Source organism: Streptomyces sp. NPDC048275, assembly GCF_040652275.1.
GTDB lineage: Bacteria > Actinomycetota > Actinomycetes > Streptomycetales > Streptomycetaceae > Streptomyces.
In genome coordinates this window covers 1-42,841 of the sequence record NZ_JBEZLR010000083.1, presented here as the reverse complement: position 1 = coordinate 42,841, position 42,841 = coordinate 1, and the positions used below count along the sequence as shown (strand labels likewise).

40 protein-coding genes and 1 tRNA gene are annotated in these 42,841 nt (G+C 68.6%); 27 read left to right on the top strand and 14 right to left on the bottom strand.

The window, feature by feature from the left end:
- Window positions 1-104 precede the first annotated feature (104 nt).
- Entirely contained in the window at window positions 105-1,541 is a 1,437-nt protein-coding gene (pyk, locus tag AB0D57_RS35365) for a pyruvate kinase (RefSeq protein ID WP_362082797.1), read from the top strand.
- Window positions 1,542-1,548: 7 nt separating this feature from the next.
- Here pyk and AB0D57_RS35360 read toward each other — a convergent pair whose 3' ends face one another.
- Together AB0D57_RS35360 and AB0D57_RS35355 are read right to left on the bottom strand one after the other, a co-directional pair.
- A complete protein-coding gene (locus tag AB0D57_RS35360; protein WP_362082794.1) occupies window positions 1,549-2,337 on the bottom strand; it encodes a helix-turn-helix domain-containing protein in 789 nt (262 codons plus the stop codon).
- 87 nt (window positions 2,338-2,424) lie between these two features.
- A tRNA-Leu gene (locus AB0D57_RS35355) sits at window positions 2,425-2,507 on the bottom strand.
- A gap of 95 nt (window positions 2,508-2,602) precedes the next feature.
- Between AB0D57_RS35355 and AB0D57_RS35350 the strand changes: the two genes are divergently transcribed.
- The gene (locus AB0D57_RS35350) at window positions 2,603-3,259 is read left to right on the top strand and encodes a response regulator (protein ID WP_362082791.1); all 657 of its coding nucleotides are present in this window, start codon (window positions 2,603-2,605) and stop codon (window positions 3,257-3,259) included.
- A gap of 27 nt (window positions 3,260-3,286) precedes the next feature.
- Here the strand turns inward: AB0D57_RS35350 and AB0D57_RS35345 are convergent, their stop codons facing one another.
- Entirely contained in the window at window positions 3,287-3,823 is a 537-nt protein-coding gene (locus AB0D57_RS35345; protein ID WP_362082788.1) for a hypothetical protein, read from the bottom strand.
- 316 nt (window positions 3,824-4,139) lie between these two features.
- Between AB0D57_RS35345 and AB0D57_RS35340 the strand changes: the two genes are divergently transcribed.
- The 5 genes from AB0D57_RS35340 (at window position 4,140) to AB0D57_RS35320 (ending at window position 9,457) form a co-directional block, all read left to right on the top strand.
- Window positions 4,140-5,300 (top strand): branched-chain amino acid ABC transporter substrate-binding protein, encoded by a 1,161-nt coding sequence (locus tag AB0D57_RS35340; protein WP_362082785.1) that lies wholly within the window; start codon window positions 4,140-4,142, stop codon window positions 5,298-5,300.
- Between the two features lie 194 nt (window positions 5,301-5,494).
- Window positions 5,495-6,418, top strand: coding sequence for a branched-chain amino acid ABC transporter permease (locus tag AB0D57_RS35335; protein ID WP_362082782.1), 924 nt, complete (start codon window positions 5,495-5,497; stop codon window positions 6,416-6,418).
- The gene (locus tag AB0D57_RS35330) at window positions 6,415-7,785 is read left to right on the top strand and encodes a branched-chain amino acid ABC transporter permease (protein ID WP_362082779.1); all 1,371 of its coding nucleotides are present in this window, start codon (window positions 6,415-6,417) and stop codon (window positions 7,783-7,785) included. The genes AB0D57_RS35335 and AB0D57_RS35330 overlap by 4 nt, the downstream gene beginning before the upstream one ends.
- The gene (locus AB0D57_RS35325) at window positions 7,785-8,693 is read left to right on the top strand and encodes an ABC transporter ATP-binding protein (RefSeq protein ID WP_362082776.1); all 909 of its coding nucleotides are present in this window, start codon (window positions 7,785-7,787) and stop codon (window positions 8,691-8,693) included. The genes AB0D57_RS35330 and AB0D57_RS35325 overlap by 1 nt, the downstream gene beginning before the upstream one ends.
- Window positions 8,690-9,457, top strand: a complete 768-nt coding sequence (locus tag AB0D57_RS35320; protein ID WP_362082773.1) for an ABC transporter ATP-binding protein — start codon at window positions 8,690-8,692, stop codon at window positions 9,455-9,457. Before AB0D57_RS35325 ends, AB0D57_RS35320 begins: the two co-directional genes overlap by 4 nt.
- 281 nt (window positions 9,458-9,738) lie before the next feature.
- Here the strand turns inward: AB0D57_RS35320 and AB0D57_RS35315 are convergent, their stop codons facing one another.
- Together AB0D57_RS35315 and AB0D57_RS35310 are read right to left on the bottom strand one after the other, a co-directional pair.
- Window positions 9,739-10,209, bottom strand: a complete 471-nt coding sequence (locus AB0D57_RS35315) for a hotdog fold thioesterase (RefSeq protein ID WP_362082770.1) — start codon at window positions 10,207-10,209, stop codon at window positions 9,739-9,741.
- Window positions 10,210-10,268: 59 nt separating this feature from the next.
- The gene (locus AB0D57_RS35310; protein ID WP_362082767.1) at window positions 10,269-12,563 is read right to left on the bottom strand and encodes an FdhF/YdeP family oxidoreductase; all 2,295 of its coding nucleotides are present in this window, start codon (window positions 12,561-12,563) and stop codon (window positions 10,269-10,271) included.
- A 146-nt stretch (window positions 12,564-12,709) separates the two neighbouring features.
- Here AB0D57_RS35310 and polA point away from each other — a divergent pair, with 146 nt between their 5' ends.
- Together polA and AB0D57_RS35300 are read left to right on the top strand one after the other, a co-directional pair.
- A complete protein-coding gene (gene polA, locus AB0D57_RS35305) occupies window positions 12,710-15,436 on the top strand; it encodes a DNA polymerase I (RefSeq protein WP_362082764.1) in 2,727 nt (908 codons plus the stop codon).
- A 595-nt stretch (window positions 15,437-16,031) separates the two neighbouring features.
- Entirely contained in the window at window positions 16,032-16,994 is a 963-nt protein-coding gene (locus AB0D57_RS35300; RefSeq protein WP_362082761.1) for a serine hydrolase, read from the top strand.
- Here AB0D57_RS35300 and AB0D57_RS35295 read toward each other — a convergent pair.
- Window positions 16,915-17,769: a DUF4184 family protein gene (locus AB0D57_RS35295; RefSeq protein ID WP_362082758.1), complete on the bottom strand. Its 855-nt coding sequence runs from the start codon at window positions 17,767-17,769 to the stop codon at window positions 16,915-16,917. The genes AB0D57_RS35300 and AB0D57_RS35295 overlap by 80 nt on opposite strands.
- A gap of 295 nt (window positions 17,770-18,064) precedes the next feature.
- Here AB0D57_RS35295 and AB0D57_RS35290 point away from each other — a divergent pair, with 295 nt between their 5' ends.
- The 3 genes from AB0D57_RS35290 (at window position 18,065) to AB0D57_RS35280 (ending at window position 21,110) form a co-directional block, all read left to right on the top strand.
- A complete protein-coding gene (locus tag AB0D57_RS35290) occupies window positions 18,065-19,786 on the top strand; it encodes a lytic transglycosylase domain-containing protein (RefSeq protein WP_362082755.1) in 1,722 nt (573 codons plus the stop codon).
- 175 nt (window positions 19,787-19,961) lie between these two features.
- Window positions 19,962-20,096, top strand: coding sequence for an SPW_0924 family protein (locus AB0D57_RS35285; protein ID WP_362082752.1), 135 nt, complete (start codon window positions 19,962-19,964; stop codon window positions 20,094-20,096).
- 21 nt (window positions 20,097-20,117) lie between these two features.
- Entirely contained in the window at window positions 20,118-21,110 is a 993-nt protein-coding gene (locus AB0D57_RS35280) for a DUF3068 domain-containing protein (RefSeq protein WP_362082749.1), read from the top strand.
- Here AB0D57_RS35280 and hrpB read toward each other — a convergent pair.
- Window positions 21,100-23,697, bottom strand: coding sequence for an ATP-dependent helicase HrpB (gene hrpB / locus AB0D57_RS35275; RefSeq protein WP_362082746.1), 2,598 nt, complete (start codon window positions 23,695-23,697; stop codon window positions 21,100-21,102). The genes AB0D57_RS35280 and hrpB overlap by 11 nt on opposite strands.
- Window positions 23,698-23,765: 68 nt before the next feature.
- Window positions 23,766-24,635 carry a class I SAM-dependent methyltransferase gene (locus AB0D57_RS35270; protein WP_362082743.1) on the bottom strand — a complete coding sequence of 290 codons (870 nt, stop codon included), beginning with the start codon at window positions 24,633-24,635 and terminating at the stop codon, window positions 23,766-23,768.
- 336 nt (window positions 24,636-24,971) lie between these two features.
- On the opposite strand from AB0D57_RS35270, the gene rpsA reads away from it, so the two are divergent.
- The 5 genes from rpsA to AB0D57_RS35245 all read left to right on the top strand — a co-directional run bounded on the left by rpsA (window position 24,972) and on the right by AB0D57_RS35245 (window position 30,508).
- Window positions 24,972-26,474: a 30S ribosomal protein S1 gene (gene rpsA / locus AB0D57_RS35265; RefSeq protein WP_362082740.1), complete on the top strand. Its 1,503-nt coding sequence runs from the start codon at window positions 24,972-24,974 to the stop codon at window positions 26,472-26,474.
- A gap of 307 nt (window positions 26,475-26,781) precedes the next feature.
- A complete protein-coding gene (locus tag AB0D57_RS35260; RefSeq protein WP_362082806.1) occupies window positions 26,782-28,308 on the top strand; it encodes an FAD-dependent oxidoreductase in 1,527 nt (508 codons plus the stop codon).
- A gap of 147 nt (window positions 28,309-28,455) precedes the next feature.
- On the top strand, window positions 28,456-29,394 hold the full coding sequence (locus AB0D57_RS35255; RefSeq protein ID WP_362082737.1) for a PAC2 family protein: 939 nt from the start codon (window positions 28,456-28,458) through the stop codon (window positions 29,392-29,394).
- Between the two features lie 74 nt (window positions 29,395-29,468).
- A complete protein-coding gene (gene coaE / locus AB0D57_RS35250) occupies window positions 29,469-30,077 on the top strand; it encodes a dephospho-CoA kinase (RefSeq protein ID WP_362082734.1) in 609 nt (202 codons plus the stop codon).
- A gap of 50 nt (window positions 30,078-30,127) precedes the next feature.
- Window positions 30,128-30,508 (top strand): tetratricopeptide repeat protein, encoded by a 381-nt coding sequence (locus AB0D57_RS35245; protein ID WP_362082731.1) that lies wholly within the window; start codon window positions 30,128-30,130, stop codon window positions 30,506-30,508.
- 38 nt (window positions 30,509-30,546) lie between these two features.
- Here AB0D57_RS35245 and AB0D57_RS35240 read toward each other — a convergent pair whose 3' ends face one another.
- The gene (locus AB0D57_RS35240) at window positions 30,547-30,843 is read right to left on the bottom strand and encodes a DUF6343 family protein (RefSeq protein WP_362082728.1); all 297 of its coding nucleotides are present in this window, start codon (window positions 30,841-30,843) and stop codon (window positions 30,547-30,549) included.
- 207 nt (window positions 30,844-31,050) lie between these two features.
- Between AB0D57_RS35240 and AB0D57_RS35235 the strand changes: the two genes are divergently transcribed.
- The 3 genes from AB0D57_RS35235 (at window position 31,051) to AB0D57_RS35225 (ending at window position 33,395) form a co-directional block, all read left to right on the top strand.
- Entirely contained in the window at window positions 31,051-31,950 is a 900-nt protein-coding gene (locus AB0D57_RS35235) for an acyltransferase domain-containing protein (protein WP_362082803.1), read from the top strand.
- Window positions 31,951-32,077: 127 nt separating this feature from the next.
- A complete protein-coding gene (locus AB0D57_RS35230; RefSeq protein WP_362082725.1) occupies window positions 32,078-32,755 on the top strand; it encodes a class I SAM-dependent methyltransferase in 678 nt (225 codons plus the stop codon).
- 160 nt (window positions 32,756-32,915) lie between these two features.
- Complete coding sequence (locus AB0D57_RS35225; protein ID WP_362082722.1) at window positions 32,916-33,395, top strand: DoxX family protein; 480 nt, start codon at window positions 32,916-32,918, stop codon at window positions 33,393-33,395.
- A gap of 111 nt (window positions 33,396-33,506) precedes the next feature.
- Here AB0D57_RS35225 and AB0D57_RS35220 read toward each other — a convergent pair whose 3' ends face one another.
- Complete coding sequence (locus AB0D57_RS35220) at window positions 33,507-34,001, bottom strand: RNA-binding S4 domain-containing protein (RefSeq protein ID WP_362082719.1); 495 nt, start codon at window positions 33,999-34,001, stop codon at window positions 33,507-33,509.
- A gap of 183 nt (window positions 34,002-34,184) precedes the next feature.
- The gene (locus AB0D57_RS35215) at window positions 34,185-34,817 is read right to left on the bottom strand and encodes a TetR/AcrR family transcriptional regulator (protein WP_362082716.1); all 633 of its coding nucleotides are present in this window, start codon (window positions 34,815-34,817) and stop codon (window positions 34,185-34,187) included.
- 59 nt (window positions 34,818-34,876) lie between these two features.
- On the opposite strand from AB0D57_RS35215, the gene AB0D57_RS35210 reads away from it, so the two are divergent.
- From AB0D57_RS35210 to AB0D57_RS35190, 5 genes are read left to right on the top strand one after another with little or no spacing between them, the layout of a single operon-like run.
- Window positions 34,877-35,167, top strand: a complete 291-nt coding sequence (locus AB0D57_RS35210; protein WP_362082713.1) for an antibiotic biosynthesis monooxygenase — start codon at window positions 34,877-34,879, stop codon at window positions 35,165-35,167.
- A gap of 36 nt (window positions 35,168-35,203) precedes the next feature.
- Window positions 35,204-36,118 carry an ABC transporter ATP-binding protein gene (locus AB0D57_RS35205; protein ID WP_362082710.1) on the top strand — a complete coding sequence of 305 codons (915 nt, stop codon included), beginning with the start codon at window positions 35,204-35,206 and terminating at the stop codon, window positions 36,116-36,118.
- Window positions 36,111-36,878 carry an ABC transporter permease gene (locus tag AB0D57_RS35200; protein ID WP_362082707.1) on the top strand — a complete coding sequence of 256 codons (768 nt, stop codon included), beginning with the start codon at window positions 36,111-36,113 and terminating at the stop codon, window positions 36,876-36,878. Before AB0D57_RS35205 ends, AB0D57_RS35200 begins: the two co-directional genes overlap by 8 nt.
- Window positions 36,875-37,672, top strand: coding sequence for a hypothetical protein (locus tag AB0D57_RS35195; RefSeq protein ID WP_362082704.1), 798 nt, complete (start codon window positions 36,875-36,877; stop codon window positions 37,670-37,672). The genes AB0D57_RS35200 and AB0D57_RS35195 overlap by 4 nt, the downstream gene beginning before the upstream one ends.
- A gap of 16 nt (window positions 37,673-37,688) precedes the next feature.
- Window positions 37,689-38,159, top strand: coding sequence for an SAM-dependent methyltransferase (locus AB0D57_RS35190; RefSeq protein WP_362082701.1), 471 nt, complete (start codon window positions 37,689-37,691; stop codon window positions 38,157-38,159).
- A gap of 54 nt (window positions 38,160-38,213) precedes the next feature.
- Here AB0D57_RS35190 and AB0D57_RS35185 read toward each other — a convergent pair whose 3' ends face one another.
- From AB0D57_RS35185 to AB0D57_RS35175, 3 genes are read right to left on the bottom strand one after another with little or no spacing between them, the layout of a single operon-like run.
- Complete coding sequence (locus tag AB0D57_RS35185; protein ID WP_362082698.1) at window positions 38,214-38,810, bottom strand: HAD family phosphatase; 597 nt, start codon at window positions 38,808-38,810, stop codon at window positions 38,214-38,216.
- Complete coding sequence (locus AB0D57_RS35180; RefSeq protein WP_362082695.1) at window positions 38,807-40,225, bottom strand: pyridoxal-dependent decarboxylase; 1,419 nt, start codon at window positions 40,223-40,225, stop codon at window positions 38,807-38,809. Before AB0D57_RS35180 ends, AB0D57_RS35185 begins: the two co-directional genes overlap by 4 nt.
- Window positions 40,218-40,844 carry an XRE family transcriptional regulator gene (locus tag AB0D57_RS35175; RefSeq protein WP_362082692.1) on the bottom strand — a complete coding sequence of 209 codons (627 nt, stop codon included), beginning with the start codon at window positions 40,842-40,844 and terminating at the stop codon, window positions 40,218-40,220. The genes AB0D57_RS35180 and AB0D57_RS35175 overlap by 8 nt, the downstream gene beginning before the upstream one ends.
- Before the next feature lie 128 nt (window positions 40,845-40,972).
- Between AB0D57_RS35175 and AB0D57_RS35170 the strand changes: the two genes are divergently transcribed.
- Window positions 40,973-41,779: a uracil-DNA glycosylase gene (locus tag AB0D57_RS35170; protein WP_362082800.1), complete on the top strand. Its 807-nt coding sequence runs from the start codon at window positions 40,973-40,975 to the stop codon at window positions 41,777-41,779.
- Between the two features lie 9 nt (window positions 41,780-41,788).
- A complete protein-coding gene (pip, locus tag AB0D57_RS35165; protein ID WP_362082690.1) occupies window positions 41,789-42,751 on the top strand; it encodes a prolyl aminopeptidase in 963 nt (320 codons plus the stop codon).
- The last annotated feature ends 90 nt before the right edge of the window (window positions 42,752-42,841 follow it).

Genomic DNA, 42,841 nt, shown 5'->3' with positions numbered 1-42,841 from the left:
CTGGCGACGCCGCCACCAGGCCCGATCCCAGGACAGCCACTACCAGCGACAAGCCACTCAGGCATGAAGATCGCGATCTACAACTGGAGTACTAGGCTCGAACCATGCGCCGAGCAAAAATCGTCTGTACATTGGGCCCCGCCACCGACTCGTACGACCAGATCAAAGCCCTGGTCGAAGCCGGAATGGACGTAGCCCGCCTCAACCTCAGCCACGGCACCTACGCCGAACACGAGGAGCGCTACCGCCACGTGCGAAAGGCGGCCGACGAGACCGGCCGCAGCGTCGGACTCCTCGCCGACCTTCAAGGTCCGAAGATCCGACTCGGCCGTTTCGCCGAAGGCCCCGTACTCCTTGAACGCGGAGACACCTTCACCATCACCGTGGAGGACGGCATCGAGGGCGACCGCCAGACCTGCGGTACGACATACTCCGGGCTTGCCTCCGACGTCACCCCAGGTGAGCGCATCCTCGTCGACGACGGCAAGGTCAGCCTCCAGGTCACCGCCGTCGACGGCCCCCGCGTCCACACCACCGTGGTCGAAGGCGGCATGGTCTCCGACCACAAGGGCCTCAACCTCCCCGGCGTCGCCGTCTCCGTCCCCGCCCTGTCCGACAAGGACGAAGCAGACCTCCGCTGGGCCCTGCGCATCGGATGCGACGTCATCGCCCTGTCCTTCGTGCGCAGCGGCCGCGACATCGACGACGTCCACCGCATCATGGGCGAGGAAGGCCGCCGCCTTCCCGTCATCGCCAAGGTGGAGAAGCCCCAGGCCGTCGACGCGATCGACGACATCGTCGCCGCCTTCGACGGCATCATGGTCGCGCGTGGCGACCTGGGCGTGGAGATGCCCCTGGAGCAGGTCCCGATCGTCCAGAAGCGCGCCGTCAAGCTGGCGAAACGCAACGCCAAGCCGGTCATCGTCGCCACCCAGATGCTCGACTCGATGATCGAGAACTCCCGCCCGACCCGCGCGGAAGCCTCGGACGTCGCCAACGCCGTCATCGACGGCACGGACGCGGTGATGCTGTCCGGCGAGACCAGCGTCGGCAAATACCCCATCGAGACGGTCCGCACGATGGCCCGCATCGTCGAGGCGGCCGAGGAAGACATCCTCGCCAAGGGCCTGCCGCCCCTGACCGACCGCAACAAGCCCCGCACCCAGGGCGGCGCCGTCGCCCGCGCGGCCGCAGAGATGGGCGATTTCCTCGGCGCCAAGTTCCTGGTCGCCTTCACCCAGTCCGGCGACACCGTCCGCCGCCTGTCGCGCTACCGCTCCCCGATCCCGCTGCTCGCCTTCACCCCGGACCCGGCGACCCGCTCCCAGCTGAGCCTGACCTGGGGCGTGGAAACCTTCCTCGGCCCTCACGTCAACTCCACCGACGCCATGGTCAACCAGGTGGACGAGCTGCTGCTGAACTACGGCCGTTGCCAGAAGGGCGACATCGTCGTCATCACGGCCGGCTCCCCGCCCGGGGTCTCCGGCACGACCAATCTCGTACGGGTGCACCACATCGGGGAGGACGACAGTCCCAAGTAGGCGCCGCTCAGTATTTGGGGCCTACGTGGGCGTCCATGAGGGCGACGGAGGCTTTTCGGGCGATCGAGATGTTGAAGGGGTCGCTGCCGCGAGCAAGGGTCGTCCACTCGACTCCCACCTTGTCGAGGGTGTCGCTGAAGAGCTTCCGGATGTGGTCCGACTTGTTGGTGAAGAAGTATCGGGGGTACTCATAGCGCTTGCGCTCGCCGCCGATGGTTTTCTCGGTCCAGTTGGTGATTCGGCACCCGTCGGAGTGGATGAGGCCCCGGATGAATTCCCAGGGGTGGGCATCGACGATTTCCTGTTGCCAGGGTTCGAGGACGATGGGGCGCTCGTGCTTCTTTCCGGGGCCGTGCTGAGGGAACAGGCAGTGCAGGTGCTTCGAGTAGACCTTTACGTTGGAGCAGCCGATCCTGCGGACGCGGCAGACGGAGTTATCAGGGAACACCGCGCGTATGGCCTGCTCGCAGTCGTCCATGAGCCCGCGCCACGACTCCGTACAGGTGATCATGAGGTTGGGCACGCGGTGCTCTGAGTAGTGGCTGATGTGGCCATCGCCCAGGTACAGGCCGAGCAGGTAGCTGTACGCCGCCTCGTCGAGGTCTCGTCCGTCGCACCGTGGGCATTTCGGATCATGCTTGCCTGGACACTCGCCGCGCTTCGCGCGGTCCGTGTGTTTCCAGTAGCCGACTGTGCCCAGCGGGACGGTAAGTTTCCGCGCCACGTCTGCGTTCTTTACGCCGTCGCGCAGCAGCATGAGAGCCCTCTGTCGAACCTCGGTTCCGTGAAAGATCATGCGGACACTCTGCGTTACTGATCGTGACTCCGTGCAGCAAAAAGCGGATGTTCACGAGAATGTGAACATCCGCTTAGCGTCAAACTGTGCCGGGTGCGGGATTCGAACCCGCAAGCCCTCACGGGCAGAGGTGTTTGAGACCTCCGTGTATGCCGTTCCACCAACCCGGCCTGACTGGCTGCCCGGAAGCATACCGGGTCACCGCAGCTCGCTGCAGCTAGGTAGGCTCTTGGGAGCAGTACCCCGCCGTGAACGAGGAGCCCCCGTGACCGCCCCCGAGTCGCCCCAGCCCGTCGCCGACGACGACAAGTCGCACGTGCCTCCGCTGACGACCCGTGTCGTCATCGCTGAGGACGAGGCGCTGATCCGCCTCGACCTGAAAGAGATGCTCGAGGAAGAGGGCTACGCCGTCGTAGGTGAGGCGGGGGATGGCGAGCAGGCCGTGGAGCTCGCCCGTGAGCACAAGCCGGACCTCGTGATCCTCGACGTGAAGATGCCGAAGCTGGACGGCATCTCCGCCGCCGAGAAGATCGCCGAAGAGGGCATCGCCCCCGTCCTCATGCTGACCGCGTTCTCGCAGCGCGACCTGGTCGAGCGTGCGCGCGACGCCGGCGCGATGGCGTACCTCGTGAAGCCCTTCAGCAAGAGCGACGTCGTCCCGGCGATCGAGATGGCCGTGTCGCGGTTCACGGAGCTGAAGCAGCTGGAGCAGGAGGTCGCGGACCTCAGTCAGCGCCTCGAGACGCGGAAGCTCGTCGACCGTGCGAAGTCAGTCCTCCAGACGCAGTACGGCCTGACCGAGCCCGCCGCTTTCCGGTGGATCCAGAAGACGTCGATGGACCGCCGTATGTCCATGCAGCAGGTCGCCGAGGCGGTCATTCTGGACGCGGACGAGAAGAAGGCCACAAAGAGCGGCGAATAGCGGCGACGAGCGGCGTGTGCTGCTTGCCTACGCGGAGCCCTCGGTCCAGTCTCGCTTGGGGAGCGGGATGGTGACTGGGGGCTCTTCTTCGTCTGCCCGGACGCGGAGGCCGGTGGGGCGGGTGTTCTTGGGGAGGTCGAACCACAGGTCGTAGGTGATCTGGCCGTGTGCGGCGACCTCGGTTTCGAGGGGTTGGCGTTTGATCTGGGTGGCTTCGCGGTCGAGGGGGAGGGCGCGGCCGTTGTCGAGGGTGAGTCGGTGGAGGTTGTTGTCGATCTCGCCGAAGACGGAGTCCTGGGAGGTCACGGTGATGCGGATGCGGCAGAGTCGGCCTTTGGCCCAGTGTTCGGCGTGGGTGCCGACGACGGTGGTGATGCCGCAGCGCAGGCCGATGGTGTCGAAGGTGAGGTTGCCGCTGCGTACGGGTGGGGTGTCGGGGTTGATCTCCAGGGGGCGGAGGTCGGCTGGTGGGGTGGGTTCCGGCCAGAGTGCGGCTGCTGCGCCGGTGGCGGCTGCGATTCCGGCGGTGAGGCCGATGACGCCGCTGAGCAGTCTGTTGTTCATTTCATGGTCCCCCTTAGTCGCATTTGACCCCTCTGTCCCTCTGTCCCGGCCTGTCTGCCGTCCGCTGTGAGGGGCCTGTGCGAGTTGTCTGGATCTTGAGGTTCGCGGTGGACATGTCCGTTTACCGGTAAGGAGTGTTCTGTTTCCGACGCATGACCGAGGTCACAGGGCGATCACACATCCTGCGGTCATCTATCGGAGGGGCCGGGAGCCGGATTACATTCCCGGCACACCGCGTGGGTAATGCGGTGTCCTGTGAGGGTCTGTCAACTTCCCTCATTGTCTAAGTCGTTCGGGCGGCTCCAGGGGGTCCCTCATGCTCAACAAAACCATCGTCAAGCTCGCGATTCCGCTGGCGGCGGGTGCCCTGGCGTTGACCGGGTGCAGCAGTGACTCCGGCAGTGACGGAGACAGTTTCAAGATCGCTTTCCAGGGTCCGCTCTCGGGTGACAACGTCGCTCTGGGTGAGAACATGCAGAACGGCGTGAAGCTCGCCATCGATCAGGCGAACGCCAAGGGTGACCTGGACTACAAGCTGGAGTACGTGGCCGCTGACGACCAGGGTCTGCCGGACAAGGCGCCGACGGCCGCGCAGAAGGTCATCGACGACGAGAGCGTCGTCGCGGTGGTGGGCCCGGCGTTCTCGGGTCCGACGAACACGTCGTCTCCGCTGTACGCGGAGTCGGGTCTGGTGACGGTGTCGCCTTCGGCGACCAACCCGCTGCTGACGGACCCGAAGAACGAGTTCACGAGCTTCCTGCGTGGTGTCCCGAACGACAACATGCAGGGTGCGGCCATGGCGACGTACTACGCCAAGAAGCTGCAGGCCAAGAAGGTCTACCTGATCGACGACAAGACCGACTACGGCGTGGGTCTCGCGGGTGTCGCGGAGAAGGGCCTGAAGGAAGCCGGTATCGCGGTCGTCAAGAAGTCCGTGCCGCAGAAGACGCCGGACTACTCGGCGACGGCGAAGGATGTCGTCAACTCCAAGGCTGACGCGCTGATCTACGCCGGCTACTACCAGGATCTGGCGCCGTTCGCGAAGAAGCTGAAGGAAGCGGGCTACACGGGCGCGGGTATCTCGGGTGACGGTTCGAACGACGCGAAGCTCGTCGAGCTGGCCGGCAGCGCGGCGGAGAACTGGTACTTGACCTGCCCGTGCACCGACGCCACGGTCGAGGCGGGTACGAAGAAGTTCGCGGCGGACTACCAGAAGGAGTTCAACCGGCCTCCGGGTACGTACTCCGCCGAGGCGTACGACATCACCAACATGATCATTGAGCAGGTCAAGGGTCTGAAGGGTGACGTACAGCGTGAGGCGCTGCGTGACGCGCTGGCAAAGGCGTCCTACAAGGGTCTGACGAAGACCTTCTCGTTCGACGAGAACGGTGAGTTCAAGGGTACGGACGTGTACCTGTACCAGGTCAAGAGCGGCAAGATCGTGTACCAGGGCAACGTCAACGACCTGGTTGGCTGACGCCGGCGCTTGATCGGCTGATGCCCTGCGACAGGGGGCCGGGAGACGGTAGTTCTCCCGGCCCCCTGTCTGCGAAGTGGGCTCGACAGCCGTGTCTGATCCCCATGTTCATCTGATCCCCATGTTCCGCCGCGGGCCGCTTCTGTCGCCATGAGCGCGGCGGTCCGCTCGGCTCCCACAAGGAAGACAGCTCCATGTCCCTTCAAGAATTCTGGGACTATCTCGTCCTAGGGGTGATGCTCGGCTCGCTGTACGCCGTCATCGCCATCGGCTACACGCTGGTGTATGGCGTGCTGCAGCTGATCAACTTTGCGCACAGCGAGGTGTTCATGCTGGGCGCCTACGGCAGTCTCATCGTTCTTCAGCTCGTGGATCCGGGGGACAGCCCTTCGGCTCTGGCCTCGATCGGTTTCGTCGCTCTCGCGATGGCGGGGTCCGCGCTGTTCGGCGGTGTGACGGCGTACGGTCTGGAGAAGGTTGCGTACCGGCCGTTGCGTAGACGTGGCGCGCCGAGGCTGATCTTCTTGATCACCGCCATCGGTGCTTCGTTCTTCCTCTACAACCTGGCCGGCAAGCTGTTCGGGCGTGATCCGATGACGCTGCCGGAGGTATACGACAACCACAACGTGTTCAGCGTGTTCGGTGCGGGCGTGAACATCACTCAGCTGCTGCAGTTCGCAACGGCCGTGGTGATGATGGTCGCTCTCGACCTGGTGGTGAACCGAACCAAGCTGGGCAAGGGCATCCGGGCGGTCGCGCAGGATGCCGAGGTGGCCGGTCTGATGGGTGTGGACATCGACAAGGTGATCTCCCGCACGTTCATCATCGGTGGTGTGCTGGGCGGTGTGGCGGGGTTCTTGTTCGCCAACCTGAACCAGGTCTCGTACACGATGGGCTTCATTCCCGGTATCACCGCGTTCGCGGCGGCTGTCGTGGGTGGCATCGGCAATATCCGCGGGGCGATGGCGGGCGGCATTCTGATCGGCATCGTGGAGACGATGACGGTGCCGCTGCTCGGTGACGAGTGGCGGAGTGTGTCCGCGATGGTGGTGCTGATTCTGGTGCTGATGTTCCGTCCGATGGGCATCCTCGGTGAGCGTGTGGGGAGGGCGGCATGAGTGCGGTGGACACGTCGGAGAAGCTGACTGCCTCTGCGGCGAGCAGGCTGCGTCGTACGGCCTGGTATCAGCAGGAGCGGTTCACCCGGTTGTGGGCGATGGTGGCGCTGGGTGTGCTGCTGGCTCTGGTGACGGGTGAGCAGGGCAATACGCGTGACATCTTCTTCTCGGTCAAGGGCACTTTCACCGGCGGTAACTTGTGGGTGTGCCTGGCGATCACGGTCGGTGTATGGGCGCTGCGGGAGTTCGCGGCGGACGCGGTCAAGGGTGTTGCGGCGAAGGCGAAGTCGGGTGTGGGTGGCCCGGTCGGCGCTGTGCAGGCGCGTTTTCAGGCGGACAAGCGGCTGCGCTGGGGTCTGATCGTCCTCGTCCTCGTGCTGGCGCTGACGATTCCGTCGGGTCTGGCGCGGCAGTGGCAGACCCTGCTGGTCGACCAGATCGCGATCTTTGCGCTGCTTGCGATCGGCCTGAATGTGGTGATCGGTTGGGCTGGTCTGCTGGACCTGGGGTTCTTCGCCTTCTTCGCGGTGGGCGCGTACTCGACGGCGTACTGGACAGGGCATCTGCCGGTGCAGCCTCCGGTGGTCCTGAACAACTTCTGGGTGATTCCCATCGCGGTGGTGACCTGTCTGCTCACGGGTCTGCTGCTGGGTGCTCCGACGCTGCGGCTGCGGGGTGACTACTTGGCGATTGTGACCCTGGGCTTCCACGAGATCATCTATCTGGTCGCGAAGAACGCGGACGGGATCACGGGTGGCCCGCAGGGTGCCCGGTTGATTCCCGACTTCTCGGTCGACTTCGCGGGGATCAAGTACGAGTGGTCGATCAAGCCACTGCCGTACTGGTATTTGCTGGTCTTCTTCATCGTCCTGGTGATCGTGCTGTTCTCGCGGCTTGAGAACTCGCGGGTGGGCCGGGCGTGGACGGCGATTCGTGAGGACGAGATCGCTGCCGCGGCGAACGGTGTGGACACGGTGCGGTTCAAGCTGATGGCGTTTGCGATCGGTGCGTCGACCTCGGGTGTCGCGGGTGTGATCTTCACGAGTAAGTACGGGTACATCAACCCCGAGGTGTTTCCGCTGCTGCAGTCGATTCTGATCCTGGCATACGTCATCTTCGGTGGCATGGGGTCGATTCCGGGTGTGCTTGCGGGTGCGGCCGTGCTGGTGTGGCTGCCGGAGGCGCTGAAGGACTACGTGGATCCGGCCGACCGGTACATGTACTTGGGCGCGCTGCTTGTGATCATGATGATTTACCGGCCGCAGGGCATCTGGCCTTCCCGTCGTCGGCAGCGTGAGCTGAAGATGGCGGAGGAGGGTATCGGCGATGCGGATGCGATGTCCGAGCCGGCGGGAGGCAAGTTCTGATGACCACCGATGTGACGAGCGACCCGACTGAGGCTGCGGGGCCTGCGCCGGATGACGCGGAGCTGGTGCTGCAGACTTCGGATGTGACCCTGAGATTCGGTGGTCTGGTCTGTCTGGACCATGTGGATCTGAAGATGCGCCGCGGAGAGATCCTTGCGGTGATCGGTCCGAACGGTGCGGGCAAGACGTCGCTGTTCAACTCCCTTACGGGGGCGTATACGCCGCAGGAGGGGCGTATCGTCTTCCGTCCGAAGGACGGTGGCGAGAAGTCGCTGCTGGGGAGTAAGCCGCACATTGTGAACCGGTTGGGTCTGGCGCGTACGTTCCAGAACATCCGGTTGTTCTCGGCGCTGACGGCGCTGGAGAACGTGAAGATCGCGGCGGAGACCCGGCTGAAGGCCGGTCCGGTTGCGATCATGTTGGGGTTGCCGAACGCGCGCCGGGCGGAGCGGCTGAGCGATGAGCGGGCGCACCGTCTGCTGAAGTTCGTGGGGCTCGAGGACAAGCTCAACGAGATTGCGGGCAGTCTGAGTTACGGCGATCAGCGCAGCCTGGAGATCGCGCGGGCGTTGGCGACGGATCCGCAGGTGCTGCTGCTGGATGAGCCGGCTGCGGGTACCAACCCGACGGAGAAGCTGGAGTTGGAGCAGCTGATCCGCCGGATCAACGATGAGCTGGGCGTGAGTGTGCTGCTGATCGAGCACGACATGCGGCTGGTGATGTCGGTGGCGGACCGGGTGATGGTCCTCAACTTCGGCAAGAAGATCGCCGAGGGGACGCCGAGTGAGGTGCAGCAGCATCCGGCGGTGATCGAGGCGTACCTCGGCTCTTCGGCGGAGGGTGCCGAGGAGGTCCAGAACATCATCGCCGAGCGGCAGCCGGCGTCGGACGAGGAGAGCAGCCAGTGAGCGCGACGACGGAGCTGCACAAGGAGTCGGGCGGTGTCGGTGGTCCGGGCGGCACGCTGCTTGAGCTGGTGGGCCTGCGGGTGTTCTATGGCGCGATCGAAGCGATCAAGGGCGTCGATCTGACGGTGCGTGAGGGCGAGATCGTGGCCCTGCTCGGTGGCAACGGCGCGGGCAAGACGACGACGCTGCGTACTGTTTCGGGCATGCTGCAGCCTCGCTACGGTGAGGTGCGGCTGCGTGGGGAGCGTATCGACGGAATCAAGTCGCACGAGCTGGTGCAGTTCGGGATCGGGCATGTGCCTGAGGGGCGACGGGTGTTCGCGACGATGTCGGTGCGCGAGAACTTGGAGATGGGTGCGTACCGCTTCAAGTCGGTGGACTCTGCCGACATCGATCGGGTGTTCACGCTCTTTCCGCGGTTGGCGGAGCGGCGTGGGCAGGCGGCGGGCACGCTGTCGGGCGGTGAGCAGCAGATGCTGGCGATCGGTCGTGCTCTGATGGGCAAGCCGCAGCTGCTGTTGCTGGATGAGCCGTCGATGGGTCTGGCTCCGCTGATCGTGCAGCAGATCTTCGACATCGTGCAGGAGATCAATCAGCAGGGCACCACGGTGCTGCTGGTGGAGCAGAACGCCACGCAGGCGCTGGCTCTTGCGCATCGTGGTTATGTGCTGGAGACCGGTTCGGTGGCGATGTCGGGTGATGCCCGGGAGCTGCTGGCCGACTCGCGGATCCGGGCGGCGTATCTCGGTGAGGGCGCGGCCTGACGGCTGGTTCGAGCGTGGACTGGGGGGCTGGTGTCGCAGCAGGTGTGCTGCGACACCAGCCCCTGAGCCGTGCACAGTGGCGGCTTTATTCGTTGAACTTTGGGGCCGGCGGTCAGTAGGTGACCCAGAGTGCGACGTAGGGGCTGTCTCAAAGGCGCTGCCAACCGTCGATGTCGCCGTTGTGGAACCCTCCCCTTTCGGTTTCCGTTCCACTTGACGCGTCGGTTGAGAGATGTCTCGGCTCCGGTGCCGTGCGTGGCGTACGGCACCGGAGCGTGATGTCAGCCTGAAGTGGTCGTCGCTGCGTCCCGCAGCAGGCAGGTCAGGCGGGCGGTGCATACGCGCTTGCCGTTCTCGTCGGAGATGACGATCTCGTACGTCGCCGTGCTGCGCCCGCGGTGGACGGGGGTGGCCACGCCGGTGACCAGCCCGGAGCGGGCTCCGCGGTGGTGGGTGCAGTTCAGGTCGACGCCGACGGCGATCTTGGAGCTGCCGCCGTGGAGCATGGCGCCGATGGAGCCGAGGGTCTCCGCGAGGACGGCGGAGGCGCCTCCGTGCAGGAGGCCGTACGGCTGGGTGTTGCCCTCCACGGGCATGGTGGCGACGACGCGGTCCGCGGAGGCCTCGACGATCTGCACGCCCATGCGGGTGCCGAGGTGGCCTGCCGAGAAGAGGGCGGGCAGGTCGACGCCGAGCGAGGCGTACTCGTCGATGACCTCTTGCGGGAACTTCACGTGGCTCTGCTCGCCCATGGGGCCGGCTCCGATCGTCGACGTCGTGAATCTGTCTGGCGCACTGGCTGAGCAAACGCTCAGTCGGTCGTTGATTGTTCCAGACGGACTACGACGGACTTGCTGGCCGGGGTGTTGCTGGTGTCGGCGGTGGCGTCGAGCGGCACGAGGACGTTGGTCTCCGGGTAGTACGCGGCGGCGCAGCCCTTCGCGGTCGGGTAGTGCACGACGCGGAAGCCGGGGGCGCGCCGCTCGACGCCGTCCCGCCACTCGCTGACGAGGTCGACGTACGAGCTGTCGGCGATCCCGAGGGACTGTGCGTCCTCGGGGTTGACCAGGACGACCCGGCGGCCGTTCTTGATGCCGCGGTAGCGGTCGTCCAGGCCGTAGATGGTGGTGTTGTACTGGTCGTGCGAGCGCAGGGTCTGCAGGAGCAGGCGGCCTTCGGGGAGCTTCGGGTACTCGACGGGCGCGGCGGTGAAGTTGGCCTTGCCGGTGGCGGTGGGGAAGCGGCGCTCGTCGCGCGGGGCGTGCGGGAGGGTGAAGCCGTCGGGGTGGGCGACGCGTGCGTTGAAGTCCTCGAAGCCGGGGATGACGCGGGCGATGCGGTCGCGGACGGTCGCGTAGTCCTTCTCGAATTCCTCCCAGGGGGTGCGGGATTCGTCGCCGAGGACGCGGCGGGCGAGGCGGCACACGATGGCGGGTTCGGACAGCAGGTGGTCGCTCGCGGGCGCCAGGCGGCCGTGTGAGGCGTGCACCATGCCCATGGAGTCCTCGACGGTGACGAACTGTTCTGTGCTTTTCCCGTTCGGGCCGACCTGGAGGTCGCGCTCGGTGCGGCCGAGGGTGGGCAGGATCAGGGCGCGGGCGCCGGTGATCACGTGCGAGCGGTTCAGTTTCGTCGATACGTGGACGGTGAGGCGGGCGCGGCGCATGGCGGCCTCGGTGACCTCGGTGTCGGGGGAGGCGGACACGAAGTTGCCGCCCATGGCGAAGAAGACCTTGGCGTCGCCGTCGCGCAGGGCGCGGATGGCTCGTACGACGTCGTAGCCGTGCTCGCGGGGCGGGGCGAAGCCGAACTCCCTCTCCAGAGCGTCGAGGAAGGCGGGGGCGGGGCGTTCGAAGATGCCCATGGTGCGGTCGCCCTGCACGTTGGAGTGGCCGCGGACCGGGCATACGCCGGCGCCGGGGCGGCCGATGTTGCCGCGCAGCAGGAGGAGGTTGACGACTTCGCGGATGGTCGGCACGGAGTGCTTGTGCTGGGTGAGGCCCATCGCCCAGCACACGATGGTGCGCTGGGAGGCGAGGATCATCCGCAGGGCTTCGTCGATCTTGTCCCGGGTGAGGCCGGTCGCGATGAGTGTCTCGTCCCAGTCGGCGGCGCGGGCGGTGGTCGCGAACTCCTCGTAGCCGTGGGTGTGTTCGTCGATGAACTCCTGGTCGACGGCTCCGTCGGTCTCCAGGACGAGCTTGTTGAGGAGGCGGAAGAGGGCTTGGTCGCCGCCGAGGCGGATCTGGAGGAACAGGTCGGTGAGGGCGGCGCCCTTGAGCATGCCCTGGGGGGTCTGCGGGTTCTTGAAGCGCTCCAGGCCCGCCTCGGGCAGCGGGTTGACGGTGATGATCTTCGCGCCGTTGGCCTTGGCCTTTTCCAGGGCGGAGAGCATGCGGGGGTGGTTCGTGCCGGGGTTCTGCCCGGCGACGATGATCAGGTCCGCCTTGTAGAGGTCGTCGAGCAGGACGCTGCCCTTGCCGATGCCGATGGTCTCGGAGAGGGCGGATCCCGAGGACTCGTGGCACATGTTCGAGCAATCCGGCAGGTTGTTGGTGCCGAGTTCGCGGGCGAACAGCTGGTAGAGGAAGGCGGCCTCGTTGCTCGTGCGTCCGGAGGTGTAGAAGAGGGCCTCGTCGGGGGAGTCGAGCGCGGCGAGGTCCTCGGCGACGATGTCGAAGGCGCGCTCCCAGGAGACCGGCTCGTAGTGGTCGGCGCCTTCGGGGAGGTACATGGGGTGGGTGAGGCGGCCCTGCTGGCCCAGCCAGTAGCCGCTGCGGCCGAAGAGGTCGGTGACCGAGTGCGCGGCGAAGAAGTCCGGGGTGACGCGGCGCAGGGTGGCTTCCTCGGCGACCGCCTTCGCGCCGTTCTCGCAGAACTCCGCCGTGTGCCGGTGCTCCGGCTCGGGCCAGGCGCAGCCCGGGCAGTCGAAGCCGTCCTTCTGGTTGACGCGCAGGAGGGTGAGCGCGGTGCGGCGCACGCCCATCTGCTGCTGCGCGATGCGCAGGGTGTGGCCGATGGCGGGCAGCCCGGCCGCGGCGCTCTTCGGCTCGGTGACCTGCGGGGCGTCCTGAACCGGATCGCCCTTGGGCGGCTTGCTGGCCATCGCTGACCCCCTCCACGTGTACACGTCGTGTACACGTCCGCTTGTGTGTCTCCCCGACGGCTTCGATCCTCGCACGCGGCGCTGACAGCGTTCGGGGCGGGCCGGGAGGGCTCTCGATGTCAGTGGGCCGTGGCAGGATCGGGGTCGTGGCAGAAACAGCATCGAAGAAGACCGGGAAAACCGCAGGCACGGCCCGTCCGCGGCTGATGCTCATGGACGGGCACTCGCTGGCGTACCGCGCGTTCTTCGCGCTGCCCGCGGAGAATTTCACGACCGCGACGGGGCAGCCGACGAACGCAATCTATGGTTTTGCGTCGATGCTGGCGAACACGCTGCGCGACGAGGCGCCCACGCACTTCGCGGTGGCGTTCGACGTCTCGCGCAAGACGTGGCGCTCGGAGGAGTTCACGGAGTACAAGGCGAACCGGTCGAAGACCCCGGACGAGTTCAAGGGGCAGGTCGAGCTGATCGGCGAGCTGCTGGACGCGATGCACGCGCAGCGGTTCGCGGTGGACGGTTTCGAGGCCGACGACATCATCGCCACGCTGGCCACGCAGGCCGAGGCCGAGGGCTTCGAGGTGCTGATCGTCACGGGTGACCGTGACTCGTTCCAGCTGGTCTCGGAGCACACGACGGTGCTGTATCCGACGAAGGGCGTCTCGGAGCTGACCCGCTTCACTCCGGAGAAGGTCGTCGAGAAGTATGGGTTGACGCCGGCGCAGTACCCCGATTTCGCGGCGCTGCGGGGCGACCCGTCGGACAATCTGCCGGGCATCCCCGGTGTCGGCGAGAAGACCGCCGCAAAGTGGATCAACCAGTTCGGTTCGTTCGCGGAGCTGGTCGAGCGCGTCGACGAGGTGAAGGGCAAGGCCGGGCAGAACCTCCGTGATCACCTGGAGGCGGTGCAGCTCAATCGCCGTCTCACGGAGATGGTGAAGGACGTGGAGCTGCCGAGGACGGTCGCCGACCTGGAGCGTGCTCCGTACGACCGGACGGCCGTGGCGATGGTTCTGGACACGTTGGAGATCCGCAACCCGTCGCTGCGTGAGCGTCTCCTCGCCGTCGACCCGGGGGCGGAGGAGGCCGAGGCGGCGCAGCCGGTCGCCGCGGGTGTCGAGCTGGACGGTGTGGTGCTGGGCGCGGGCGAGCTGAAGCCGTGGCTCGCCGAGCACGGCAAGGCGGTCCTCGGGCTGGCCACGGTCGACTCGTGGGCGCTGGGCACCGGCGCGGTGGCCGAGGTCGCGCTCGCCGCGGCGGGCGGGGCGGCCGCGTGGTTCGACCCGACGCAGCTGGACGAGGCCGACGAGAACGCGTTTGCGAAGTGGCTCGCCGATCCCGGGAAGCCGAAGGTGCTGCACAACGCCAAGGGCGCGATGCGGGTCTTCGCCGAGCACGGCTGGAGCGTGGAGGGCGTGTCCATGGACACGGCGCTCGCCGCGTATCTGGTGAAGCCGGGGCGTCGCTCGTTCGCGCTGGACGCGCTGTCCCTGGAGTACCTGGGGCGGGAGCTGGCTCCCGCCGCCGCTGCCGACGGGCAGCTCGCCTTCGGCACGGACGAGCAGGCCGAGGCCGAGGCGCTGATGGTGCAGGCCCGCGCGATCCTCGATCTGGGCGAGGCGTTCGGCGAGAAGCTGGCGGAGGTCGGTGCGGCCGATCTGCTGCGTGACATGGAGCTGCCGACGTCCGCGCTGCTGGCCCGTATGGAGCGGCATGGCATCGCGGCCGACCGGGCGCATCTGGAGGCCATGGAGCAGATGTTCGCCGGCGCCGTGCAGCAGGCGGTGAAGGAGGCGCACGCCTCCGTCGGGCACGAGTTCAATCTCGGTTCGCCCAAGCAGCTTCAGGAGGTCTTCTTCGGCGAGCTCGACCTGCCCAAGACGAAGAAGACGAAGACGGGTTACACGACGGACGCGGACGCGTTGGCCTGGCTGGCCACGCAGACCGACCACGAGCTGCCGGTGATCATGCTCCGTCATCGCGAGCAGGCGAGGCTGCGGGTGACGGTCGAGGGTCTGATCAAGACCATCGCCGGGGACGGCCGCATCCACACCACCTTCAACCAGACGGTGGCCGCGACGGGCCGTCTGTCGTCGGTGGACCCGAATCTGCAGAACATCCCGGTCCGCACGGAGGAGGGCCGCGCGATCCGCCGCGGTTTCGTGGTCGGCGAGGGCTTCGAGTCGCTGATGACCGCGGACTACAGCCAGATCGAGCTGCGCGTGATGGCCCACCTGTCGGAGGACGAGGGCCTGCTCGAGGCGTTCACGTCCGGCGAGGACCTGCACACCACGGTTGCCTCGCAGGTGTTCTCGGTGGAGCGGTCCGCGGTCGACGCGGAGATGCGACGCAAGATCAAGGCGATGTCGTACGGCCTGGCGTACGGGCTGTCGGCGTTCGGTCTCTCCCAGCAGCTGAACATCGACGCGGGCGAGGCCCGTGGCCTGATGGACACGTACTTCGAGCGCTTCGGCGGGGTGCGCGACTATCTGCGCCGCGTGGTCGACGAGGCGCGTGCCACGGGCTACACGGAGACGCTGTTCGGCCGTCGCCGCTATCTCCCCGACCTGAACAGCGACAACCGTCAGCGCCGCGAGATGGCCGAGCGCATGGCCTTGAACGCGCCTATCCAGGGCACCGCCGCGGACATCGTCAAGATCGCCATGCTGAATGTCGACCGGGCGTTGCGCGAGGCCGACCTCAAGTCCCGCATGCTCCTCCAGGTCCACGACGAAATCGTCCTGGAGATCGCCCCGGGCGAGCGCGCGAAGACCGAGGAACTGGTCCGTCGCGAGATGGCATCCGGCGTCCATCTGCGGGCCCCCTTGGACGTCTCCGTCGGCTCGGGCCCGGACTGGGAGTCGGCAGCGCACTAGCCTCCGGCGGTTGGGCCGTGTCTGTGGGTGCCTGGGGGCTACGGGGCGGGGTGACGGTGGGTCTGTGGGTGTCTGGGGGCTACGGGGCGGGGTGACGGTGGGTCTGTGGGTGTCTGGGGGCTACGGGGCGGGGCGACGCTGGGTCCGTGGGTGCCTGGGGCTACGGGGCCGGGCGACGGTGGGGCCGTGGGTGGGATGTCTGCGGGTCCGTGGAGCTTGGCATTCGTGGTCGGTGGGGCCGGGTGCCCGTGGTGCTGCGAGGCTGTGGAGCCGGGCGCTTGGGTTTCCTGGCGCGGCAAAGGCGCGCAATCAGTGCGGTGTCTTTCGACGGTGCCGAGCCGACCGGGAGGGGCACCCCCGTGGGGTCAAGCCCCTGCCCGGAAGGGCGATGGGCGTCCTGGGCTCTTCGGGGGGGCCTGCCCCGGCCCTGGACATGGGTGTCCCGGCCTCTCCGATGCCGTCCGCGGGGTGCCGCCCCGCCCGGGCAGGCCGGAGACGCAGGCCCCGTGTGTCCCGTTCGCCGCCCGGAGGGACCGTCACTCGCGTGGCCCTCGTAGAGGTGCCTCCCGCGTGGCGGGACCGTAAGGATGCGGGCATGGGTACACGCATGCTCAGTGGCCGCACGGCCATAGCCGCAGCCGTTGTCTCGGCGCTGCTCGCGCCGATGCCCGCAGTGGCCGCGGGCGCGAGCAGCGTCCAGGTGCCTGCGGCCTGCCGATCTGTCCTCAACCCCGATCTCGCCGCCCGGATGTCCCGCGACATCCTGGGGGTGCTGTCGTCACGCCGGGGCACGGTCTCCCTCGCGGTGCACGATGACGGCACCGGCTTGACCTGTGCCTTCGCGAGCGAGCGTCAGTACGACGCGGCGAGCGTCGCCAAGGTCACGATCATGGAGGCCACCCTGCGCCGTTCGGAGGAGCTGCAACGCACCCTCACGGAGTGGGAGCTCGCCAACGTACGTCCGATGATCACCGTCTCGGACAACGCGGCCGCCCAGCGGTTGTGGGGCAATCTGGGCCGGGCTGTTCTGGACCGCTTCCTGATCCGCGTGGGGACGACCGGCACCGAGCTCGGCCCGGCCGGCTACTGGGGTCTGACCCGCACCACGGCCGCCGATCAGCTGCGGCTGCTGGACGTACTCACCAACGCCCGCTCGTTCCTGAAGACCCGCGCCTATGGCCTGCAACTGCTCAGTCAGGTCCGCGCCGACCAGCGCTGGGGTGTGCCCGCCGGCATGCCGAAAGGCTTGACGGCGCACCTCAAGAACGGCTGGCTGCCCCGGTCCACGCACGGCTGGCGGGTGCACAGTGTCGGCGCGTTCACGGGCCCTCACCGCACGTACCGCATCGTCGTCCTGTCGCACGACAACCCGACGATGGCGTACGGGGTCCGCACCATCGAGCGCATCGCCCAGGCCGTCCATCGCGGCCTCGATCAGGGGCGCGGTCTCGTCCAGGGCCCCACTACGGAGGGCAAGGTCAGCGAGGTGTCGGACGGTTCGGCTCCGTACGAGCCGGTTCCTGGCTGGGACGAGCCGGAGCGGGACGCCACATCCTGACCCCGACGCCGTACAGCGCGAGGCCGAGTACGAGGCCCGCGCCCGCACCGAAGCACAGCGTCGGGATCAACTCCCACGGCTTCGCGCTGGAGCCCCAGTAGGCCCACCAGCGCGAAGCCCGCTGTACGGCACCCACCAGTGCGCAGGCCCCGATGACGGCGGCTGCGAGCCAGCGGTCGGAACGGGACAGTACCGGTACCCCGACCGGCTCGCCGGGAGGCGTCCGCCGCAGCGCGACGACCACGAAGGCCACGATCACGACGGCAGCCACGGCCGAACTGCCGTACTGCGCGTACCAGAACAGTGGCGAGCCGCCGGCCTCCTCTTCCAGGACGGGGAACAGCCGTACCCCCCACCGGTCGTGATGAGTGAACGCGTCCCACACGACGTGCGTCAGTGCGCCGAGTGCCGCGGAGACGTACCACCACAACGCCGCTGACGCACGCACAGGCCGACGTGGCGCCCCGCAGCGCAGCAGCCCCGCGGGGCGTCCCTGCCGGGCCCGCGGCAGCAGCGCCACCAGCGGTTCGCGCAGCACCAGCCAGGCGCCCACGAGCGCCCAGGCGACGAGAACGTCGAAGGTGAAGACGCCGGCGATGGAGTGCGTGAAGTTGCCGAACTCCATCGCCGCGGGCAGCAGGCTCGCCGCGTAGTAGGTCATGTCGGGGGCGAACGAACCGGCCACGAGGACGGCCGGAACCAGTCGGCCGCGACCGCTCCCGTCACCGCGGACGGCGGGCAGTACGGCCGCCGCGTGGCTGAGAGTGAAGGGCAAATCGTCCCCCTGCAGATGATGTTGGCCGCATTCGTCGGCCTCGGTGATCCCCGGCGGCCAGTATGAGGGACGTAGGGAAACGCCCCGGCGGGCCACCCGAGGTCCGTGTCACCTTGGACAACCCCACATGGCCAAGTGGTGAAAATCGGGCACGAACGGGTGTCTGGGCGACGGAAGTTGTCGTAGGGTCACTTGGGTTGCCGTGCTGGGGGGGGGAGCGCGGTCGAACAGTGAAAGAGGCAAGGGAAGAGAACGCGCGGAGCGCGGGCGGTCGTCCACGGGAGGGGTTCACGCAATGGCGGCGCAATTCGGCAGGCTGCGCAAGGGGGCGGCGACCACCGCCGTGGCCGCGATCGTGGTCGCGGCCCTGTCCGCCTCCCAGGCTCCGGGGGTGACCACCGAGGACCAAGGCGGCCAATCCACCGGCGCTCAGGCCTCGTCCGACGCGAGCAGCGACGGCGGTGGCGGCGCGACCGGCGACTCGCCGTACTACACGGACCTTCCGCCGCTGAACAGCCCGAATCCGAGCCCCAGTTCGTCGCCGAGCGCGGGCACGGCCGTGTCCGTGGGCGAGGCGGAGGCCGGTATACCCGCGACCGTCCTGGACGCCTACAAGAAGGCCGAGGCCTCGCTGCGCGAGTCCAAGCCGGGGTGCAATCTGCCCTGGCAGCTCCTCGCCGCCATCGGCAAGGTCGAGTCGGGCCAGGCGCGCGGCGGGCGCGTCGACGCGGACGGCACGACGCTCTCGCCGATCCTCGGCCCCAAGCTCGACGGCAACGGCTTCGCGCTGATCGCCGACACCGACAACGGCGCGTACGACGGCGACAGCGCGTACGACCGCGCGGTGGGCCCCATGCAGTTCATCCCCTCCACCTGGGCGTGGTCGGGCCGCGACGGCAACGGCGACGGCAAGAAAGACCCCAACAACATCTACGACGCGGCGCTCGCGGCCGGCCACTACCTGTGCCGGTTCGACCGCGATCTGTCCGTGCAGTCGGAGATGAACGCCGCGATCCTCAACTACAACTACTCGACGGAATACCTCAACACGGTCCTGTCGTGGCTCGAGTACTACCGCAAGGGCACCCACGAGGTTCCGGACGGCACGGGCACCCTGCCCTCGAACCGGAGCGACGACGACTCCACGACGGATCCCACCCCGTCGACGCCGGGGTCCTCCACGCCGAGTCCCAAGCCCCCCAAGCCGTCCCCGCCGGGTACGACGCCGCCCAGCCCCACGCCGCCGACCACGCCCACTCCGCCCACTCCGCCCACAACGCCCACGCCGCCCGCCACGCCGGCCCCGCCGACCACGCCCACCGCGACGGTGGACCACCTGGAGGACGCGGGCACCGGGAACCTCACCGCGACCGCGGGCGGCGCCTTCGACGCCAAGGTCGCCGTGCGGACCGAGACCAAGGCGAACAAGGCTGTGGCGAAGGTCCGAGTGAGGTTCACGATCATCGGCGACACGGACTCCACCTTCACCGGCGGCGAGAGCGTGGCCACGGTGGTCACCAACAGCGCCGGCACGGCCACCGCACCCGCGCTCGTGGCGGGTGAGAAGACCGGCGACTTCACGGTCCGCGCCACCGTCGTGGGCCGCGTCCTGGCCGGACTCGACTACACCGCGAGCGTCACCGCCCGCCAGGCAGACACCCTCGCCCGCACCAGCGCCACCGAGCTGACCTGTGTGCCGGGTGGAGAGTTCGCCGACCAGGTGGAGGTAAAGGCCACCTACAAGGGTGCCGTCGCGGGGAAGGTCGCGGCCACCGCGACGCTCATCAAGTCGGCGGACGACGCGACCGAGAACGACAAGGGCCCCTACTTCAAGGACGCGGACGGCAAGACGATCCGCACCCTCACCAGCCTCACGACGGACGCCGACGGCGTACTGAAGCTGCCGAAGCTGTACGCGGACGACACGGCCGGCACGTTCCTGCTCCGCATCACGACGACGGGCGGCGCGACGCTGACGGTCGAGCTGAAGGTCGCCGCCGCCGTAGCCACTTCATAGCCACGTCATAGTCCTACGCGCATCGAGGGCGCCCCCTCCGCTTCCGGCGGAGGGGGCGCCCTCGTCGTGCCGTCGTCTGTGTGCGCAACGTGTTCTCATCTCGCCCCGCCGTTGCTACGGTGCCCGACCTGACGATGTATCAGTTCTCGATCCTCCGTCCTTCGGGAGGCTCCGCATGCGTGCTCTCATCGCCGCCGCGACCGGTCTCGTCGTCGCGCTCGCCCTGGTGTTCACGATCACGGCCATGGGTTCACCGGCCGGCCGGACATCACCGAAGCCGCTGCTGACGACCGTGCCCGCACACCCGTAACTCCCAGGGAGGGACACCGAGATGCGCCGCAAGGCCAGCCTCATCCTGCTCGCCCTCGCCGTGTTCTGCACGGCGCTGTCCCCGCTGCTGCGCTGGTACGCCTTCCCGCGCCTGGCCAAGATTCCCGCGGGCCAGTACCAGGACATGGTTCTGGAGGCGAAGAACGCGACCCTCCTCGACTACGGCACCATGACGGCCAGGAAGGTCCCCAAGGTCACCGTCGTACAGACCCTCAAGGGCAACGTCGAGGCCTCCGAGCGGATCGAGAGGACCGCGGGCCGCGACGTCGTCGTCTGGGACTCCCTCTCCTATGTGCAGGGCCCCGACGGCAAGATGGTCTCCAAGCTCCCCGAGCGCTACATCTTCGACGCGCACAGCCAGGACCCCGTCCACGCCACCGGAGAGTCTGTCGACGGCGACCCCGTCAAGCGGGAGGGCATCGAGTTCAAGTGGCCCTTCCGGACGGAGAAGCGGGACTACGAGTACTTCGACGCGCAGACCCGCACCTCGGCCCCCATCCATTACAAGGGCACGCAGAACTTCCACGGCGTCAAGGTCTACTACTTCGAGCAGACCATCCCCTGGACGAAGGTCAAGTTCCCCAAGGTCATGCCCGTCGAGGGCATCACTCCGGAGTCGGTCGCCAAGACGGGCACGACACGCTGGTACACGACCGTCCGCAAGTTCTGGGTGGAGCCGGTCACCGGCGCGCCGGTCTACGGCGAGGAGATCCACCAGGAGGAACTGCGCGGCGGCACGCTGCTCGGCGACCGTGACAAGGTGATCGCCTTCTCCGGCCACGTGAAGATGCGCGAGGACTACATCGAGTACACCGTCGATCTGGTCAAGTCGAACCGCACCCTGGTCCTCCTGCTGACGTCGTACCTGCCATGGGGCTTCCTGATCCTGGGCGCGGCACTGCTGTCCCTCTCCCTCTACCTGGAGGCGCGGGGCCGCCGCCCGGGCGACCCGGCCCCCACCGAGGCCGTGGAGCCGGAGCCGGTCAACGCCTGAGCCGCGCGTTCGTGTGCCGGGTCGGTGCGGCGGTGGCCGGGTCCTCGGGCCACGGGTGCTTGGGGTAGCGGCCGCGCAGTTCGGCCCGTACGGCCCTGTAGCCGTCCTTCCAGAAGGAGGCGAGGTCGGCGGTGACGGCGGCGGGGCGGCCGGCGGGCGAGAGTAGATGGACGAGTACGGGCACACCGGCGACGGTGGGGGACTGGTGGAGGCCGAACATCTCCTGCAGCTTGACGGCGAGTACCGGCTGTTCGGGGTCGTCGTAGTCGATCCGGATCCTGGACCCGCTGGGTACCTCGATCCGCTCGGGCGCGAGATCCTCCAGACGGGCCGCGTCGCCGGTGGCCCACGGCAGCAGCCGGGTCAGCGCCTGCCCGGCGTCGATCCGCGCCAGATCGGCCCGCCGTCGGGCGCGGCTCAGCTCCGGCTCCAGCCACTCGTCCACGCGCGCGTGGAGCGCGTTTTCGGACACGTCGGGCCAGGGATCGCCGAGGTGCAGTCGCAAAAAGGCGAGCCGCCGTCGCAGCACCTCGGCATCCGGGGACCACCTCAACAGGCCGAGCCCGTCCTCCCGCAGCCCTTCGAGCAGCGCTTCTCGTACGAGCCCGGAGTCGGCGTTCTTGAGCGGCCGCACCGCCAGCTCCACGGCCCCGAGCCGCTCGACCCGCCGCGCGACGACATCGCCGTCGGCCCAGTGCACTTCGTCGCCCTCGGCGTGCAGGGGCGCCGCGGCCCGCCGCGCCGTGTCCTCGTCGATCACGGCGGCGAGCCGCACGCGCGCGTGCCCGGAACCGACGGGCCGGTCGGCCACGGCGACAGCGAGCCAGGGGGCTCCCCGCAGACCTGTGCCGTCCCCGAGCTCGGCGCGCGTACCGGCGACCATGAGGTAGGAGCCGCCCTGAGCCCGCGCGACACGCTCAGGAAACGCAAGAGCGGCCACCAGCCCGACGACCCGGTCGTCACCGCTCCCGCCCCGCTGCCCCGCACCGGCCCCGCCCGGCGGCCCGTCCCCGGAGGGAGCGTCGGTGCTCGGCTCACTCGGGGCATGTCTGCCGACAGGTGGCCGGGAGGGGGTGCGTGCCGTGGGGGTCGACGCGGAGCGCAGACGCTTCGCCTCCGTGCGCCAGCGCGTCGCGTAGGCGTCACCCCCTCGGCGGGCGGCCCGCCAGGCCGCGGCCAGATCGTCCCCGTACTCCCGGGGCGGCTCCTCGCTCAGCAGGGCGACCACTTCGGCGGCCCGGTCCGCGCCGATCTCGGGGGCCGCGTCCAGCAGGGCCCGGGCCAGGCGCGGGTGCAGACCCAGCCGCGACATTCGTACGCCCCGCTCGGTGGCCCGCCCGGCGGAATCCACCGCACCCACTGCCGACAGAACGGCCCGCGCCGCCGCCATGGCCCCGCCCGGCGGAGGATCCAGCAGCGCCAGCCCGGTCGCGTCCGGATCGCCCCAGCAGGCCGCCTGCAAGGCGAACGCCGTCAGGTCGGCCACCTTGATCTCCGGCGCGGGAAAGCGCGCCAGACGGGCATCCTCGGCCTCGGACCAGCAGCGGTACACCCGCCCCGGCGCCTCACGACCGGCCCGCCCCGCCCGCTGCCGCCCCGCCGCCTGCGAGGCCCGTACCGTGGTCAGGGCGCTGAGCCCGCGCGCGTGGTCCACCCGCGGCTCCCGGGCCAGCCCGGAGTCGACGACCACCCGCACCCCGGGAACCGTCAGCGACGACTCCGCCACGGACGTGGCCAGCACCACCCGGCGCCCGGCACCCGCGGACAGCACCGCGTCCTGGATGGCCGTCGGCGCCCGCCCGTGCACCTGGAGTACCTCGACCGACCGGTCACGCAGCCCGCCCGCCACCCGAGCGATCTCCCCGACGCCGGGCAGGAAGCACAGGACATCGCCCTCGCGCTCGGCCAGCGCCCGCCGCACCACCGACGCCACATGCGTCAGCAGCGCCGGGTCGACCCGCATGCCGTGCGGCGGCCGGACGGGCCGCACCGGTGGCGCCCACACCACCTCGACCGGATACGACACCCCGTGCGCCTCGACGACGGGAGCGCCGCCCAGCAGCCGGGCCCATCCCTCGGCGTCGGTCGTCGCGGAGGCGGCCACGAGCCGCAGCTCGGGACGGAGCGCGGACCGTACGTCCCACAGGAAAGCGGCCACCGTGTCGGCGTCCAGATGCCGCTCGTGGCACTCGTCGAGCACCACCACGTCGACGCCCGCCAGCTCCTGGTCCCGCTGCAGCCGTTGCAGGAGGACCCCCGTCGTGACGACCTCCACGCGCGCGCGTGGACCCACCACACGCTCCCCCCGCACGGTATACCCCACGCTCTCGCCGACCTTCTCGCCGAGCAGCCACGCCATCCGCCGCGCGGCGGCCCGGGCAGCGATCCGCCGCGGCTCGGCCACGACGACCCGACGCTCCGGCCGCCCGTCGTCCAGCAGACCGGCGAGCGCCAGTGGTACGAGGGTGGTCTTGCCGGTCCCGGGCGGCGCCACGAGCACGGCACTGCCGCCGCCCTCCAGGGCGTCGTTCAGAGCAGGCAGGGCGCCGCGTACGGGCAGCGGGTCCAGGGCGTCGTAACGGATCACGCCCCTAGTCTCGTACGAGCGTCACGACATCCCCCACGCGCGCGTGACCCTTGGCGCACACCACTGCCTCAGTCCCGCTCGCACACGAAGATCGCCGTCCCCGGGATCAGGTTCCCCCGCAGCGGGGACCAGCCGCCCCACTCCTGGGTGTTCCAGGCGGGCCACTCGGGTTCGACGAGGTCGAGGAGGCGGAAGCCGCCGGCCACGATGTCGCGGACGCGGTCGCCGACCGTCCTGTGGTGCTCGACGTACACCGCGTTGCCCTCGTCGTCCTGCTCGACGTAGGGGACGCGGTCGAAGTACGAGGCGGATACCGACAGGCCCTCCGGGCCCGGCTCGTCCGGGAACGCCCAGCGGATCGGGTGCGTGACGGAGAAGACGAAGCGGCCGCCGGGGCGCAGGACCCGGTGGACCTCTCGCAGTACGCGGACCGGGTCGGCGACGAACGGCAGCGCGCCGTACGCCGAGCACGCGAGGTCGAAGGAGCCGTCCGCGAAGGGCAGCGCGCCCGCGTCGGCCTCCACGAGCGGCACCCGGCCGCCGATGCGCAGCGCGTGCTGGAGCTGGCGGTGGGAGAGGTCCAGGGCGACCGGACGGGCCTCCTGGGCGGCCAGCCAGCGCGAGCACTGTGCCGCGCCGGCGCCGATCTCCAGGACGTCCTTGCCCTTCAGGTCCTCGGGCGGGCCGAGCAGCTCGGCCTCCACCTCGTCGAGGCCCTCGGGTCCCCATACGAAACGGTCGTCCCCGAGGAATGTGCCGTGCTCTATCTGGTACTCGTCCGCGTTCCGGTCCCACCAGCCACGATTGGCGCGGGAGCTCTCCGTGACGTCCGCGTCGCGGCGGGTGGCTTCGGGCTCGAAAGGCTCGGGCTCTTGGATGATCGGCTCCCTCGTACTAATCTGCGGGCTCTTCCGTCCAAACGGTCGCGGAGGTGTCACGGCAGGGGCCGGTTACGGTCCGCGTGGCCTCGTGAGACGGGTTTTGTGCCGGGAATGAGGCGATCCGCCCTGGGTGTGCGCCTTCGCGCATTGACCCTGCCCGGCTGCCCCCGTATGCTACAAGTTGCGCTGCGAGCCTGCGTACCTCAGACGTAGCAGGTTGCGCTCGCATCTGTATGTATGTCCCCTCGGTTGTCGAGGCGCCACTGGAAGTGTTCGTGATGAACACGATTCGGATTTGGCGCTTCCTTGGCTGTCCGGCTTCTACAGGGCGAAACGGGCTTCCGGCGTAAGCAGTACCTACGACTCTCTGTCCGTACCGGAGCCCTTTCCCACATGACGAGCAGCACCGAGACCACCGCCACCACCCCGCAGGTTGCGGTCAACGACATCGGTAACGAGGAAGCCTTCCTCGCCGCGATCGACGAGACGATCAAGTACTTCAACGACGGCGACATCGTCGACGGCGTCATCGTGAAGGTCGACCGGGACGAGGTCCTGCTCGACATCGGTTACAAGACCGAAGGTGTCATCCCGAGCCGCGAGCTCTCGATCAAGCACGACGTCGACCCCAACGAGGTCGTCGCCGTCGGTGACGAGATCGAAGCCCTTGTTCTCCAGAAGGAGGACAAGGAAGGCCGCCTGATCCTCTCGAAGAAGCGCGCCCAGTACGAGCGTGCTTGGGGCACCATCGAGAAGATCAAGGAAGAGGACGGCATCGTCACCGGTACCGTCATCGAGGTCGTCAAGGGTGGTCTCATCCTCGACATCGGCCTCCGTGGCTTCCTGCCGGCTTCCCTCGTCGAGATGCGCCGTGTCCGCGACCTCCAGCCCTACGTGGGCAAGGAGCTCGAGGCGAAGATCATCGAGCTGGACAAGAACCGCAACAACGTGGTCCTGTCCCGCCGCGCCTGGCTGGAGCAGACCCAGTCCGAGGTTCGCCAGACGTTCCTCACCACCCTGCAGAAGGGTCAGGTCCGCTCCGGCGTCGTCTCCTCGATCGTCAACTTCGGTGCCTTCGTGGACCTGGGTGGCGTCGACGGTCTGGTGCACGTCTCCGAGCTCTCCTGGAAGCACATCGACCACCCCTCCGAGGTTGTCGAGGTCGGCCAGGAAGTCACCGTCGAGGTTCTCGACGTCGACATGGACCGCGAGCGCGTCTCCCTGTCGCTCAAGGCGACGCAGGAAGACCCGTGGCAGCAGTTCGCCCGTACGCACCAGATCGGTCAGGTCGTCCCGGGTAAGGTCACGAAGCTCGTTCCGTTCGGTGCGTTCGTCCGCGTGGACGAGGGCATCGAGGGTCTGGTCCACATCTCCGAGCTGGCCGAGCGCCACGTGGAGATCCCGGAGCAGGTCGTCCAGGTCAACGACGAGATCTTCGTCAAGGTCATCGACATCGACCTCGAGCGTCGTCGCATCAGCCTCTCGCTGAAGCAGGCCAACGAGTCCTTCGGTGCCGACCCGGCCTCGGTCGAGTTCGACCCGACGCTGTACGGCATGGCCGCGTCGTACGACGACCAGGGCAACTACATCTACCCCGAGGGCTTCGACCCCGAGACCAACGACTGGCTCGAGGGCTACGAGACCCAGCGCGAGGCCTGGGAGCACCAGTACGCCGAGGCGCAGCAGCGCTTCGAGCAGCACCAGGCGCAGGTCATCAAGTCCCGCGAGGCCGACGCGCAGGCCGAGGCCGAGGGTGCTGCCGCCCCCGCCGCCGGTGCTGGTGCCGGTGTCTCGGGTGGTTCGTACTCCTCGGAGTCGGACGACAACTCCGGCGCCCTGGCGTCGGACGAGGCCCTGGCTGCTCTCCGCGAGAAGCTCGCCGGCGGCCAGAGCTGAAAGCTCACCGCTAGGCAGTAGTTCGTGACTGCGGGCCCGCACCCATCTGGGTGCGGGCCCGCAGTGCGTTGCCCATGGGTTTCCCGTGGGTGTCCAGCGTGTGGGTGTCCAGCGGGCTGGACACGTGCGGGTGCGGAAACGTGCGGGATACACGAGTAACTGACGGGCCGTAACCCGTCGTTGGGAGGCTTCCCCGGTCGTTCAAGATCGAAAGGGGAGGCCCGTCATGGCACAACCTCAGAGCGGTCCCGGTGCGAGTCGTCGTTCGTTCCTGCGCAACGTAGGTCTCACGGGTGGAGCGGGCGCGATGTTCGCCACCATGGGGGCCCTCGGTCTCGCGCCCACCGCCGAAGCGGCCCAGCGCGAACAGCCCTTCCGTGCCCCGCAGTCGGGCGACTTCACGCTCACCGGACGCGGCGCCGCCAAGGTGGTCGTCGTCGGCGGCGGCATCGCCGGCCTCGCGGCCGCGTACGAACTCGGCAAGGCGGGCTACGACTGTACGGTCCTGGAGGCCAGAGACCGCACCGGTGGCCGCAACTTCACGGTTCGCGGCGGCGATGCGACCACCGACCTCTACGGCAACACCCAGAAGGCCCGCTTCAGTGAGGGCCAGTACATGAACGCGGGCCCCGCCCGCCTCCCGCAGTGGATGGTCACCCTCGACTACTGCCGCGAACTCGGCGTCCCCGTCGAGGTGTTCACCAACGTCAACGCCGACGCGTACATCTTCAACGAGTCCACCGGCATGACCAAGCCGATGCGTCACCGCACCGCGAAGGCCGATGTCTACGGCTACGTCTCCGAACTGCTCGCCAAGGCCACCGACAAGGGCGCCCTGGACAAGGAGTTGACCGCCACCGACCAGGAACTGCTCGTCGAGTTCCTCAAGGACTTCGGCGAGTTGGGCGACAAGCTGACCTACGAGGGCGGTGAACGCCGCGGATACACCACTGTCCCGGCCGCGGCCGGGACCCCCGGAGTGCTCCTCGGCGACGTCCCGTCAGCGTCGGAGGTCTTCACCACCGGCGTCGGACGCTACTTCTCCTTCGAGTTCGGCTACGACCAGGCGATGCTGATGTTCCAGCCGGTGGGTGGCATGGACCAGATACCGCGCGCGCTCACCAAGGCGATCGGCGGCCACCGCATTCGCACAGGGGCCGTGGTTTCCGACATCACCGACAAGGGGAGCGGTGTTTCGGTCACCTACACCCAGTCGGGCCGTACGAAGGTGATCGACGCCGACTACTGCATCGGCGCCCTCCCGCCCAACATTCTCGCCAAGATCCCGCACAACCTGGGTTCCGGAGTGCAGAGCGCGCTGACGGCGATCACTCCCTCGTCGGCGGCGAAGATCGGGCTCGAGTACCGTTCCCGCTGGTGGGAGCTTGATCACAAAATCTATGGGGGCATCACGGAGACCGACCAGGACGTCACGCACATCTGGCACCCGTCGTACGGCTTCCATGGCGAGCGCGGCGTGATGATCGGCTACTACAACTACGGCGACGACGCCGACTCGTACGGCAAGCTCACCCCCAAGGAGCGCGAGAAGCGCGCGGTGGCGGCCGGCGTGAAGATCTACGGCGAGAAGTACCGCACCGAACTCGCGTCCTCCTTCTCGCACCACTGGCGCCAGACACCCCACCTGGAGGCCGCCTGGCACGACACCCCGGGCGGCCCCGACGCTCCCCGCTACAAGCCGCTGAACGAGCCGACCGGACGCGTCTACTTCGCGGGCGACTGGCTCAGCTACACCGACGCCTGGCAGCACGGCGCGTTCACGTCCGCCCGCAAGGCGGTGACCGCGCTCCACGCGCGCGTGCTGTCGTCGTAACGCGAGCATGCTGTTGTCGTAGTTGCCGGGAGTCGTAGTCGCTGAGTTGCTGAAAGTCGGTAAATGGCGCCGGTGCGGTGCGCGGGGCGGGAATGCCCGCGCTCCGCACCACGTTGTGCAGTACGAACACAAGGAGGAGCGGTCACAGTGCTTGATCCGCAGGGTTTGTACGCATGGGAGCCGAAGGGCCTGGCCGTGGTGGACATGGCGCTCGCCCAGGAGTCGGCCGGTCTGGTCATGCTCTACCACTTCGACGGATACATCGACGCGGGCGAAACCGGTGACCAGATCGTCGACCGGCTGCTCGACACGCTGCCTCACCAGATCGTCGCCCGCTTCGACCACGACCGGCTGGTGGACTACCGGGCGCGGCGCCCGCTGTTGACGTTCAAGCGTGACCGCTGGACCGACTACGAGGAGCCCACCCTCGATGTCCGGCTCGTCCAGGACGCCACGGGAGCGCCCTTCCTGCTGCTCTCCGGCCCCGAGCCCGACGTCGAGTGGGAGCGCTTCGCCGCCGCGGTCCGGCAGATCGTGGAGCGGCTCGGCGTACGCCTCCTGGTGAACTTCCACGGCATCCCCATGGGCGTCCCGCACACCCGCCCCGTGGGCCTCACCCCGCACGGAAACCGCACCGACCTGGTGCCGGGCCAGCGCAGTCCCTTTGACGAGGCACAGGTCCCCGGAAGCGCCGAGGCTCTCGTCGAGTACCGCCTCATGGAGGCCGGACACGACGTCCTGGGTGTCGCCGCGCACGTCCCGCACTACATCGCCCGCTCCCCGTACCCGGACGCCGCGCTGACCGTCCTGGAGGCCATCACGGGCGCCACGGGACTGGTGCTCCCCGGTGTCGCGCACTCCTTGCGCACCGAGGCGCACCGCACCCAGACGGAGATCGACCGGCAGATCCAGGAGGGCGACGAGGAACTCGTCTCCCTCGTCCAGGGACTTGAGCACCAGTACGACGCCGCCGCGGGCGCCGAGACGCGCGGCAACATGCTCGCGGAGCCCGTCGACATCCCTTCGGCGGACGAGATCGGGCTCGAGTTCGAGCGGTTCCTGGCGGAGCGAGAGGGCGAGGCTTAGCCCTCAGGGGCCCTTCAGGGGCCCGTCGGGGTCCGTTCGGGGGCTTGTCAGTGGCAGGGCCTAAGCTTCGGGTCATGCTGAAGGTGGGCCTGACCGGCGGTATCGGCGCCGGCAAGAGCGAAGTGTCGCGGCTGCTCGTCGAGCATGGCGCGGTGCTGATCGACGCGGACAGGATCGCGCGAGAGGTCGTGGCGCCCGGAACTCCCGGGCTCGCGGCCGTTGTCGATGCCTTCGGCGAGGACGTACTCGCGCCGGACGGCAGCCTGGACCGCCCCCGACTGGGCTCGATCGTCTTCGCCGACCCGGAGAAGCTCGCCGTCCTGAACTCGATCGTGCACCCCCTGGTGGGCGCCCGCTCCCGCGAACTCGAACGCGCCGCCTCCGAAGAGGCGGTCGTCGTGCATGACGTCCCGCTGCTCGCCGAGAACACCCTCGGATCGCTGTACGACCTCGTGGTCGTCGTCGACGCCAGCCCCGAGACCCAGCTCGACCGCCTCGTGCGGCTGCGTGGAATGACCGAGGAAGACGCCCGCGCCCGCATGGCCGCCCAGGCCACCCGCGAGAAGCGCCTGCAGATCGCGGATGTCGTCATCGACAACGACGTACCTCTGGAGGCCCTCGAGCGGCGCGTGGGGGAGGTATGGGCGGATCTCGTACGCAGAGCGCACGCCCGCCAGGAATAGCGGTCCTCGATGGGGGCGTTGAACCAGTGAAGTGAGGGAAGGACTCAGCCGTGCCCGAGACCAGCGGTTCGACCGGACGTACTCCGGAGACGCATGTCATCGACTTCCGCGCCGCCGAGCAACTGCTCGCCGCGCGGGACCCGCGGGGCGCGGTGAAGCTGCTCGACTCAGTGATCGCCGCGCATCCGGAGAACACCGCCGCGCGACTGCTGCGCGCGCGTGCCTTCTTCGCCGCCGCCCAACTGCGGCCCGCCGAGTTGGAGTTCACCATCGTCCTGGAGCGCGAGCCGGACAACGCGTTCGCGCACTTCGCGCTCGCCCGCACCTATGAGCGCCAGCTCCGCCCCGACCAGGCGAAGCGCCACTTCAGACTGGCCGCGGCACTCGACCCGAAGCCGCAGTATCTCGAAGCGGCACGCTTCGACTCGTAAGGGCGAGTCGTAGGGACGCTGTACGTCGGGTGCGTCGTCTAAGGGTGGCGGTGCTCGGGCGGCCGGTACGGCGGGGGGCGGTGATCCGGCGGCCGGTACGGCGGGATGTCGCGGCCCGGCTGGTAGTGCGCCCCCTCACGGATGTGGCGCAGCACCATGGCCATGTCGATGGTGACGATCAGCCACAGCACGGCGCAGGCGATCGCCCATCCGGGCCGTCCCGCGAGGGTGAACGCGACCGCCCCGAAGACCGCCCAGATCAGGCCCCAGGCAGTCAGCCAGAAGCGCAGCCGCAGAGCACTGCGCGCTGTCGTCGGTTCACTGCCCGTACGCATGAGGACCACTACTCCGGTACTCCGGAACCACTGCTCCTACTGGGAAACGTACTCTTCGTGGTGCACGATTACCAAGGGACAGTGGTTCGGACAGTGGTTGGACCGACGGGGGAGGCCACGGTGCTGCTGGAGGCGTTGCGGGCGGACGCGAGGCTCGCCGCGTGGCTGAGGGACCTGGAGAGCGAGGGTGCCCCTCGGGAGGAAGCAGTGCTTCCGGACGCGGACGAGTTGCCGGACATCCTGCTCGACCTGGCCGTTGCTCATGAGCACATCAATGAACTCGTCACGCTGCGTACCCGGTTGGCGGCGGACCCGGAGGCGAAGATCCTCCTCGCTCGGTGTGTCGGCCGCTTCGTGCGGGACATGGGGGAGATCGGAAAGGGCTGGGAGCCGCCCTCCTTCCCCGCGTCGGCGGGCGCGCTCGGGCGCTGCTTCCACCTGTACGTCTTCATCGCGGCGCTCCCGTACATCCGCGCCTACCACCGCGAGCGCGGCATCGCCGACGACGTGTCCCGGCGCACCCTCGCCGACCTCGGACGGCATGTGGCCGTGCATCACAGGCGGCTCGGTACGCCGGGGCTGCTGTTTCCCTGGTGGATCGGCCTGCCTTTCCACGGTGAGCTGTTCCAGCTGGGGCGACTGCAGTTCCAGCGGGCGCGGCTCGGTCAGCGCACGGGGCGGGCCGTCTCGGCGGCGGGCCTCGGCGTCGGCCCCGGCGACCCGTGTCTGAGCCTGCACATAGCCGACTTCCGCGGTCCGCTGTCCCACTCCGCCTGCGACCGGTCGCTCGCGTCGGCACGGGAGTTCTTCGCCCGGCACTATCCCGACGAGAGCTATGAAGTCGCCGTGTGTCACTCCTGGCTGCTCGATCCGCAGCTCAAGCGGTATCTGCCGGAGGACTCCAACATCATCCGCTTTCAGGAACGCTTCGAAGTCGCGTACCAGGAGACGACTCCGGACGACGGGGTGCCGGTCGGCTTCGTCTTCGGCGATCCGGAACTGCCGACGGGTTCACTGCCGCGGCGGAGCGCGGTCGAACGGGCGGTGGGGGACCATCTGCGTGGGGGCGAGCACTGGTACGCCGGGCACGGCTGGTTCGCGCTGTAACAGGGTCTGGCCTGATTTGATCTGGCCTGGGGCTCGAACCCGGGGCTCGAACACGTCACCTGAACGAGTGAGGTGAAGTGGGAACGGGCCGATGGGAGCGGGTCGTTGGGCGGGTATGAGCATTCAGATGCGTGAAGGCCATGAGGGGACCGGACCGGGTGCGATCACGCCGGACGGCTGCGCGGTCGAGCTCTATGCGCGCCTGTCCATCGGGGCGGAGCCGGACATCGTTTCCGCGGCGGTGCCCGCGGGAGCGCACATTCTGGAGCTGGGCAGCGGGGTGGGGCGGATGACCCACCCGCTCCTGGAGCGCGGGTTCACGGTGACGGCGGTGGACGAGTCGGCCGAGATGCTGGAGCGGATCCGCGGGGCGCGGACGATATGCAGCCCGATCGAGGAGCTCGACCTGGGGGAGACGTTCGACGTGGTGATGCTCGCGTCGTTCCTCGTGCACACCGGGGAGGAAAACCTGCGCCGGGAGATGCTGGAGGCGTGCGCACGCCATGTCGCGGAGGGCGGCTGCGTGTTGATCCAGCGCGAGGGCGAGGACTACCACTCGAACGTGCCTCGGGAGCGTGTCGACCCCAGCGGCTACACCGTAAAAATCCTGTCGGCAGAGCCGGTGGGCGACGGGGTGAACTCGGTCTGCGCGGAGTATGTGTTCCCGGACGCCACGTGGACCCAGACGTTCACGGCCCGGCCGTTGACCAAGGAGCAGTTCGAGGAGGCGCTGGGGGAGGCGGGGTTGCGGGTGGAGCGGTATCTGACGGAGGACAGGGTGTGGGTGCGGGCGGTGAAGGTCTGAAGCCCCGGGCCCCGGGAAGGAGCCGACGCGGGTAGTCGGGTCGGCCGAAGGGGCGGAGTCGGTCGGCTAAACAAGTTCCGGTCCACGGCGATGAGTTCCCGCCACGCATGCGGTCTACCTCCGCGACAGCGACTCCTACCGCTTCGCAAGGGAGACCTCCATGTCCGAGACCACCGCGCCCGTCACCGCGATCACCTCCGCCTCCCCCTCCGCAGCCCCCACCCCCACCCCCACCCGCGGCCGCGGCGCCCGGATCTCCCTGGGCGCCCTGCAGGTCGTACTCGGTCTCTTCTACGTGCTCGCGAGCGCGCTTCCCAAGCTGATCGCGCACCCGTCCGCCGCCGAGGTCTTCGACGATCTCGGTTGGGGGAGCGCGGGGATGTATCTCATCGGCGCGCTCGAACTGGCCGGAGGTGTCGCGCTGTTGATCCCGCTGCTGTCCTCGGTGGCGGCGGTGGCGCTCGGCGCGCTGATGGTCGGCGCGTTCATCGTGAACGTCACCGTGCTGCACGGGCCGTATCCGGCGACCCCGCTCATCCTGATCCTGCCGCTCGCGCTGATCGCGTGGGTCCGGAGGGGACATACCGCCGAGTTGGTCCGTCAGCTCCGACTGTTCCGGCTGGAGCGACGACGGGCATGACCGCCGTACGACGTCGAGGGCTCCCCGTGACATAGGGAGAGCCCTCGACGTCGTACGGCGACCGGGTGTGTCTGGGCGTTCAGGTGTTCGCGTGAAGGGTGGTCCTCGGGGTCAGGGGCCCTCGGAGCCGCCCTCCGGGCCGCCGAGGCCCCGGAGGCGTTCCATCTCACGGCGGTCGCGCTTGGTCGGGCGACCCGCGCCGCGGTCGCGGACGCCCGCCGGGGCGACGGCCTCGCGCGGCGGGGGCGGCGGACTGTTGTCCACGTAGCACTCGACGGCGACGGGCGCCCCGACCCGCTTGCGGATCACACGCTTCACGATGACGACCCGTTCCCGGCCCCCGTGCCGCAGTCGCACCTCGTCGCCGACGCGTACGCCGTACGCGGGCTTGACGCGTTCGCCGTTCACCCGGACATGGCCGCCACGGCAGGCGGTCGCGCCCATCGAGCGGGTCTTGACCAGACGTACGGACCAGATCCAGCTGTCGACTCGCACGCTCTCGCCGCTCGGCGGGCGGGCGGCCTCGGCGGCGGCCACCGTGTCACCGGGCCCGTCCGTGCTCTTCTTCTCGTCCACCTGATCGACGTCCGCATCCTCAGAAGCCATACCTCGACTCTAGAAGACCTGACGGGCCGATATGCCAGCGCCCGAACGACTGCGTCATCGGCTGGGAGCTTCCACTCCGGTGGCGCTGACGTAGCCGGACGGGCCCCAAGGTTCTGCGTACTCCCCGTCCATGATCCGCCGCTGCTCCGGACGCACACCGCCCACCTGCCCCCGCCGGCACGTCTAACAGGAGCAGAGCTGGGTGCGCAGGGTCTCGCCGGTCCACCGCTCCCAGCGCTCACGCGACCAGCCACGCTCGTGCACGAACAGGAGGTACAACTCAGGGCTGAGCAGGCCGTACAGCAGGTCGGCGACTTCCTCCACCGACACCTCCGGCCGCGCGCCCGGTTTGCCGGCCAGCGCGTTCGCCGCCCTTTGTTGAACGACATGACGAGGATCGACGTCCTGCGGCCACAGGGCGGCGACCTCGGGGTCGCTCGCGGCCGCCGCCTCCAGGACTTTGATGATCGGCGCGACCCGCTCCAGGACCGAGGTCGTGCCCGCGACGTAGGCGCGCAGCATGTCCTGGGCCGTGTCGGCGGCCAGTGCGTCGACGAACCACGGCCGGTCCATCGTGGCCACCGGCTCTTCGTCACCCGCGATCGTCACGTCGACCAGTTCCTTGAGCAGGGTGCGCTTGTTGCCGAAGACGAAGTAGATCGTCTGCACCGCGACACCGGCCCTGTCGGCGACGTCTTGAAGATTCGTCGCGCCGTATCCGTCCTGCACGAACAGCTCGAGAGCCGCCGCCAGGATGCGCCGACGCGTCTCCTGCGCTTTCTGCCCCCGCTTGTTCGTTCGCTTGACATCGCTCATGACTGGAGTCTAACTCTAGATGCGAACACTAGAAGTCAACTCTAGTAAACGAGGTCTGCATGTCGGTCATCACCGTTACCCGCTTCCAGATCGATCCCGCCGACGCCGAGCAGCTTCGCGCCCGGCACGCCGCGTTGGTCGCCGCGACCAGGGCCGCCGCGCCCGGGCTCACCGAGGCGCGCCTGGGCCGGCTCGATGACGAGACGTGGGTCGGCATCTGGCGCTGGGACTCGGCTGCCAGCCTGCAGGCGGCCCGTCAGGTCGTACCCGGCAACGCCGAGGCCACTGCGGCATTCGCGCTGACCCGCGAGCCCACCGTGGACGACATCGAGGTTCTGGACGAGCACTGATCCGCGTCTCCCGGGTTCCCTAATCGAGGACATGACATGATCGAAATCGATGCGTTAACCAAGGTGTACGGCTCGGCGCAGGTCCGAGCGGTCGACGAGGTGTCGCTGCACATTCCCGCCGGATCCGTCGTGGGCTTCCTGGGCCCCAATGGCGCCGGTAAGACCACCACCATCAAGATGACGGCCGGCCTGTTGGCCCCCACTGCGGGCCGGGTCCGGCTGGGCGGCGTTGACGTGGTCCGGCAGCGTTCGGCCGCGATGGCGCAGTTCGGCGCCGTGCTGGAGGGCTCGCGCAATGTCTACTGGAGCCTGTCGGCCTGGCAGAACCTGATGTACTTCGGGCGGCTCAAGGGCTTGCGCAAGGCCCAGGTCGGCGAACGTGCCGAGGAGTTGCTGACCGGGCTGGGACTGTGGGAGCGGCGCGACGACAAGGTCGGTGACTTCTCCCGCGGCATGCAGCAGAAGGTCGCGATCGCCGTCGCTCTGGTCGCCGACCCTCCGATCGTGCTGCTGGACGAGCCGACGCTCGGCCTCGACGTCGAGGCCACTCGCACAGTCAAGGACTGGATCGCCGAACTGGCCCGCGATCGGGGCACCACCATCCTGCTCACCACCCATCAGCTCGATGTGGTCCAGGAGTTGTGCGACCGCGTGGCCGTCATCCGTCAGGGCCGGCTCGTCGCCGACCTGCCCACGCGTGAACTGCTGGCCGGCTTCCGCGAACGCGACAGATACGACATCCGCATCGAGGGCACTGCCCCCGCCGGGTTCGACGCCAGCACCCACGAAGGCGTCACCACGATCCGCGTACGGGTGAGCGATCCGGGCGAGGTGTACGACGTGGTCGAGCGACTGCGCGCGCAAGGGGCCGTCCTGGAGTCGCTGGCCCAGGTTCAGCCCGATCTGGAGGATGTGTTCCTCGCTCTGGTCAACGGGACGTCCCATGCTTGACGTCCTGGGCGCGGAGATCGGGAAAGGCCTGCGGGTTCAGCTGGCCCATCCGATCGGGCACGTCGTCTCGCTGCTGATCGGCGCCACGATGTACCTCGGCCTGCAGTTCGTCCTGGGCCGGGGGGAGCTGCGGCAGGATCTGCTGCCGCAGACCCTGGTCGCGATCGGCGGCTACTGGTTCCTGCAGTACGCCGGCCTGGTGATGGTGTCCGATCTCATCGAGGAGAAGCGCGCCGGCACCTTCGCCCAGGCACAGATGACCACGGCGCCTGTCTGGCTGCCGATGCTCGGCCGGTTGATCACCGCCTCGGTGTTCGGTCTGGCGGTGGCCGCCGTCGCCGCTCTCGTCCCCATGCTGGTGGCCGGGATCTCGATCCCGCTGCGCTCGGCGGCCCTGGTGCCTGCTCTGTTGCTGGGTGTCAACGTGCTGGCCTTCACCTTCCTGCTGGCCTCCCTGGCCCTGGTCTCCCCGATGATCGGCGCCCTGCAGTCGCTGTTCACCTCGCTGGTGCTGCTGCTCAACGGCTCATTCCTGCCGCTGGCCCTCTATCCCGACTGGTTGGCCCTCCTCGCCAGATTCCTGCCGACGACCTTGGGCATCGAGGCGACCACCCAGGCGCTGTTCGAGGGCCGGACCCTGGCCGATATCTGGACCGGCGGCACCCTGCCGTGGCTCATCGCCCACACCCTTGCGCTCACGGTGGTCAGCGGCCTGCTGTTCGTCCGCAACCACAGCCGAGCCCTGCAGGAGTCGTCATGAGGTTCGCCCGCGGATTCGCCGCCGAGGTCCGCAAGGGCCTGCTCAACTTCGCCGCCGGATGGCGCGAAAGCCTCATCCAGATGCTCACCTTCCCGCTGTTCTACCTGCTCATCGTGCTGTTCATGGGGCGCGGGCAGCTGCGTGCGGAACTGCTGCTGCCCGTGTTGCTCGGCATGGTGGCGCTGACCTTCATCCACGAGCAGGTCAACCGGATGTTCTGGAGCTATCTGGGTGACATCCAGTCCGGGGTGCTGGAGCAGACGTACCTGACCCCGCTGCCGTCTGCCGCGGGCATCCTCGGCCGCCAGATCGCCGCAGTGATCTCGGCCCTGCCCACCGCGCTGGCTGTCCTGGCCACCGGGGCCGTCGCCATCGACATCCAGGGCGGGCAGGTGCCCTTGGACGCGCAGGTGATCGTGCCGCTGGCCGCCATCGCGCTGGGTACCTGCGGACTGGCGCTCATCCTGTGCGGGCTGACCCTGGTGTTCAAACGGATCGAGATCATCACGCAGGTGTCGGTGGCCGTCTATGCCATCGCCGGCGGCACCCTGGTTCCCTTGGCCGCCATGCCCGATCCGATCGCCTTCCTCAGCCGGCTGCTGGTCCCCATCGCGCCCGGCATTGAGGCAATGCGGGACATCCTGCTGGGCGGGCATTCCCTGGCCGCCCTCCCGACCGGCTGGGGCCTTGGTTGGCTGCTGGCCCAGCCGCTGCTCATCACGACCGCCGGGGTGGTCCTGTTCAACCGGCTCGAACACCTCGCCAGAGACCGCGGCACTCTCGGCCGCTACTAGAAACCTGGAGATCACTATGACAACGGACACCGTGGCCCTGAGACCCGTCGGACAGGTCGTGGGCGGGCGCAGCGAGGTGTTCGAAGACAACTGGGGCGACGTTCGTGCCGTGATTCGTCTGGACGGCGCGTCCTTCACCGCGTCGGCGGTGCTCGGCCTGGAGCACTTCTCACATCTGGAGGTCGTATTCCTCTTCGATCGGATCGACTCCGCCACCGTGCCCAGCGAACCTCGTCCTCCGAGGGGGAACCCGAGCGCGGCACCCGTGGGGGTCTTCGCCCACCGCGGGCCGTACCGCCCCAATCGCCTGGGCGTCTCCCGCTGCCGACTGGTTGCCGTGGACGGCTTGGACCTGCAGGTCGCCGACCTGGACGCGTTGTCAGGCTCTCCGGTCCTCGACATCAAGCCGTACTTGGCCGAGTTCGCCCCCCGTCATCCGGTCATTCAGCCGGCCTGGGCCACCGAACTCATGAGCCGCTATTACTGAGGCGCTCATCCGACGGCTTGCCGCAGCAGCTCTTTCGAAGCTGCGCGCATGAACTCAGTGACACCCGGCTTGCTCGATGGTCTGTGGGCCCCGGAAGCGGAGGGCGGTCCAGCCCAGGGTGCGTGCCGCCTCGATGTTGGCAGGGCTGTCATCGATGAAGAGTACTTCGTCGGGGGACGCACCCAACCGTTTCGAGGCGGCGTCGAAGGCGGCCGGGTCGGGCTTGCGGTGCCCGAGGCGGTAACTGAACAGTAGTTGGCCGAAGCCGTCGAACATTTCTGGGTACAGGCGGGGCAGCACCTCCTCCTCCAGAGGGCCGTTGTTGGTGAACAGGGTGAGCGACCGCGATCCTCGGTGAAGTTCCAGTACGTCCCGGACGGAATGATCGGGGCTGAAGGCGCTGCACCAGGACGTGTCGAGCAGTTCGTCGCTGCCGGCGAATCCCGTGACGGCACGGATGCGGTCCCGGACCTCCGCCGCGTCCGTATATCTGCCTGAGTCGGAGTCGGAGCTGAACCCGGACCTCCACAGCAGTTCGTCCACCCGGTCCGGAGCGAGCGAGAACGCGGCGGCCAGCCGTTGGAGGCGATGGGCGTGGTGGAAGCGGAACAGCACGCCGCCGAGGTCGACGACCAGGTGATGGTGGCTCATGCGGTGACCTCCTTCGCCGCAGTCCGGATTTCGTCGAGCAGGACGGTGAGATCGGCCTCGGTGGTGTCCGGGTGGAGGATGCAGGCGCGCAGGGCTGCCGCGCCGGAGAGGCGGGTGCCGGTGAGGAAGGCGCGCCCGCGATGTTGCACGGCCGCCGGGATCGCCTGGTTCAGCGCTTCTGTCGTGGTGGCGCCGAGTGCTGTGGGCCGGTGGCGGAAGGCGATGACCGAGGTGACTGCCGGGGCGAGCAGATCGAAGTCGTCGGAGGCTTCGATCATGGCGGCGAGGGTGCGTGCGAGTGTGGTCGTTCGTTGTACCAGCTGGACGATTCCGTCGCGTCCGAGGTGCGCGATCGTGGCCCATACGCGGAGCGCGCGGAACGGACGCGTTTGTTCGGGGCCGTACTCGGAGAACCAGCCCAGCTCGTCGGCATCGTCGTCGCGAAGGTAGGGCGGTATGAAGCTGAAGGTGTCGCGTGGCCCGGCCGGATCGCGGAAGAGGACACAACCACAGTCGACGGGGACGCCGAGCCACTTGTGCGGGTCCAGGGCGAGGGAGTCCGCCAGTTCCATTCCGGTGTACACGGGGCCGGCTTCTTCGGCGAGGATGCCGAGTGCGCCGTAGGCGCCGTCGATGTGGAACCACAGTCCGTGCTCACGGGCGATCCCGGCGACTTCTTCCAGGGGGTCCACGGCGCCGGTGTTCACTGTCCCCGCACTCGCCGCGACGAAGAACGGTCGCACTCCTGCTCGCATGTCCGCTGTGATCAGGCGGCGCAGTGCGCTGGTGTCCATGCGGAAGCTGTCATCGACCGGGACCGTGCGGAGGTACTGGCTTCCCAGGCCGAGGAGTTCTGCTGCCTTGCGCAGACAGCTGTGTCCCTCGGCCGACAGGTAGATCGCCAGCGGGTGGTGCCCGTACAGGCCCGTCTCGCGTATGTCCCTGCCCTGTTGGCGGGCTGCCCACTGCCGGGCCGTGGCCAGCGCGATGACGGTGGCCATGGAGGCGCCGCTGGTCAGCAGTCCGGCACCCGGCTGATGAGGGAAGTCCACCAGCTCAGCCAGCCACCGAACGGCGGTGCGCTCCAGCAGGACGCCCGCGTGATCTCCCCCGGCACAACTCGGGTTCATCGCCGCGGCCAGCGGAGCGACCAGCACTCCGGCGGGAGAGGGCGGGGAGTTGACCCAGCCGAAGAACCGGGGATGTCCGTTCCCCATCGGGTAGGGCAGCACGTGGTCACGCACATCGTGAAGCAGATCCTGCAGAGGACGGCCCACAGGGGGCAGCTGCTGTTGGGAGAGCCATGAACGGTCCGCTTCGGGCACCGGCCGCCACACCGGTCCGCCGGGTACGGCAGCCAGGTGATCGGCCGTCATGTCCGCGACCGACCGGCCCGCTCGACGCAGGTCACTCATCATGCCCTCCAGGTAGAAGACGGCCGTGGAAGTCGGCCGGCCGGGCCAGCGCCATCGCCAGGTAGTACACGCATGCGTCGTCGGTGTCGTTGGCGAAGGCATGCCGGTGGTCGCCAGGGAAATAGGCGGAGTCCCCGGCCGACAGGAGATGGGCCACGCCATCGACGGTCAGGCGCAGACGTCCGGTCTCCACTGCCACGTATTCCTGTGATCCCGGTGGATGCGGCGAGAACTCCCCGGCATCCACGCCTGGCTCCAGGGTGGTGCGCATGAACTCGAACTCCGTGCCGGGCAGAACGGGCGAAAGGATGCGCCGCTCCCAACCGGAGGGATCCCGCACGACGTGCTGCCGAGCGCGGGGCAGGATCACCACACCGGGACGGACGGGCTCGTCCAGGAGCCGGGCGATCGAGGTGCCCAGCGCGGTCGCCAGACGGTCGAGGACCAGCACACTCGGCGTCTTGGTGCCGCGCTCCACCTCGGACACCATGCTCCGGCTCACCCCGCTCAGCTCGCCGAGCCGCTCGAGAGCCATGCCTCGGGCTTGTCTCTCGGCTCGGATCCTGGCCCCCAACTCGGCCATGGACAAACCACTGGACAGGGCGTTGCCGTCACTCATGCGTCCACTATAGCGACTGCCATCCTCTATAGAGGAATGCTCCGAGGTGCGACGAGTGCGCCATCCTTGAATACGGCGACAGAACACCGGTGGAGTTCTTCACTGATGAGCAGGCTGAGGAGTACGGGATGTTCACCGACTCGGCAGACGCGGCTGATCTGGCCGATCTGGCTGATCTAGATGTGCGGATCAGCGGGTGTCGGGCCTGTCCGCGCCTGGTTGCGTGGCGCGAGGAGGTGGCCCGTACCAAACGCGCCGCCTTCGCCGATCAGACGTACTGGGGCCGCCCCGTCCCCGGGTTCGGCCCGCCCGACGCGTCTCTGCTGATCATTGGCCTGGCCCCCGCGGCGCACGGCGCGAACCGGACCGGTCGGATGTTCACGGGTGACCGGTCGGGCGACGTGCTGTACGCGTCGCTGTACGAGGTGGGACTGGCCTCGCGGGCCACGGCCGTGAGCGCGGCCGACGGGCTGACGTTGCACGGCGTGCGGATCACCTCACCCGTGCACTGCGCCCCGCCCGCCAACAAGCCGACCCCCGAGGAGCGGGACGCCTGCCGGCCGTGGCTCGTGCGCGAACTGGAACTGCTGCGGCCCTCGCTCCGGGCGGTCGTCGTGCTTGGAGCTTTCGGCTGGCAGGCCGCGCTGCCGGCGTTCGCGGAAGCGGGATGGGAGGTGCCCCGCCCTCGCCCTGCCTTCGCGCACGGAACGCGGGTCACGCTCGGGCCGTCCGTCTCGCCCGGGCCGTCCGTCTCGTCCGGGCTGACCAGATCGCCCGGGCGGCTCCGACCGCCCGGGGCGATCGAGCTCTTCGGATGCTTCCACGTCAGTCAGCGGAACACCTTCACCGGGCGGCTGACGCCCGCCATGCTCCGGGACGTGCTGAGTACGGCGGCCCGGGCGGCGGGGCTGACGAGGAGGCCGCAGGAGGGTTAGCCTCGCCCGATGGGTCTGTATCCGGAGATCGAACCGTACGACCACGGGATGCTCGACGTAGGGGACGGCAACCGCGTGTACTGGGAGGTCTGCGGGAATCCGGACGGGAAGCCCGCGGTCATGCTGCACGGCGGGCCCGGATCCGGCTGCGGTGCGGCCTTCCGGCGCTACTGCGACCCGGCCGCGTATCGCATCGTGCTGCTGGACCAGCGCGGCTGCGGACGCTCGACCCCGCACGCGAGCGCGTACGGGACGGACATGGGCGTCAATACGACGGCGCATGTGATCGCGGACCTGGAGCTGCTGCGCAGCCACTTGGGCATCGCGCGGTGGCTGGTGTGGGGAGTGTCGTGGGGTTCGGTGCTGGGGCTGCGGTACGCGCAGACGCACCCGGACGTCGTATCCGAGGTGGTGCTGACCGCGGTGGCCACCGGATCGAACGCCGAAGTCGCCCTGCTGACCAGGGGACTTGGGCGGATCTTCCCCGAGGCGTTCGAGCGGTTCCTGGCCGAGTTGCCGGAGGACGATCGGGAGGGGAATCTCGCGGCCGCGTACAGCCGCCTGCTCGAATCGCCCGACCCCGAGGTCCGGGCGCGGGCGGCGCGGGCCTGGACCGACTGGGAGACGGCGATCATTCCCGCGCCGCCTCGTACCGTGGAGCGCTACGAGGACCCGGCGTTCCGCATGGGCTTCGCCCGAACCGTCACGCACTACTTCGGCAGCGACCACTTCCTGGGGGAAGGGAACGACCAGGGCGTGGTGCTCCGCGACGCGCCCCTGCTGGAGGGAATCCCCGGCACCCTCGTCCAGGGCAGCCTGGACTTGGGGAATCTGCTGGGCACGGTGTGGCGGCTCCATCAGGCGTGGCCCGGCAGTGAGGTGACCGTGATCGACGACGTGGGCCACACCATGGGCGCGTCCGGTGTGGTCGACGCGTTGGTGGCGGCGACGGACAAGTACGCCCACCGCTAGCCTCACCGTTTCACTTGGGGACGGCTGACTCCGGGGCGGAAATGCGAAAGTGCCTTCCTGACCTGGGACGATGAACCTTGCTGAGGGGTT

Bases quoted from the DNA above. Each gene is read 5' to 3' on its own strand.
- AB0D57_RS35335 (WP_362082782.1), top strand. From the start codon at position 5,495: ATGTCCCTTCAAGAATTCTGGGACTATCTCGTCCTAGGGGTGATGCTC.
- pyk (WP_362082797.1), top strand. From the start codon at position 105: ATGCGCCGAGCAAAAATCGTCTGTACATTGGGCCCCGCCACCGACTCG.
- AB0D57_RS35345 (WP_362082788.1), bottom strand. From the start codon at position 3,823: ATGAACAACAGACTGCTCAGCGGCGTCATCGGCCTCACCGCCGGAATC.
- AB0D57_RS35325 (WP_362082776.1), top strand. From the start codon at position 7,785: ATGACCACCGATGTGACGAGCGACCCGACTGAGGCTGCGGGGCCTGCG.
- AB0D57_RS35185 (WP_362082698.1), bottom strand. From the start codon at position 38,810: ATGAGCCACCATCACCTGGTCGTCGACCTCGGCGGCGTGCTGTTCCGC.
- AB0D57_RS35280 (WP_362082749.1), top strand. From the start codon at position 20,118: ATGCGCCGCAAGGCCAGCCTCATCCTGCTCGCCCTCGCCGTGTTCTGC.
- AB0D57_RS35300 (WP_362082761.1), top strand. From the start codon at position 16,032: ATGGGTACACGCATGCTCAGTGGCCGCACGGCCATAGCCGCAGCCGTT.
- pip (WP_362082690.1), top strand. From the start codon at position 41,789: ATGGGTCTGTATCCGGAGATCGAACCGTACGACCACGGGATGCTCGAC.
- AB0D57_RS35360 (WP_362082794.1), bottom strand. From the start codon at position 2,337: ATGATCTTTCACGGAACCGAGGTTCGACAGAGGGCTCTCATGCTGCTG.
- AB0D57_RS35230 (WP_362082725.1), top strand. From the start codon at position 32,078: ATGCGTGAAGGCCATGAGGGGACCGGACCGGGTGCGATCACGCCGGAC.
- AB0D57_RS35180 (WP_362082695.1), bottom strand. From the start codon at position 40,225: ATGAGTGACCTGCGTCGAGCGGGCCGGTCGGTCGCGGACATGACGGCC.
- AB0D57_RS35175 (WP_362082692.1), bottom strand. From the start codon at position 40,844: ATGAGTGACGGCAACGCCCTGTCCAGTGGTTTGTCCATGGCCGAGTTG.
- AB0D57_RS35315 (WP_362082770.1), bottom strand. From the start codon at position 10,209: ATGGGCGAGCAGAGCCACGTGAAGTTCCCGCAAGAGGTCATCGACGAG.
- AB0D57_RS35330 (WP_362082779.1), top strand. From the start codon at position 6,415: ATGAGTGCGGTGGACACGTCGGAGAAGCTGACTGCCTCTGCGGCGAGC.
- rpsA (WP_362082740.1), top strand. From the start codon at position 24,972: ATGACGAGCAGCACCGAGACCACCGCCACCACCCCGCAGGTTGCGGTC.
- AB0D57_RS35210 (WP_362082713.1), top strand. From the start codon at position 34,877: ATGTCGGTCATCACCGTTACCCGCTTCCAGATCGATCCCGCCGACGCC.
- AB0D57_RS35170 (WP_362082800.1), top strand. From the start codon at position 40,973: ATGTTCACCGACTCGGCAGACGCGGCTGATCTGGCCGATCTGGCTGAT.
- AB0D57_RS35310 (WP_362082767.1), bottom strand. From the start codon at position 12,563: ATGGCCAGCAAGCCGCCCAAGGGCGATCCGGTTCAGGACGCCCCGCAG.
- AB0D57_RS35285 (WP_362082752.1), top strand. From the start codon at position 19,962: ATGCGTGCTCTCATCGCCGCCGCGACCGGTCTCGTCGTCGCGCTCGCC.
- AB0D57_RS35225 (WP_362082722.1), top strand. From the start codon at position 32,916: ATGTCCGAGACCACCGCGCCCGTCACCGCGATCACCTCCGCCTCCCCC.
- AB0D57_RS35200 (WP_362082707.1), top strand. From the start codon at position 36,111: ATGCTTGACGTCCTGGGCGCGGAGATCGGGAAAGGCCTGCGGGTTCAG.
- coaE (WP_362082734.1), top strand. From the start codon at position 29,469: ATGCTGAAGGTGGGCCTGACCGGCGGTATCGGCGCCGGCAAGAGCGAA.
- AB0D57_RS35290 (WP_362082755.1), top strand. From the start codon at position 18,065: ATGGCGGCGCAATTCGGCAGGCTGCGCAAGGGGGCGGCGACCACCGCC.
- AB0D57_RS35215 (WP_362082716.1), bottom strand. From the start codon at position 34,817: ATGAGCGATGTCAAGCGAACGAACAAGCGGGGGCAGAAAGCGCAGGAG.
- AB0D57_RS35260 (WP_362082806.1), top strand. From the start codon at position 26,782: ATGTTCGCCACCATGGGGGCCCTCGGTCTCGCGCCCACCGCCGAAGCG.
- AB0D57_RS35240 (WP_362082728.1), bottom strand. From the start codon at position 30,843: ATGCGTACGGGCAGTGAACCGACGACAGCGCGCAGTGCTCTGCGGCTG.
- AB0D57_RS35195 (WP_362082704.1), top strand. From the start codon at position 36,875: ATGAGGTTCGCCCGCGGATTCGCCGCCGAGGTCCGCAAGGGCCTGCTC.
- AB0D57_RS35340 (WP_362082785.1), top strand. From the start codon at position 4,140: ATGCTCAACAAAACCATCGTCAAGCTCGCGATTCCGCTGGCGGCGGGT.
- AB0D57_RS35220 (WP_362082719.1), bottom strand. From the start codon at position 34,001: ATGGCTTCTGAGGATGCGGACGTCGATCAGGTGGACGAGAAGAAGAGC.
- AB0D57_RS35190 (WP_362082701.1), top strand. From the start codon at position 37,689: ATGACAACGGACACCGTGGCCCTGAGACCCGTCGGACAGGTCGTGGGC.
- AB0D57_RS35205 (WP_362082710.1), top strand. From the start codon at position 35,204: ATGATCGAAATCGATGCGTTAACCAAGGTGTACGGCTCGGCGCAGGTC.